Genomic DNA, 57,671 nt, shown 5'->3' with positions numbered 1-57,671 from the left:
ATCCACAGATAGAGCTTAGTAACAAAACGAAAATGATTTCTGTGTCGAAGGAGTTTGACACGGATATCAAAACGCTTATTTATACTGTGGTGCATTTTGAGTTCAGGCACCTGTGGCAAACAGGTGTGAGCGCAATAGATGAGGTAGAACATTTTCTGCCTGGTATAGGTAGTCGCCACCGCCATGTGATGGATAACGGTAAAGAGGTGATCATGTACACCAGCAGTTTCTCGTACGATCCCGAACAAAAGGCGTTGTTCAGTGAAACAGATGAGAAGCGGCATAACGCTTTCTACTATACGGTTGAAAAGATAACAGACCGGAGAAGCCGGTTGACGATAGATTATTATCTTCCTAAAAATTTTATACGGCAATCTTTATTCCGGCTCACGGAGAAAGAAAAGATGGAAGCAGATTTGCGGAAATCGCTTGAGAAGCTGGAACCTGTTGTAATGAATATGGTATTGCCGCTGGATTTTTAGAAAGAGGGTAATACCTGGATTAATGGGCTATTGTATTAAATCCCAGTCCTATGCATTGAAGCAGGCATATTCTTTTTAATCCTCTCTCTATGCTGCTTGCCCCATTTCTCCATAGATGTTAACACTTCAGCGACGCTGTGACAATAATCAGTAAGCGTATATTCTATTCTCGTCGGATAATCGTCGTAAACTTTTCTTGAAATCAGTTCATTTTCTTCTAGGTGTCTCAATTCTTTCGATAGCACACGATTTGTTATTCTAGGAATCGATGAAAGGATTTCATTAAATCTTTTATTTCCGTGATAAACAGAAATAATAATAGGCAGTTTCCATTTACCACCGATTACATATTGTGTGTCTTGTACGAATTTGATTTTATCCTCAAAATTCAATTCTTCTTTTTTACTCATTTAAGTATCCTTTTGTATACAGGTATCAAAAGTATATCTTTTTGTCGATAATTTTGACACGCACAATTAAAAACTAATCATAGATGAGAAAGACCTGGTTTATTACAGGAAGTTCACGAGGGTTGGGCAGAAGCATAACAGAAGCTGTTCTGAAAAAAGGAGATAACGTGGTGGCAACTTTCAAATAACATAAGTAGCAATAAAAATTATATTAAAATGAATAATCAAAAAGAACAGGTTTGGTTTATAACCGGAGCTTCAAATGGTTTTGGCTTAGCACTAGTAAAGCAATTATTAGACGCAGGGTATAAAGTTGCTGCAACTTCGAGAGATAAGACACAAATCGAGGAAAAACTAGGACAAAGTACTGGTTTACTAGCACTTACAGTTGATATTACCAGCGATGATGATGTCAAAAGAGCGATTGAACAAACGGTTGCCAAATTCGGTAAAATCGATGTTGCGGTAAACAACGCAGGCTATATGCTTTTGGGGGCTTTGGAAGAAGTATCCGATAAAGAATTTCGTCAATCTGTAAATGTAAATGTATTTGCATTTCAAAATGTAATCAGGAATGTAATGCCTTATTTCCGCAGGCAGGAAAGTGGACATTTTTTCAATTTTGCTTCATCTGCCGGATATTCTGCTGATGCGTGTGCAGGTAGTTATAATGCTGTAAAATCAGCTGTTATAGGATTCTCCGAAGCATTGGCATTGGAAGCAAAACCTTTTAATGTAAAAGTAACCATTGTTTCACCGGGACTTTTCAGGACAAACTTTTTAGGAGCATTTCCGGTAGCTCAAAATAAAATTGAAGCATACGGCACACAACATCTGGTTGATGCAATGAACCAATATAACGGACAGCAGCCAGGCGATCCCGATAAATTGGTAAAGATTTTAATTAATTCCGCGGGAAAGGAGAATGCCCCTTTACATTTGTTGATGGGAGGAGATGCCTACGAAAGAGCTGTAAATTATTACAAATCTCAACTTGAAAAACTGGAACAATTGAAAGAGTTGAGCCTCTCAACCGGATTTGAATAAAACCCTGTATTTGAACACAACCCTAAGAGATTTGGATACAGTCAGCTTCTTGATATTCCTCAACTTTGGTTTATAATTTAAAAGCGAAATTATTAAGTCTTATGAGGGGAACATGTATGATAATTGGGTGCTTAAATGAAGGAGATTATTTATATGAATGAATGTAAGAAAAGACGGGAATTTCTTCCTGTCAATGAAGATAAAACAAACTGTTTTTTACAGTAAGCATTATGATGTGCATTTACACAATTGGATTTTCTCAAAGCAACCTAAATAATAATTAAAAAAATAATAAAATGAAAAATCAAGAAGTAATAACTGTAGATTATCAGCAGTTAAGAGAAGGAAAGAACAGGGTTTATTTTATGAGCCAGGGTTATAAATTAGCTGGAGATTTATACTTACCAGCAGGATTTGACAGCCAAAAAAAGTACCCTACAGTTATTTATACCCGTGTGGGTACACAAGTGAAGGAACAAACCGGAGCAACATATGGTAATAAGCTTTCAGCAAAAGGTTATGCTTTCTTAGTGTTCGATCCGAAAAACTTTGGCGATAGTGAGGGAGAAATCAGAAACTATGAATCCATGCATAATATGATTCCCAATACCACTGATGCAATAAGCTTTTTAAGAACACTGAAATTTGTTGACAGAGGCAGATTTTATGGTCTTGGGGCTTGCGCTGGTGCTCCTTATATCTGTAATGTAGCTATTGGAGATGCCCGGATAAAAGCAGTAGCAACATTGGTTGGTAATTTTGATGCAGCTGCCAGTTTATTTGGGGCTTATCAGAAAGATCTTCTTGACAAAATGCTGCAGACAGCGGCAGAAGCTAAGCAGAAATATTATGAAACCGGAGAATATGAAACCGCACCTATTTTTGGTGGAATGCCTTTGCCCCCACCTGATAGTGCGTCAAGAGCGATGAAAGACGCATATGGGTATTATTTCCTTAGAGCCGGGCAAGATAAGTGCCCTAACTATTCTCCTAATTATCCCACTGTAGGTTTGCCTGTTGATCCGGCAAGGGTATTTATGAACCAGGCAAAGTATTTTACTACGCCATTTTTGGTTATTGCGGGAAGCGAAGCATTTACACATGACATGGACAGAGAGGTATATGAAATGGCGGCGGGAGAAAAGGAATGGGTGGTCATAGAAGGGGCATCACACATGGATTTGTATGATATTGACAAATTTCTTGACCCTGCAATGGATAAGGTTGATGAGTTTTTCAAGAAGCATTGAGTGCGTACAGTAGGATTGCTAAAATAATGCAATCCTGCTGTATAGTATTAAATCTTAATCTGATAGAATTCATTTAATGAAATTAATAGGTAAATATGGACAATCGAAAAATCTGGTTTGTGACGGGGGCTTCAAAAGGGATGGGCTTGTTACTCACAAAATTATTATTGGAGAAAGGTAACAAGGTTGCAGCAACATCAAGAGATTCAAATTTACTAAAGTCAAATATTGGCATAGAAAGTGACCATTTTTTACCACTTGGATTGGATATCACAAATAGCGAGGATGTTAAAGAGGCAATTAATCAAACAATCCAATATTTTGGAGGGCTGGATGTTGCTGTTAATAATGCGGGATTTTCATTTATTGGCAGTTTGGAAGAATTAACAGATGAAGAATTCAGAAAAGCTTTAGATGTAAATTTGTTCGGAACGGTAAATGTGATTAGGGCTTCGATGGCACAATTCAGAAAACAGCGTTCCGGGCGAATAATAAATGTAGCCTCAGCTGCCGGGTATTGCGCTGGGCCGAATATCGGTAGTTACGTAGCATCAAAATTTGCAATGGTTGGCCTCACAGAGGCATTGGCTTTAGAAGCGAAACATCTTAACGTGAAGCCTACAGTGGTATTACCGGGGTCTTTCAGGACTAATTTTTTAGATGAAGGTTCTTTGAATTATGCAAGGAATCCTATTATTGACTATGAAAGTGCAAGTACATATCAAAGTTACGCAGAAAGAGCTGGAAAGCAGCCCGGTGATCCAGAAAAACTGGTTGCAGAACTGGTAAATCTGGTCAATATGGAAAATCCTCCGGTTCATTTAATACTGGGACCTGACAGCTTTAAAATGATCATGGATAAAAGAGCACGAGATTTGAAAGAGTTTGAGGTCTTTAAAAAGATATCATTATCTACAGATTTAGAAATAAATTAACTGGAATAATATTGTATTCTGCAAATATCCAATCAATATGAAAACAGAGAGGCCTTACCATATCAAATCAATATCAGAATATCATGACTTATTAGGTGTGGAAAAGCCACAGCACCCTTTAATTAGTTTGATTAACCATGAAAATATTAAGAATTACTCTGAGGAGAAGTTAAGAAGCAAAACCTATGATTTCTATACCATCAGCAGGAAAATAAATTATACTGGTACGATGAGGTATGGACAGCATTACTATGATTTTCAGGAAGGTGCAATGGTTTTCCACGGACCCAATCAAGTCATTGTTTCTGAACTCTCAGACAACGTGAACTTACAAGGTTGGACAATGCTGATACACCCGGATTTTATAAGGGCTTATTCTTTGGCCGCAAAGATTACTCAGTTTGGCTTTTTTTCTTATGCTGTACATGAAGCTCTTCACCTCTCCGACAAGGAAGCAACAATTGTTGAAGAAGTAATGGACACTATCCGAAAAGAATATAGTTCGAGGATAGACGTTTATAGTCAAGATATACTTATCTCACAAATTGAGTTGCTGCTGAATTATTGTAACCGGTTCTACAATCGGCAGTTTATAACAAGGAAAACAGCAAACAGTGAATTGCTTATCAACTTTGAAAAGTTAATGAATGATTATTTTGAGGGAAATAATCTTTCCTTAAAAGGAATACCTTCTGTCCAGTATTTTTCCACCGAACTGAATATGTCTGCTAATTATCTAAGTGATATGCTTAGAAGCCTTACGGGTCAAAGCACACAACAGCATATCCATGATAAACTAATTGAAAAAGCCAAACATATCCTAACCTCTACCAATATGACGGTCAGTGAAATTGCTTATGAATTGGGTTTTGAATATCCGCAGTCTTTTAGTAAGCTTTTTAAGAAACAAACGAACATTACACCGCTTGAATTCCGTCAGTCATTTAACTAAATGTGAGTATCACATTTTGTATTGGTTTATTTAAGTGCCAAATAGCTTAAATCGCATAGCGTTACAGCCATTGGATTTAAAGATTAACTTCTGGTTAGATAACCAGAAGGAGTTTCGGAAAGCATACACTTATCTTTATTAATTAAATCATTTTATGAATAAACTATTTTATCACAGGATCATCTACAGGACTTGGCGGAGCAACAGCGATATTATTTGCTCCAAAGGTTGGAATGTAATTGCAACCATGAGAATTCCGCAAAAACAAGAAGGACTTATCATCAATATTTAATCGGCGGGGGTAGAATGGCATTTCCTTTAGGAACGCTTTATCACCCAAAGCGCCCTATCTGCTGATGCAGTTGCACAGTTTATTTTTGAAACCTCAACTGACGGCAAAAATCAACTGAGGTACGTTATTGGACAAGACGCCAGAATGCTTTTGTCGAAAAGACAAAAAGGATGAAACTTTTATGAACAATATAAAAACACAATTCGGAATTTAAAATGTCTGTAATAGCAGGGCTGCCAGGTTCAAGTCTAAAATTACATCGGAAGGGTTAAGGCAGGAAGATTTCGATTGAGTATGGCGGTAAATTAGACTTATAGATAGAAAGGGAATTAATGGATGAATAATTGGGAAGCAAAAAAGAGAGGGTGTCTCACCATCCGGCTTTTAAAGTGGACATCTAAGCCCCACATAGATGTTCTGTCCCGTAAAAATTTTGAGGCACCCTCTCTTTATTTCATCCTCTACTCATGAAACACAGGCATGGCCGGGAAATACCATCCGTTGTAAGTGAGTGTTTTTTTCAATGTAGCGGTAGTAGCGTCATACATCAGGACCCTGTTCACATCTCCGGTGAAAGAGCCATTCAATGTAGTCATTACCAGTTCATTTTTATCCTTGTTATACGCAGCACCGGCGCCATAGAAATATTGGCCTGAAGGCAGTGTGATAAAAGGAGATGCAAGCGATGCGGTGTTGCCAATGATATAGCGGTACAATTGGGTACCACCGGCAAAACCGTTGTTACGCACAATGTAAACAGCATTCTCCGTCGTAGAGGCAGTGATCGCCGCGTGGCGCCATGCTCCCCACGGAGATGGTACTGTGAAAGGCAGTTTCACGGCAGTGCGCACCAGTGTAGCGGGGTCTATGCGGATCAGGGAATCGGAGTTGGTGGCATATACGCCGCCATCTTTACCGGCAGCGAAGGCCAGGTTAGCTGCGCCGAATTTTTTTACTACAGCGTACGTAGTGCTGTTTAAAGCAACGATACCATCTGTTTGGGACAACACAAAAATATAGCTGCCGGCTTTTAACATATCACCGGTATAACCGGCTACACCAGTTACTTTAGCGCCTACTGCAAGGGAAGGTAACGTAATGGGATATACGCCATCGCTTGCACTCAGCAGTCCGCGGGTGGCATCCACACCAATAAAGGCATGACCATCATTACCTGGCAGGGTAGTGATACGGCCGGTTTCAACCAGGCTGCCTGCATCTGTTACTACCAGTGGTCCGCCGGCTTTTACAACGATATACATTTTACCGTTGAATACAGTGGCATACTGCAGGGTATTGGAAGGGCCGCCCAATGCGCCTGTGGGGTTTTCTGCGTGGTAAATGTTGGTAACAAGACTATCACCGCTGTAGGAATAGAAATGCAGGTCGCCGGTACCGTGCCCAAACCATCCTTCGTTAGCGATAAAGAACCCATTGCCGTATTTACCGGCGATTAATGATGCCGTAACGCCGCCGGTACCCGCTTCGTTGGTGCGTTGGCGTTCGAGGGGTTGCAAGGCATCATCTTTTTGACAGGAAGCAACAAACAGCATTAATGCTGCAGACAGAAAGGATAATAACTGTTTTTTCATATTTATTGTTTTGTTAAGAAAATACAACGCACTTTTCTCCGGGGTAAAAACCCTGGAAAAATGATCATAATGTCGGTTATCCTCCCGGCATTACGCCTAAGGCTAAACGAAAAAAAATAACAGCGCATAAATGGCTGGCAGGCCTACATTCATGGCATTTCACCCGAAAGCGTTGAATGATCAATTACAAAAGGCAGGTCTTCTGGCTTACCTGCTTTTCCGGGACCTTCCCATCTGCCGGGCAGGCAGACAGTGGTATGGAGTTCATCCGGAAAAACAATTTATCTGACGATAAATGCAGGATTACAGCTACGGGGATAGCTCCGGTTTTACACCGGATTCCCTTTTAATCCGCCGCGGGGCGGAACCAAATGCGGAGGCAAACCTACGGTAATTAGGTATAAATGCCAAAATGAAGTGGAGGAGGGTGTGGGCAATGGATGGATGGCTCCTTTGTGGCCCGTATGTTGGCCCCTTTATGGCCCCAATAAAAAGCGTGATACAATTCAACATTGCATCACGCTTTCGTAAAAAGCACGTATATAAAACTTATCCTTTCATCTGCCACGCCTTTGTTTTCGTAAACGCCCTCAATCCCTGGTGCGATAACGTAGCGCCAAAACCTGAATGTTTCCTGCCTGCCCACGGTAGTCCTGCTGTAACCCGGTCGCAGCAATTCCAGTAGCCGGTGCCTGCATTTACCTGTGAGAGGATTTCCTGCGCACGTTCCCCGTTGGAGGAGTATACCGAAGCAGTGAGCCCGTACTCCGTATCGTTCATCAGTTCGATGGCTTCTTTATCACTGGTTACTTTCATGATGCCTATCACCGGACCAAAGCTTTCTTCCTGCATAATTTTCATGTTGTGATCCACATCTGTGAGGATGGTGGGCTCAAAGAAGTTGCCTTCATGTACAATGATATGGCCGCCAAGTTTCAGGGTGGCGCCTTTTGCACGCGCTTCCAGCACCTGGTTTTCGAGTACTTTTAGTTGTTCTTTCCTGGTGATGGCGCCAAAGTACACGCCGTCATCTGTGGGCAATCCCAGTTTCCAGGATTTAACTGCCTTTACAAATTCCGCTACATATTCGTCGTATACTTTTTCATGTACGTAGATGCGTTCTACGGCGCAGCAGCTCTGGCCGTTGTTGTAAAAGGCGCCATCGGCGGTAGCTGCGGCTACTGCTGCAATATCTTCGATATCGTCTGTTACATAAAGCGGATCTTTTCCGCCAAGTTCAAGTTGACAGGGCAACATCCGGGACGCTACTTTTTCATAGATGTATTTACCGGTTTTATAGGAGCCGGTAAAGAAGTAACCATCCACGCGCAGGTCCATCAGGTTTTCGCCGGTGGCTTTTCCACCAATGGCTATTTTGAAAGCATTTTGTTCAAGGCCGGCGTAATAGAAAAGTTTCTCTATTTCCATACCCGTGAGGGTAGCGTATTCCGACGGTTTATACAATACGGTGTTACCGGCCAGCAGCGCAGGAATAAAAACGTTTACACCTACCAGGTAAGGGTAGTTCCAGGCAGAGATATTGCAGATAACCCCCAGTGGTTCGTAAGAGATTTTTTCTTTTAGTGTATCCGTATTGGTTACCCATTCGTCCGACAGGTACTTCTCTGCATTTTCCAGCATCCAGTTGATCCGGGCTACGGCGCCGTTGATTTCATTGCGCGATTGCTGCAATGGTTTTCCTGATTCGGAAGTAAGTATGCCCGCCAGTTTCTCTACTCTCTTTTCCAGCTGCTGGTTGAACCGGGCAATCACTTTGATACGCTCTGCCAGTGGTTTGGCCGACCAGTGGGCGAATGCCAGCCGGAGTAATGCGGTTTTCTCAACTACTCTTGCCAGTGAATCTTCTCTGAGAACGGCGAGGGTTTGTGCGGTGGCAGGATTAAAGATTCTCATTTCGTATGGTTTCTAACTGCTTGAAGAAATTGTGTTTTGATTTGTTGGGAGAGCGGGTTGCTTTCTTTCTCCGGCATTCTTTCCGGATGCCATTGCACGCAAAGCATAAATCCTTTACCGGTTTTATCTTTGAATTCAATACCCTCAATCATTTCATCGCTGGTATCGGAAGTGGCGCTCACCATAATATTCTTCCCCAGCTTAGCCGGATGGATGCCCTGGTGATGCGCACTGTTCACCTGCCCTTTTTCCTGGCCGGTAACGGCGTACAGCAATGAATCTTTCCGGATGTTTACTCCATGTATTTTATCGCTGGTATCTTTTTTATGAATTTTGTTGGCGGCTTCGCCGATGTCTTCATATACTTTTCCGCCTTCGAGAATATTGATGTATTGTAACCCGCGGCAGATGCCCAATACAGGCAGCTGTTGCTGTTGGGAATACTCATAGATGCGTTTTTCAAAGGCATCCCTTTCGGGCAAAAATTCATGCGGCTGATGCGGATAGTTTTCAGCGCCGCCATACAGCGAAGGAATTACATCCACGCCACCGGTAAGCACCAGGCCATCGCAGGTATAAATATCTTCCACGTTATTACGCAGAAAGGAAAGGATCACCACTTCGAGGTCATCACCGAGATCTTCGGGTGTAAACCAGTTTTCATAATTGATAAAGCTGGCTTCTGTGTAGCTGATCCCTATCTTTTTCTTCATGGTCTATAGCGCGTTTAGGTACAACTGTTTGAAATCTTCCCGGGTAACCGGTTTCGGGTTGTTGGGATGGGCAAAATCGGCAAGGGCCAGGTCTGCCAGTGTTTCCACGTGTGCATCCGTAACGCCGATATCGCGGAGATGATGCGGGATATTTATTTTTGAATTAAGATCAAAAAGATATTGTACCACTGCTTCGCCGGTTTCTTCTTTTAACTCCAGGGTTCTGGCGATGCGGCGGAACTTCTCTTCGAAGCCTGCAATATTGAATTGCATGCCATAAGGAATATTTACCGCATTGGCGAGGCCGTGATGCGTGTCCAGCAGGGAGGAGAGGGGATGCGCAAGGGAATGCACTACACCCAGTCCTTTCTGAAAAGCGATGGCGCCCATCATAGAAGCCATGAGCATATTGCTCCTGCTTTCAATGTCCGGTTTGTTGGTGGCTTTTTCCAGTGAGTTTTTAATGAGATAGATACCTTCCAGGGCAATGCCATCGCACAAGGGATGTGGATTCTTTGCCAGGAATGCTTCCATGTTGTGGGTCAAAGCGTCCATGCCGGTGGCGGCGGTGATAAACGGGGGCAGGTCCATTGTGAGGGCCGGGTCTGCAAATACAATCTTCGCCATCAGTTTGGGCGAGAACAGTATTTTTTTCTGATGGGTTTCATCGTCGGCAATAATGGCGCTTCTGCCTACTTCGCTGCCGGTGCCGGCAGTAGTAGGTACGGTAATAAAATGAGGCACATCATTGGTCACATAAATATCGCCGCCTATGAGGTCGTCGTATTTAAAAAGATCTTCGCGGTGATTCACCCGCAGTACAATGGCGCGTGCCACATCCAGTGCGGCGCCCCCGCCAATACCGATGATACTGTCGCGTTGCGTATGATCCCAGAGATCAGTGCCTTTATACACATCGCTCTTCACTGGGTTCTTGTGGATATCGCTGAATACTTCCACGGAAATATGATGCGCCTGCAGGTCATTCACGATCGATTTAAAAAATGATAATCCTGCTATCGTTGGATCGGTAACGATCATAGGCCGTGATAATCCGTTTTTCTGTAGATAGGCCGGCAGCTCGCTGATTACGCCTGCGCCAAAACGGATGGTGGTAGGAAAATTATACTGAAATGCCATATGCTGATGCTTAGATGATTTCAAAATATCTTTTAAGTTCCCAATCGGTCACTGCTTTGGCATATTGCCGCCACTCCCATTCCCTGGTTAACGTAAAGTGTTCCACAAAAGATTCGCCAAAGAGTTCTTTTGCGAGGGCCGATTCCTTCATTTGTTGGGTGGCTACATGAAGGTTCTGTGGTAATACACCATTCGAGGTGTCTTTGTACCCATTACCGGTGGTTAATTTTTTCTCCAGGACCATTTTATTTTTCACGCCGTACAACCCGGCAGCCAAACAGGCGGCCAGTGCGAGGTAGGGATTGGTATCCGAACCCACCACCCTTGTTTCCAGGCGGGTGGCTTTTTTATCGCCCGGTAAAGCCCGTAATGCCACCGTTCTGTTATCTATGCCCCAGGTGAGCGTGGTAGGGGCCCAGGCGCCTTCTACCAGCCGTTTATAGCTGTTGATAGTGGGCGCTATCATGGGTAATATAAAAGGTAAACAATGCAGCTGACCGGCAATGTAACTTTTCATGACGGCACTCATTTTATGTTCGTCGTGTTCGTCGTAAAATAAATTCTGTTTGCTGCCGGCATCCCAGAGGCTCTGGTGTACATGCCCGCTGCAGCCTGGCAAACTTTCATGGATCTTAGCCATGAAGGTGGCCATTACGCCATGTTTGTATGCAATCTCTTTTACCGCGGTTTTAAAGAGTATGGCCTGGTCGGCCGCCTGTAAAACCGTACCATACTTAATGGCTGCTTCATATACACCGGGACCGGTTTCCGTATGTAATCCTTCTACCGGTATATCAAATTTTACCAGTTGCTCAAACAGGCTGCTCATATACTCATTCTTTAACGCACTGCGCAGGATGGAATAGCCAAACATGCCGGGCGATAAGGGCGTAAGGTCGCGGAACTGCTTCTGGTGGACCGTATCGGGTGTTTCTGTGAAGTTAAACCATTCAAATTCCTGTGAGAAATACGGCAGGAAGCCACTGTTTTCCGCATCTGCGAGTACTTTCTTCAGGAGTTGCCGCGGACAGGTGTATACCGGTGCATTGTCTGCCTGTACAAAATCTCCCAGGAAAAAAGGCACGTCGTTTTCCCAGGGAATTTTGCGGAAGGTACCCAGGTCAATTTTTACCTGCGCATCAGGATAACCGGTATGCCAGCCGGTATATTTTACATTGTCGTACACAACATCGCTCATGTCCCAGCCAAAGGTAACATCGCAGAAGCCCAGCCTGCTTTCGGTTACAGACGCAAATTTTTCTGCTGCAATATATTTCCCTCTCAATACGCCGTCGATGTCCGCTACCGCTACTTTTACCTTACCCGACGGATGGTTTTTTACGTACGTTAATATTTCGGAAGTTGTCATGTGTGTGCAGGTTTGAAAATTTTGTACAACAAGAAAGAAACGGCCAGCAGGGAAAAATAGATCAGTCCCAGTACGAGGTTGAAGATAAGCATCGCAACAATGGATATGGTGGCAATCACCAGTGCAATCACCGGGAAGGCAGGGTAGAAGGCTACCCGGAAAGGCCGCGGCAGATCAGGCTCCTGTCTTCTCAAAATAATAATAGACACCATTGAAATGATATACAAAGTGAGCGCGCCGAAAACGGATACGATAATGATTTCGGAAGTTTTCCCCGAAAGCAGCGCCAGTATCCCGATCACCATGTTGCCAAGCAGTGCGTTGGCGGGCGTATGAAACCGGGGTGAAATTTTGCCGAGAGCAGCGGGGAGATTGTGCACCCTGCCCATCTCGTAGGTGGAGCGCCCGGCGGCGAGGATTAATCCGTGAAAGGAAGCCACCAGCCCGAACAATCCTACCGTAATGAGCAGGTGATACATCGGGTGATTGCTCCCGGTGATTTTCGCCAGCGCCAGCGGAAGAGGCGAATCGGAGGTTTCCCCGCTTATCCCGTTTTTATATACAATCGCTTCCCATCCGGCGATGCCGGTGGCGGAAATAAATATCAGGATACAGAGAATAGCCAGTGTAAGGATGGCCCATCCGAAACCTTTGCTGATATCGCGCTGGGGATTTTTGGTTTCTTCGGCTACGTTGGCAATGCCTTCAATACCCAGGAAAAACCAGATGGCAAAGGGGATCGCGGCAAAAGCGCCGCCCCACCCGTTGGGCAATGCGTTGTTGGTAAGATGAACCGCCTGGAATTTCGGAAACGACAAACCGGCGAAAAGCAATAATTCTCCCACGGCAAAAATGGTAACAATCACCTCGAAAGAAGCAGCCGCTTTTACACCATATACATTCAGCCCGGTAAAGACGAAATAAATGGCAATGGCGCTGGTAAGGATGGGTACCTGCGGGAAAAAAGCGTTGAAATAAGCGCCGATGGCGAATGCAATGGCAGGCGGCGCCAAAATAAATTCAATGACCTGGGCTATCCCGGCAATAAAGCCGACGTTCTTTCCCATTGCCCTGTTTGCATAGTCAAAAACTCCTCCTGCTTTGGGGATGGCGCAGGCCAGTTCAGCATAGCTGAAAGTAAACGTTACATACATCACCATGATCACAAGTGTGGCAATGGCCATACCTCCTGTACCGCCCTTTTCAAGGCCAAGATTCCAACCAAAATACATACCTGAAATAACGTACCCTACTCCAAGTCCCCACAACATAAAGGGAGTCAGTGTTTTCTTTAAGCCCTTGTTTTGTGTCATTTGAAAGATCTCTATTGCGTGTATGTGTAATATAATATAAATTAAAATATTATTTTACTACAAGCCCCACGTAAAAAATTAAAACGGGCCGGATATCTTTACCACATGAAACTGATGGCAAACGGACGTATATGGATTGAAACCGAGGAAGGCCCTTTTCTCGGTTACGGGAGAATTGAGCTGTTGCAGAAGATCAGTGAGCTTGGGTCTTTGAGAAAGGCGGCTACGGAAATGAAGATTTCCTACCGGCAGGCATGGGATTTTGTGGACCAGATGAATAAGCGGACCGGCAAGCCCCTGGTGATATTTGAAAGAGGCGGGAAAAATGGCGGTGGCGCCTTGCTTACACCGGAAGGAGAACAGGCCATAAAGTTATTTCATGAATTAAATACCGCCTTCCGGCAATTCCTCGCTACCAGAACTGCCGGTTTACAGAAGCGTAAATAAGATGTTTAGTCTTTGGCAAATCGTACGGTCATGGTCGTTACCTCCCAGATCCACCGTGCCGGTTTCTTTTCGCCCGGAACCACTATCCTGAAAGGTCCTTTGCCATCGGGCAGCGGCTGCCCGTCCACCTGGTCGGCCAGGATGATTACACGATCCGTAAAAGCGCTATCCAGCTCCGCGAGGGAAAACAACACCTCATATCCATCGCCCGATTTCACGAGCAGGTATTTCGACATATTTTCCCCCTTTAGTTGAGCGCCCAGCGTTACGCCTGCTTGTTGCAAAATAGTTGTTACCGGTACGCCGGAGTAACGATGCGGTTTCCCATCGCGGTCAGCCGCGGTGACTTCGGTTCTTTGCATTTTGCTGATATCGGCAGCACCCAGCTTTAACGGGTGGGTTACTTCACCTTCTACGGAAATAGTTTGCGCGAAGGCGGCAGTGGCAGCGAAAATGGTAATGAGTAAACAGGCCGTGAGTTTGTATAGCATGATCATTTAATTGAAAGGATTGGAGAATGCAGGATTGGTGATAAAGGAAGAATCGGTGAGCAGTTGTAAAAAGGCGATGATGTCTTTCTTTTCCTGTTTGCTGAGCCGCAGGGAAGCGCCGCCTGCTTCATTGGAAGTATTTCTTAATACAGGACTCAGCGATGCACTGTTGCGGATATGATCGCTGTAGTGATCCAGTACTTCTTCGAGGGTACGGAATCGTCCGTCGTGCATATAAGGCGCTGTGAGCGCAATATTGCGGAGAGTGGGAACCCGGAACCGGCCTTTGTCTGCCGCCACGCCGGTTTGTTTTTCGCGGCCCGCATCACGCGGAATGCTATCCAGCCCATTGTTGTGAAACACTTCTAAATAAAGTTTGGGTCCGCCGTGACAATGCCCGCAATTGGCGCCACGTACCTGCCGCTCCGGCGCAGGGGCGGTCATGAATAACTGCATGCCTCTGAGCGCGGCACTACCGGGTTGGTACTGCCCGTTGAGGTAACGGTCGTACGGTGAATTGGCGGAGATCAGCGTTCTTTCAAATTGCGCCAGCGCCTTTACAATTGCTTCCCCGCTGATAATCTGGGTGCCAAAGGCCGCGTGGAAAAGACCGGGATATACCTTCGACCGCTGTAACTTCTCCGCGCTGATTTCCGGTAACTGCCCCATTTCATGTGGTGCGGCGAGTGGTGTAAGGGCCTGCTGCTCCAGGCTGGACGCCCGTCCATCCCAGAAGAAATTTTTTACCCAGAGGAGGTTGGCGAGCGACATGGCATTGCGGTCGGTAGGCACGCCATCGATACCGGTGCTGAAAGCTTTACCATCGGTAAATGCCAGTTGCTGCATATGACAGGCGCCGCAGGAAATTTTATTGCCGGCCGACAACATCTTTTCGTAAAACAGCCGCCGCCCCAGGTAAACGCCTTCTTTTGTAAGCGGATTATCAGCCGGGATATTGGTTCTGTTACCAAAGCTGGCAGGGTATTCCAGCGGATACGGCTCCCCGGTAAACGGTATCCTGCCGTTTACGAAAGTAAGTGCCATCATTCCAAACAATATCATCCACCACCCTTTTTTCATCTTACTAAAAATAAGAATAATTGAATAACACTTTTACAAAGTAGTTCCTGCCCTGCTCAGGATAACCTTCTGTGAGCATATAGTTTTTATCAAAGATGTTATTCACACCTCCCTGCACTTTTAACCAGCTAACAACATTGATGACGGCACTGGCATTCAGCAGGAAAAACGACGGCGCCACCGTGCCATAGCTGGTGCTGTAGCGGTTTGTATTGTATTCCCCGTTCAACAGGAAGCCAACGCGTGAAATATTGTATTGCAGCCACGCGGCAGCTTTGTGTTCAGGCACATCGGTAAAATGCAGTTTGGGGTTATCCAGGTTTTTGCGTTTGATATAAGTGTAATTGGCGCCGGCGGTGAACGTGGTGGCGATATGCCAGGTAACAGCGGCTTCCGCCCCGTAATACGCTGCACGGCCTTTATTCTGCGATTGCGACAGCCATTGCTTCCTGGTGGTATCGTAACTTACGTTGTTAACATTCTGGATCACATCCCGGATACGGTTATAGAAAATACTTCCATCCAGGCTGATGTTCCGGAGCCGGGTATCGTTGTATTGCAACCCGAAATTGAGGGTGTTTTCCGGCTTCAGATCCGGGTTGGGAATAGCCGTTCCCAACCTGTAGGAGTAGCGGTCTTTGATAGTGGCAAAGCGCGTCATGCGGTCCACGGAAAAAGTGAGTGCACGGCCCGCAGCAAAAGCATACGCCAGTTTGGCCTGTGCATTCAGTGCATGGCTGTTGTTGGAGGGGAAATCTGTAATGGTTTTTGTTTGGCTGTTATAATTCTGTGCTTCCACGCTCTGGCGGTAGTTAAATGCGGCGCCGCCTTCCAATGCCCAATGCTCATCGAACGTGTGACGATCAGTAATACCGGCGGAGAAAGTATTATCGGCTACTTTTCTTTCCGGTTCGCCCTCGTTATGCTCGCGGTGTACATCCTGTTTAAAATGTACTGCGCTTCTTAAACTGTTGGCTGCCGATAACGTATAGCCATATTCCACATTCCCGCCGAAGGTGTAATCATTATAGTAGCTGGTGAAGGCGTAGGGCTTTTTCTGCGTGGTGTAGGTAGCGTCGTCAAAGCTTTTCAGCACGTTGATGAACCGGTCGAAGTACAAGCGTGTTTTCAGGTTACTTTTGGCGCCCAGGGCGCTGTTGGAAAGGAAATAGATACTTTCCTTGTTCCATTTGGGCCACTGCCAGAAGCGGGGGCTTTTATACAATGAATTCAGTGTATCCGTTCCCGTATATACCGGCGTTCCTTTGGTGCCTTCCTGGTGGGAGAACCCGATGGCCAGTTCATTTTTTTCATTAGGGGTAAAGCCCAGCTTCACGCCGTATCGCCAGTCGTTGTTATAGGAGTTGTTCCTTTTGCCACCATCTTCTGTTTTGGTAGCAGTAAAACCATCCGGGAGATTATAATAATCCCGCTGGTATCCCGACAGGTCCGCCTGCAGATAAAATTTCTTCATCCGGCTGCCGATGTTAACCGCTTCTTCGTGCCCGCCGGTAAGCCATCCGGCGGAGGCGTTGATGTCGAGGGCGTGTACCGGCCTGGAGGAGAGGAGGTTAATAACGCCCCCCATTGTGTTGGGGCCATATAATACCGAGGCACCTCCTTTTTCCACTATTATTTTAGAGAGATGGAAAGTAGTGAACCTGGCCAGATCTACGTACCCGTCGTAAGGCACGTATACGGGGATACCATCCATAAAAACGGGTGTTTGCCGCAGGTCGAAGCCCCTGAGGTAGATCATGGATTCATTCCGGGGGCCCATGTTCGACTGGCTGATGCCCGGCAGGAGATGGAGGGCTGCGGATACATTGAGCCGGTGAAATTGCCGGATCTGTTCCATGGAAATGGTGCTGGCAGAATCTTCCTGGTGGGCATATGCCACCACTTCCCCGAGGGTAAATACTTTACTGCTGTCTGTTTTTATTTGTGCAGCGAGTGGTGTGGTAATACCCATCAGCAGGGCGGCGGCGAGTAACTTTTTTTGCATAGACAATTCGTTGTTCATTTTTTTGAATAACGGTGATAAATGCTTACCCGGATGCTGCAAAAGGCGATGACACGGAGCCGGAAAGGAAAGCGGAAAATAATGTGGTTGTTTGGGTGTATGGTTGAATCGGGTACAATATTAATATTTTAATTTCATTGTTGCCCGGGTAAAAATATTATTTTACTAAGGGGCGGAGCCCTTTCCGGGGCTTCAATAATATCGATTTACGGATAAAAAACGCAATATCATTTGACACAAATAATATCTAAATTTGAAATGTTCTACAAGAACAAATAATTTCTTTGTTCTCAGTTCCGGGCTAAGGACCTGCTATTCCAAAATAAGTTATCATGGAAACATTTGAAATATTGTTATACACCACTCCGGAAGGGAGTGGCACTATTGAGGTATTCTTTGAACACGAGACGTTTTGGCTTTCACAGAAAAAAATGGGAGAACTCTTTGGGGTAGATGTTCGTACTGTTAATGAGCATCTTAAAAATATATACGATAGTAACGAACTGGTGAGGGAGGCAACTATCCGGAAATTCCGGATAGTTCAAAAGGAAGGCTCACGTGATGTTTCAAGGGAAATTGACTTTTTTAATCTTGATGTCATTATAGCCGTTGGTTACCGGGTAAATAGTATTGAAGCTACCCGTTTCCGTATCTGGTCCACTAAAACTTTACGTGAATATATCATTAAGGGATTTGTGCTGGATGATAATCGTATGAAGCAGGGGAAGCAGTTTGGGAAAGATTATTTTGATGAACTGTTGGAGCGCATCCGGGAGATCCGGGCCAGTGAGCGCAGGTTTTATCAGAAAATAACTGATATCTATGCACAATGCAGCATCGACTATGATCCCCAGGCAGACACGACTCTGAAATTCTATAAGGTTGTTCAGAATAAGCTGCACTGGGCTATCACAGGAAAAACTGCTGCGGAGATTGTCCGGCAACGGGTTGATTCAGCTAAACCCAATATGGGGCTCACTAACTGGAAAAATGCACCGGACGGAAAGATTCTAAAATCAGATGTATGTATAGCAAAAAACTACCTGAGCGCTGAAGAAATTGACGAGCTTAATCGTATCGTGGTCATGTACCTGGATTACGCAGAAAACCAGGCCAAACGTCAGATAGTTATGAGCATGAACGACTGGGTGATTAAGCTGGATGGTTTTCTGCAGTTTAACGAGTATAATATTCTTAAAGATGCAGGAAGTGTAAGTCATGAGATCGCGAAACACCTGGCCGAGCAAGAGTTTGAAAAATTCCGGGTGATGCAGGACAGACAGTTTGAGAGTGATTTTGATAAGCTGACTAAAAGGATAGCTTCTACCAAAACTAAAAACAAAGAAGATAAGTAATGTAGCGTCCCCTATGCCTGGTTGTTAAACCAACATTTTCAGCTGGTGTCTAATAACATGTATTATTAGCTTAATGTTTAATTGGGCCAGGTGTCGTGGTTAAATTCTTTCCCACCCATTTAGCGCTGCTATTATTACCTTTAACTCCAAGTTAATCGCTTTATGAGTATCCGTATGCCAAAAATAGCGGGGATAAGTATGATCACTATTTTCTCCCTCCTGATCCTTTTTCACCTGCTGATCATTGCAAAAGTTCTACCTTATTCCATTGTATGGGGGGGCCGGTTGAAATCGCCCATGGAAATGTACCGGTTAGAAGCCATCTCGGTACTGGTGAATGTATTTTTCCTGCTGGTGGTGCTGGGGAAAAGGAAGATCTTGAAGCTACCGGCTAATAGCAAGGTGTTGAGCCTGGCGCTGTGGCTGATGTGTCTTTTATTTTTTGTAAACACCCTCGGCAATCTCATCTCCACCAATAAATGGGAGCAGCTGATCTTTACGCCGATGACGTGTATCCTGGCTGTTTGCTCCGCCATACTGGCCCGCACGCGATAGTATCCATGTGGATACAAAAATGGATGAGAAGATTACAGGAATGATGCTTAAATTACAGGCGAATAAACCGATGCTTAGATGAAAACTGGAAAAACACTCCCCGCCGCCATCACCATCTTCGGCGCCAAAGGGGATCTGACTAAAAGAAAACTGATTCCTGCGCTTTATAATCTGTACACCGATAAACATCTTCCGCCCGTATTCGTCATCTACTGCGTGGATTTCCTGCCGGAAGACGAAACTGCCTTTAAACTCGACCTGCTGGCAGGGATTAATGAGTTTAGCCGCAACGGGAAAGCAAATGAAAAAGAATGGGAAGGATTTGCTAAGAATATCTTCTATCTCCAGGGCGATTTCCTGAAAACGGAAACCTATACCGGCCTGAAAGGGAAACTGGATGCATTCGGCAAAAAACAGAAACAGAACGGCTCCCGCATCTTTTACTTTGCAGTAGCGCCGCGCTTTATTGAAATCATTGCCGAAGGCTTATACAAACACACCATTTGCAACCGCGATGGCCTGGACCGCATCGTTGTGGAAAAGCCTTTCGGCACCGACCTCGATACCGCCAAAAAACTCAACAGGTTCCTCACAAAACGCTTCGCGGAAAAACAGATCTACCGTATCGATCACTACCTGGGTAAGGAAGCGGTGCAAAACATCATGGCCTTCCGCTTTGCCAACTATGTGTTTGAACCACTGTGGAATAAAAAATATATCGATCACGTTCAGATCAGCGTGGCGGAAGAAGTAGGCGTAGGAAAACGTGGCGGCTACTATGAAGGCAGCGGCGCCCTGCGCGATATGGTGCAGAATCACCTGCTGCAGCTGTTGTGTATTGTTGCGATGGATTCACCGGAGTTTTACCAATCGGAACTGATCCGCGATGCAAAAGTAAAAGTACTGAAAGACATCCGGCCATATACACCGGCGCAGGTGCTGAAAAACGTGATCCGTGGCCAGTATACAGCCGGCAATGTACACGGCGTGCCACGTTTGCCTTATCGTAAGGAAGAACATGTGCTGTCTGCCTCCAATACAGAAACCTTTGTAGCCGCCAGGTTGTTTATTGACAACGACCGGTGGAAAGGCGTGCCTTTCTTTTTACGCACAGGCAAATCGATGCCGGTACAATCGTCTGTAATTGTGGTGCAGTTTAAAGATTCTCCCCATAAAATTTTTAAAGATGATATCACGCCAAACAGGCTGATCATCAGTATTCAGCCAGAGCTGGAAATAAGTTTATTGTTTGAAAGTAAAGTGCCTGGTTTGAAAATGAAACTGAAACCGGTGGAAATGGATTTCACTTACCAGGAATCTTATACAGAAACAATTCCGGAAGCATACGAAGCTTTGTTGCTGGATGTGCTGGATGGTAACCCTACCTTGTTCATGCGTGCGGACCAGGTGGAAGCTGCCTGGAAAGTAGTGATGCCCATCCTGGATACCTGGAAAAAATATCCGGCAAAAGAACTGCATTTGTATAAGGCCGGCACCTGGGGGCCTACAGCGGCTACCGCCCTGTTAAAGCCTTACGCGAAGGATTGGTTCCGTTTATCAGCAAGGGAAGACAGTATAAAATAAATAGTATTGCATAAAAAGAAGGGAGCGGGTTTTTAAACCCGCTCCCTTCTTTTATTAAGGTGTGTAAGTAACATTACTGCCGTAAAGAATACTGGATACACCGGAGAAGTACACATGTTTATCGGTGCTGGTGAGGTTATACCAGAGATAAATACCATAACCATTGTTCTTCGTTTGGGTGGCCAGCGAATTGGCGGTGCTCTGGCTGGTACTCTGGATATCTACCGCCGCCGGGCCTAACTGGGCCTTTGTAAGGCCGGCCACATTGGGTACGGAGTACGAGCCATAAATAGCATTCCAGCTGTAGTTAACAAAGTCGCCCACTTTTTTTCCACCCCACGATAACCTGGAAGCTGCCGGGCCATAGTAGTAGAATGAAATAATTTTTGTGGGCATCAGCTTGCGCAATTCGTCTACCAGCATTACAAAGGAGCTGTCGTTTGGCTGCGTGGTGCCGTTGTTGCCGTAGTCGGCATACTCATCATCAAAATCAATTCCATCCAGACCGTAGTAAGCAACGGTATCGCTGAGCTGCTGTGCAAAGGCTTTTGCAGCGGTTCTGCTGGTGAAGTTACAGAAGCCTGCTCCCTGGTGATTACCGAGAATAGACAGCAATACTTTCATCCCTTTATTTTGCAGGGGGACAATTTGCGTGGCCTTGTTGGTCAACACGGCGGATACGTTGGGATTGTTGTACAGCACGGCTTTCTGGGTGGTAGTGTTGTAATTGATATTGGCTGCGAAAATGATGGCAATATCAAACAGCTGTTGCCCGCCGGTGGTTAAAGTGTATTTGCCGGTATTCAGTAAACTGTTGCTGTTTACTTCCACATAGCAAACGGACATCCCTCCGGCTTTGGTAACGGTTTCTACATGTGCGCCAGTGGCGCTTTTACCGGTGTCTTGTGAAATACTGCCGGTGTTTTCTTTTTTACAGGCGGTGAAAAAGAGGGCGGCGCACGCCATTCCTACGGCCAATAGCCGTAAAGGGTGGAATTGTTTTTTCATACTGGAATGAATGTTTAAATGATCAGGAAATCTGGGTTCAAATTTTGGTTACGGGTTTTCCGGTCTGGTGGCTCTTATAACAAACTATGCTCAGGTTAACTTTAAATATTGATAGAAGAGATGACCGGCCATTCACCGGCCATCTCTTTAAGTGTTTTTTACTTTATTTATCCCACCAGAGACGGGTGCCCCCGTTATCTGCCGGTGTGCTCAGCAGCTGCACGGCAGCCGCCACTGCAGCGGGATTGGTATTATATTCATTTTGCGGGAATGGTAGTCTGCGGATCTGTACATCTGTTGAGATAGTATTACCGCTGTTGTTGTTCACTACCGGAAACAATTTAGGATAGCCGGTGCGGCGGAATTCCGTCCATGCTTCCTGTCCTTCGGGGAACATGGCGAGCCATTTCTGGGTCATGATGCGTTCCATTTTCTTAGCTTCAACATCGCCTTCATTCCATTTAATAGTAATAGTAGACGGGCTGTTTATATTATTAACCGGATTTTTTGGATCTGTGTAAGCATCGGCATGGCTTGAATCATTTGCCAGGTAACCGGGAGCGCTTACCTGCCACTGCGCCATAGATGTAGTAACGCCTTGCTCATACAGTTGTTGCGCACTGCCACCTGTATTGCTCCAGCCTCTTATAGTTGCTTCTGCGCGGAGGAAATACACTTCTGCGGCGGTCATTACCTGCATCGGTGTTTTCAGGGTGAAAGCAGGGGAGGCGCCGTCTTCTGTATTCAGGGAAGAGTAGGTCTGGTACTTCGGTTTATCTACGAGGCTGCCGATGCGGATGCCTTTGTATACGCCTTTAAGCCCGGTGGCGGGATCGGTGGCTTTGTCCATATACCTTGAAACCCGAGGGTCTTTATAACCGGTGAGGTAGCACTGCAAAGAAGCGCCGATGCGGATGTCTGCCCAGTTTTTCGCAATGAAAACAAGCGGGTTGGTAAAGTCGCCGGTTACTTTTACGGTCATGTTATCGGCGTTATCTGTAATTACGCCGCCATTAGCCGGGTTCAGCGCTTTCTCTGCTTCCAGTTTTGCGGTGGCAGGATCAGCTTTTACGATATGCATGGCCAGGCGTAACCGCAGGGAGTTAGCAAAGCGCAGCCACTGTGGGAAATTGCCGTTGTAAACAACATCGAAATTGGAAAAATTAAACGGCAGTTGAGTACCGCTGCTAATCTGGGCGCGCAGGCTTCCTGTTGCGGTGTCCAGCTGTGCGAAAAATCGTTTGTATACATCCTGCTGGCTGTCGTAGGGAACAGACGACAAGCCCTCACCTACACGGCTATACGGAATGGGGCCGTAAATATCCGTTACACGGCTCATGGCAGTAACCTGTATTATCTGCGCCACCGCCCATACGGCAGGAAAGTTTTTATCTATGCCACTTTCCCTTAGTTTCAATACCGGCGACATTACATTGAGATAACCCACTTTATAAGCTTCCCCATTCCAGCCCGGCACCAGGCCATAATTGGTATTATTGGAGCTGCTGAAGGGGTTGGGTGTCATGAAGTAACCGGAGAAACAGTCCGCGTTGAGGTTCTGTTGCACCTGGTAAGAGTTGGGATCTCCACCGCCGGAAAAGTTAAGGATAGACATCTGTGCGGATTTCAGATACAGTCCCAGTGAATTAAAATCAGGTCCCAGCTGACCATCTGTTACGCCGGTATTATCAGTATTATAACGTTCAAAATTTTTGGTACATGCACTCATCCCGGTTACCAGGGCTGCAGTAGCCACCAGTAAGCCAGATCTGTAACGCTTCATTTTATTATACAGTTTCATCGTTTTCAGTTTTGCGGTAAATGATTAGAAAGTGGCATTTACAGTAACGCCATAGCTGCGGGAAGCAGGTAACATAAATACATCCACGCCACTCAGTCCGTTGGAGGTAGACATGGTTTGCTCAGGATCAAACGGAGCTTTCTTGGAGAAGTAGAACAGGTTACGGCCGTTGGCAGATACCTTCAGCGCCTTCACTGCGTTGCTTTTCAACGGAATGGTGTAGCCCAGCGATGCTTCTCTTAATCTTACGGTAGTAGCGCTGTACATATATTCCCCGGAAGCACCGGTTCTGCCGCCTACTACATTATACCAGGTTTGTGCATCCACGGAAGTAACCGGGTTGCCATTCTGATCTACCCCGTTTACTTTTACGCCGCCGGCATCCCTTGCCTGGCCGGAAGTTGCTGAAACGCCGTAGCCGTCCATCATGGCCTGGGTTACAGACATTACCTGTCCGCCGAATTTACCATCTATGAGGAACGATAAGGTGAAGTTGTTGTATGCAAAACTATTGTTCCAGCCCATCTGCCACTTGGTGTTGGCGTTACCGAGGTATTGCATCTGGCCGCCAGCGAGGGAAGGAGCGCCATTGGTAATAATCACACGTCCTTGTGCATCGCGGTTTAATACAGTGCCATAAATGTCGCCAAACGAACCGCCTACTTTAAATTGTGAAGCGTAGTTGGCGCCGGTACCGTCGCCGGTCAGGCTGAAACGGTCCACAAACGGCGACAGGGAAACGATCCTGTTGTCGTTTACTGCATAGTTTAAAGCGGTATTCCACTTCAGTTTAGTGTCGCGCAATACATCGTACCGTATCATCGCTTCTACACCCTGGTTCTGGATATCGCCTGCATTAATGAAGTAGGTGTTATACAATGTTGCATTAGGTGCGGCAATTTCCATCGTCTGGTTAGTAGTATTGGTTTTATAGTAGGTAACATCCACACTCAAACGGCTGTCGAAAAAGCGCCATTCTGTACCTAATTCAAGCGATTTTGTTTTTTCCGGTTTCAGGTCCCTGAATGGAGCAGTGGTGTTCACCTTTACAGTACCACCTGTATTGATCAGGTTATCAGGTGTATTACTCTGGTATGCCAACGGAGAATTACCTACAATAGCATAGGAACCACGGATCTTACCATAGGTGATCGCAGTTGGCATTTTCAGCAGCTGTGTCAGGATTACATTCAATCCCACTGATGGGTAGAAATAGGACAACTGGTTGGTAAATGCCAGGTTGGAGGCCCAGTCATTTCTTGCTGTCAGATCCATGTATGCCCAGTCTTTGTAGGAAATATTCACACTACCAAAAACAGATTGCCACTGGCTGTGTTTCTCCTGTGTACTACCGGAGTTTGCAGCGTTGATCGTTTTCATATTCTGGATGGTGAATATATTCGGGAGATATAAACCTTCCTGTCCTGCAGCGAAGTAGATACCGTTTGTTTTTACATCACGGATACTACCACCAACAAGACCCGTAAAATGAAAGTCATTTGCAGGGATATTAAAGTTAGCGATCAGGTCTCCGTATTGTTGGGTGGTGGTATTGTTGGTGTAGTTATAGCCACCGTTTTTAGATGCCAGCGTGGTTTGGGTACCGGCGTATATCTTTTGCTCATACACATCATTCATACGGTCAATACTTCCCCTTCCCTGTACATTCAACCAGGAGTTAATGTCATATTTCAGGCTGGCGTTGGCGAGTATCCTGTTGCGTGAAAGTGAATTGGTATTGCGGTTGAGGATCCACCACGGGTTCTGTTGTACATCTTCTGAAAAAGGCCAGTTCTGCACCATGAGATTATTCCGGGAAGGATCAGGTATTTCGTAATGGTCCCTGTAAGGGCTGATATCTACTCCGCGGGGGAAGAGATATAAACCGGTGAGCGGGTTGAAATAAAAGCCGGATAAAGGCGTGTTGTCAATTTTCTGGGTCATGTAATTCACGTCTGCAGAGGCAGTGAGCTTATCGTTCAGAAAGTGACCGGTTTCTTTAAAGCTCAGGTTATGACGTCCGAGTTTATTGCCTTCCTCTAAACCTCTTGCGGAGGTGTTGGCATAAGAGAAATAAGTTTGTGCCTTTTCAGAACCACCGGCCAGGCTGATAGCATTTGTGAAGTTTTGCCCGGTTTGAAGAAAGTCGGATACGTTGTCGGTTGCCCCGCTGATCTTGCTGCCCCAGCTTTTGGTAGTAGGGTCGGTAGACTGGCCATAATTATTCTGGAACTTAGGCTTGTAGGCAGCCTGGCTGATATTGAATCCGGATGAGATGTTAATAACAGCGCGACCAACCTTGCCACTTTTTGTAGTAACGATGATCACACCATTGGCGCCCTGGCTACCATAAAGCGCTGCGGCTGATGCCCCTTTCAATACGGAGATACTTTCAATGTCTTCCGGGTTGAGGTTGGAGATCGGGTCGCCGCCATCATAAGAGGAGCTGCCACCATAGATACTACCTGGTTGGTTGGTGATGGTATTGTTCATGGGCACCCCGTCAATTACGTACAATGCCTGGTTGCTGCCTAATCCTGATTTACTACCGCGCAGGATTACTTTGGCGGAACCGCCTACGCCGGAAGCGCTGGAGGAAATAGTTAAACCTGCTACTTTACCGTTCAGGGTATTTACGAGGTTCGCATCTTTTGCTTTGGTAAGTTCCAGTCCATCCAGTTGCTGCGCAGAATAGGTAATGGATTTCTCTGATCTTTTGATACCGAGAGCCGTTACTACTACGGCGCCTAACTGGCTGTCCTGTACGGCCAGGGTTACCTGGATGTTGGGATCATTGCCCACGGTTACCTGTTTGCTTTCATATCCTATGATGCTGATGATCAGTACATCCCCGGGGTTGGCCGCTAAGGTAAAGCCACCCTGGGCGTTGGTTACGGTGCCTTTGGTGGTGCCTTTTATCTGGATAGATGCGCCTACGAGCGGCAGCCCTTTGGTATCGGTCACTTTACCCTGTATGTCAATCGCAGCTATGGCAGCGGCGGCAGGCGCCATTGCTTTGGCTTTCGGGCTGATCACAATTGTTTTATCTACGATGTTGTAGTTAAACAGTTTGTTATTCAAACAGGCATTCAGTACTTCGGTGAGAGATGCCTGGTTCATATTGAGATTTACCGGAGGCGCCTTCTCCAGTAGCTTCTCATCATAAATAAATTCATAACCTGTCTGGCGGCTGATGCTGTTGAAAACATCATAGAGGGGAAGACGTTTCCCTTTGATGGTAACAGACTGAGAGAATGTTTTGGCGCTCAGATTAAGGGTGAATACCAGTGTCAGTATTGCAGTTAATCGCATAATCAACAGTAATTTTCTTTGCATACGTCCTCCTTTCCCGGGGACTTTGCAGGTACCAAGTAGTTCCATACTTTTGTGTTGTTGGCTTAATAATTCAATTTTCTAAATGATTCAGGGAGTTGGGTTGCCTTCTATAGCCGGGAGCATTGCAGTGCTTCCGGTTTTTTTACAACCGGCAGTGGAATTATTTACGTCTTCATAACCTAAATAAGTTTAAAAATGATCAATTCATAAGTGGACAAATAGCGCCTATTGCTCAGGGTCATATGGTGTTACCACGACCCGGTTGTCATTAATATCAAAGTGAACTCGTTTTGTTGTTGACAGGATCTTTAATAAAGAAGCTGCATTTTCCCGCCGGGAAATGATCCCTGTTAAGCGCACGTCCGATAGATCACCCTCATAGGTAACCTCTATATTATACCACCTGGCTATCTGGCGCATGATGGTTTGTATGCTGGTATTGCGGAACCTGAATTTGCCTTCTTTCCAGGCCAGTGTCTGTTCCAGGTCTGCTTTTTCGATGGTGAATGCGGCATCACCGGCATTCAGACTGCCGCCGTAACCAGGTTGCAGCAGGCTCCGGTTGTTGCCATTTACCAGTTGAACAGCGCCGGCTTCCAGGGTAGTGGTAATCGTTTTTTCATCGGTGTAGGCCATAATATTGAAGCTGGTGCCCAGCACGTTTACTTCCATATCAGGATTGCCTTTTACTTTCACCCGGAATGGTTGTTTCGCATTGGCAGCCACCTGGAAATAACCTTCTCCGGAAATCTCCACCAGTCGTTCTTTCCCGCTGAATGTAGTAGGGAAGCGGATGCTGCTGGCGGCGTTCAGCCATACTTTACTGCCGTCTGCCAGGGTAAGCTGGTATTGCCCGCCACGGGGCGTTACCACGGTATTATATACTACTTCTGTGGCAGCGCCTTCTGCTTTATAGGCAAGGCCCTGCGCTGAATTTACGATGCTGCTGTTGCCTTGTTTTGCCAGTGCGCCGGTGTTGGTGCTGTCGAGCGAAATGGTTTTGCCATCCGCCAGCACCAGTACAGCGGTATTGGTGCCTGGCGCCAGGGGATTGGCTTTTTGTGCGGCCACTATAACCGGCTGTTGTTCACGGTTCAGGTAAAAGACGCTTGTTAGTACAGTGGCTCCCAGCAAAGTTGCTGCGGCTGCATACCAGATCATTCTGCGGGTATGGCCGGTAGCGCGGGGAGGTGTTGTTTGCAGGATGTTTTGTAAAATGGCTTCACTATCTTCCGCAGTCAGGCCGCTTTGCGACGCTTCGCTGCTGTACAGGGCCGACAGGATATCTGCTTTGATTTCCGGCTCATAGTCGTTTCCGGCTACCATCGCTTTCAGGCGCAGCAGTTCTTCCTGGCTGATCCGGCCATTCTTATATTTTTCAAGCAGTAACTGTACTTCCGTTATGGACATTATCAGCGATTTTGGAAGGGTGATATGGGGTAAAGACGAGCAACCGGCAAAAAAGGAGTATCCGGGATAAAATTTTTTTTTCGGGAGAAGATATTACCTGCGGAAGATGAGCAGGAACAGGAGAAAGGGGACGATATCATTTTGCAGCCGGGACTTCACAAAAGCCCGTACAGCGTGCATAGCGAGGCTCATTTGCTTCTTAACGGTATGTACCGAGATGTTCAGCTGCTGGGAAATTTCTTCGTTGCTCCAGCCCTGCCGGCGGGCCAGGTACACCTTTTTCCGCTCCGGTGGCAGGCCGGACACGGCTTTGTCCAGGATGGCATCGTATTCCCGCTGCAGCAACAGGTGATCGGTATCATTTTGTGCTTCCGGCTGGTTTTTGAGATGGAAATCATAGGCTTTCAGCCGTACTACCTGTTTTTTGAAGCCATCGTAAATGTGGTTGCGGGTGAGGATAAACAGGTAATCTTTGAATTGTTTGATGTGAGACATATCGGCTTTTTTCAGCCATACTTTCATAAAAACTTCCTGTACAATTTCCCTGGCGAGGCTGCTGTCTCTCAGGTAAAGCATGGCCACGTCATATACCTGCCCGCTGTAGCGTCTGAACAGGATGGTATACGCGTCCCCGTCACCCATGGCAACTTTTTGCAGCAAATCATGTTCATCAGTCAAGGAAATGTCTGGCAAAGCTGGAAGTTTTGTACCCTCACAAAAACAATAACGGGGTAAATTTAGTGGACATGAAATTAATAATAAAATAATTTATGTGAGAGGGAGGTTTTCGCAGCCGGGTTGAAAAGAAAGGAAATTATTGCGTATTTTCAATGCATGCCGATACACTGACCGCTGATTTTACTACGCATTTACACTGCGTTTCCTATGTATATCTTACAGTTAATTCTTAATGATCATTAATTTCTACTCTTATGAATGAATTTAAATTCTGGCAGATTATTGAAGAAGCGTGGGCTGCATCCCCGGCATTACTGGATATGCGCAATACGGCATTGAAAACCAATGATGCTATATTGATCGAGGACCTGACCGGTGAAGTGTATGGCGCTATCACCAATAATATCCGCGATATCCTGCTGCAACTGGATAAGGAGGAGCTGACAGGATTTAATCATATCATGGAAGAGAAATTATTTCAGATCGACCGGGAAGATATCCAGGCATATACGGATGGATCAGACGACGGTTTCCTCTATTGCAGATGTTTTATTGTAGGAATGGGGAAAGCGTACTATGAAATGATCGACGAAAATCCTTCAAAGGCTACCTGCGATGCAGAAGCAGAGATTGTTGGATTTATCGGGTATATGGTGTACCAGGAATTATTTGGAGAAGAATTTGAGCGGTATACGAGACATTGCATCGAAACCTGCTCGAATACCGATGGATGGGGTAAAGCGTAGTTTAAAACAACATATCTTATGAAAGAAGAAATCTATGGCATAGATAAAGATCATGCACATGCACGAGCTATTGCCCTGATATCTGAAGACTTTTTCTGGGACCCCGCCGATGAACTGGCGCCTTTTGGATCAGATGAAGGAGACACCGGACTTGCCTCATACCGGGAATGGCGCCGGGCATACCCCTTTACACCTACCATTGAATGTTTAAAATGGACCATTGAATCTGTAGGGGAAATGGCTTTTGAAGATTATAATGAAACACTGTTGGACAGGGACCTGATCATTCGTATGAAAGAAGATCCTGCATTTGATGATCAGCAGTTTATTTTTACATTGGATGTTTCTGTGATCGCAGCAGGCTTCGGACAACTGGCAGATGAAGGCGTGATTGAAGAAGCCAACAAACCAGTGATCAATATTGCCCTGGAACGGCAAATAGCCTGGGCGCAGCTCTCTGAAAGCAGTTCCTATGCGGAACAACATATCGGGTACCTGAATATCCTGAAACGCGTGCTGGAAGAAGCATAGTATACAGGCATCCCCGGCTGCGCACTGCGGATGCCTGTCTCTCTGAACCATTATCGCTGCCAGCCGGTAGCAGTTACTTCAAAATGCCAGCCCGCCACTTCATAAGCCTACTCAAAATTTTTATGCTTAGCGCCCGCTCCTGTAACAGGAAATACCTTACCGGAAAGCAGGTCCGGGATGAGCAAATGTTCTTAACTTGGAACGGCCTTACACTTGCAGCTTATGATCACACTAAATGATAAAACATACACCTGCCCGGTAGACGTAACACTCGGATTTATAGGAGGGAAATGGAAACTGTTAATACTCTTCCACCTGCATTATTTTACGAAAAAAAGTTACGCTGAAATCAGGGATAACCTGCCGGGCATCTCCGAAAAAATGCTCAGTCAGCAACTTAAAGAACTGGAGCGCGATCAACTGATAGAGAAGAATGTGATCACCAAAAAACCTTACCGCGTGGAATACTATTTATCCACCGAAGGAAAATCACTCGCCCCCTTGTATGAATTTGCCAGCGAATGGGGAATCGCTTATCTCAAAAAACACGATATCGATTATATACAGGACCAGCATCTGTATAAATAAAGCCCCGTGCATGCAACCGGGAGAAACCGCTTAATTACTGCGTTTGTTTGCTTATCTTAAGAAAACAAACGCTATGTTATGAAAAAACTAATCCTGTTATTTACGTTATGCTGTTCCTGCCTGGGTATACTCAGCGCACAGGACTCGCCGTTAGGCGCCTGGAAGTCAGTGTCGGGAGACGCAACCAGCGTGCTGCTCATTACCCCCACCTGGTTTACCGTTACGGATTACAATAGTCAACGCTTCATCACCTCATATGGCGGAACCTGGAAACAGGCAGGCGACACACAGGTGGATGTAGCCATTCTTTTTAATACTGCCAATGCCTCACAGGTAGGACAAAAAACTACGGTGCCGGTAGGCATGGAAAATGGGCAGCTGATCACCAGTAGCCCCGGGGGCGGCAAACAGGAGTGGACCCGTATCGACGATGGAACCGGCCCGCTGGCAGGCAGCTGGCAGATCACTTCACGGGAAAGAGAAGGTAAGATGACACCCATCCCCAACAGCGCAAGGCGAACCATGAAAATACTGACCGGCACCCGCTTTCAATGGGTGGCTATCAACCAGGAAACAGGCGAGTTCTTTGGCTCCGGCGGAGGTACCTATACTTTTGAAAACGGTACCTACACCGAAAAAATTGAGTTCTTCTCCCGCGATAGCTCCCGCGTTGGCGCAGCGCTGTCTTTTAAAGGCAGCGTAAACGGCAACAACTGGGACCACAGCGGCAACAGCTCAAAAGGAGATCCTATTCATGAAGTGTGGAGCAGGGAGTAATTTACTTACCAACCTATTCCATAATCTTCTCCATGATTACTACTGCCACCCCATAAACTGCCATGCACACGATCCATGTAAATAGCATTTATGGGGCCGCTGGTACGCTCTCCAAACGTGAGGTGATAACCCATTTGCTCCAGGGCCTTGCGTGTTTTCTCCGATGTATTATTATTGAGCAGGATGCTTCCCGGACGGGGCTCCCTGTCTTTGATGGTAGTACCGCCTAACGACAACCATAACTGGTTGGTATTTATATTCGCAGCTTCTGTAGCTTGTTGTACCGTCATGCCAAACTCCACTACGTTCAGGAAAAACTGCAACAGGTTCTGGTCCTGTGTATCGCCACCCTGTACGCCAAAGGCCAGGAAAGGCTTACCGTCTTTCAATGCCATCGAAGGCGTAAGCGTTACCCGCGGCCGTTTACCGGGAGCAATCACATTAAAAGGACATACCGCAGAATCCAGCACAAAGCTTTGTGCCCGCTGACTCATACCAATGCCGGTTTTGCCTGCAATACAGGCGGGCAGCCAGCCGCCACTGGGTGTAATAGATACTACCCAGCCGTCTTTATCTGCTGCTTCCACGCTGGTGGTGCCACGCCACAGCCGGTCCATATAGGCGCTGTCGGGTGTGTTGGCGGCATACAGCTGATTCAGATCCCCTTCCGGCGACATAGCATCTCCATGCTGCAACATCGTAGTGGCGTCATGTTTAGGAACAAATCCGCCGGGTTGGCGGCCACTGCTGGTATCTGCCAGCTGCTTGCGCTCCTCCAGGAAATGCAGGTAAGGATTGGTTTTCCCGATGAAAGGATAGGGATCACCCGGTCCTGCGTTTGCATCATTTTGTGCCAGATTGATCTGTTTGGCCCTCGCCTTGCCGTATTCTTTGCTTAACAATCCTTTGATAGCAGGATTGGTATTGAACGCAGGATCGCCGTAATAAAAGTCACGGTCCGCAAAAGTGAGGTTCATGGTTTGATACAGCGTATGAATATATGCAGTGGAATTATATCCCATTGATTTCAGGTCAAAATTTTCCAGGATGTTGAGGCTTTGCAGCAGCATGGGCCCCTGTGTCCATTCCTGCAGCTTATACACTTCTATGCCTTTGTAATTAATATGCAGGGGTTCTTCTTCCACCGGCTTCCAGCGGGCGAGGTCTTCCAGGGTGATGAGTCCGCCCTGCTCCTGGCAGCCACGTACAAATTCTTTGGCAATGTCTCCTTTGTAAAAACGGTCGTACGCTGCCATGATTGCCTCTTTCCTGCTTTTATGGTTGCGCAGTGCTTCCTGTTCTGCTGCTACCATTTTGGTGAGGGTAGACAAGAGGTCCTTCTGCACAAAAATTTCTCCTGCTTCCGGCGCTTCTCTTTTTTCACCGGGGTGTGTCAGGAAAACAGCTTTACTGTAAGGCCATTCGTTAATATATTTTTTCCCGCGTTCAATACTGTTGGCGGTTTGTGCTTCTATCGGGTAGCCGGCCGCCATTTCCATTGCAGGAGCCAGTACCTGTTTTAAACTGAGGGTGCCGTATTCTGCCAGCATGTAGCATAGTCCACCGGCGGTTCCCGGTGTTACTGCTGCAAGCGGACCGTATTCAGGCGGAAAGTCGTATCCTTTTCCTTTATAAAATGCGGGAGTAGCGCCGGTAGGAGCCACGCCCAGGGCATTGATGGCAATTACTTTCCCGGTTTTGGGATTATAGATCAGCGCCTGTGTTTCTCCGCCCCAGCTGAGTACATCCCACATGGTGCAGGTGGCCGCCAGCATAGCGCAGGCGGCATCCACAGCATTGCCGTGTTGCTGGAAGATCATGGCGCCGGCTGTTGCAGCCAGGGGCTTGCCGGTTACGGCCATCCAGTTTTTGCCGTGTAAAGGTGGTTTCTGCGTTTGCTGTGCCTGCATGCCGGTATAATAACCCAACACGAGGGAGAGAAGGAGGAAGCGTTTCATAGGGCTAATTTATAGTTTTACGGATAAAAAATATCCGGATTTACACGAAGGGTAATGGCGGCATCGCTTTTAACGCGCATGCATATCCAGCAGCACTTTGGCCGTAACAAGCAATTGCCCGGTGTGCCGCATAGTATGTTCTGCGGCATGAAACAGTAACCCCAACACGGTAGAGGGGAGCTGTTTTCTGCCTACACCCCGGAAAGCAGTGAGCGTGTCTTCCGGGGTGGCGGACAATTGCATCAGCGATTGATGTACCTGTGCATTGAAATGATCCAGCAGATCATGAAGAGTTGCGCCTGGGTTACCTTCATCAGCCAGGGCGGCAAACTGCTGCTGACTGAGCGCTTCTGCCCTGGCGTAGGTAAACAGCCGGTCGAGCACACCACTCACATGCTGAAGATGATATCCCGGAGAGGCCAGTCCGGCTGGCTTCTCCCATAAAAGATCTTCCGGGAAATCCTGCATTAAGTTATTGATCTCCTGGTTGGCCTGCAGTAAAGCATGCGCCACGGGTTGCAGTAATGCCGGTATATTTTCTACCGGCCCGCTCATCCAGTATTCCGTTGCCATGATATCTTTTTATACTTCTACGGCATCATAAACGATTACTTTCTCCCATAAATGACTACAGTTTTTTATAAACTCCAGGTGAATGGGATGGGTTTGATAGGTGGCCTGTCCGGCGAGGTCACTGAAAAAGATCAGTTCTGATACGCCCCAGCTGTTATCCACTACCTCGCGTTTTTCGGTACTCGCTACCACGCCTACACGCAGGTCACGAACAGTTTCTATTTTCGACAGGGTTTTTACGCCGGCCACCAGTTTATCGCGGTCTTCTTTGGAATCCGGGTTCTTCAGCCAGAAGAACACATGATGTACAATCGGGTATTTCTTTTCCATATTTGTTGAGGGGATTGCTGCGGCAGCGGCAGTACCGGCGGCAAGCGCTGCTGCGGTTCCTAAAAATTTACGTCTGTTGGATGTGCTCATATTGGGCTTGTTGAGGCGATGAAAATAATAAAGATTGTCGATTTATTATAATTATCCCTGTCAGCCCGACACTCATAGGGATGGCTTCCGGAGGGCGTTCTTATTTTACCATCAAAACCGATTTCATACCGGATTACACTACTTTCATCCCATTTTGCCCCTGCTGCATAGCAACAATTGCTATTATTGCCTTAAATACATCAACCTTATGAATCAATTTAAGAAAATTGAATTCGGCATCGTAACCGCCATTTTTGTGTTGCTGATGTTTTCGATCCTATACCCCAGCATTATTTATAACGTATTTGAGCTGCAGGAGATCTATGGCAGAAAGTTCGCCACCTATCACCAGGTGTTCGACTATTACATTCATTACCTGCTGCCTTCTATGGGACGGGTAACGCTGGTGTATGTGACCTTCCTGCTGGTGAATTTTGTAATTGTGCCGGAGTTCCTGGAGAAGGGGAAGTGGCTGGGAGGCATATTGCTGCTGATCCCGGTGGGGGCGTTTTATTTTGCCATGATGATGGTTGCCAATTCTTATTACAATGGCTACCTGCTGGGCGTATATGACACGGTGCGGGGGGCGCATATGTATTTTGCAAAAACAGCTTTCATCACTACTGTTTTTTCCGGCGTGCTCTATGTGGCGTATTATTATTTCCGCAAAGCACTGGTAAGTCTGCTGTCTCCGCGTATTGTAACAGATCCGGCTTTCCGGCAGATGCTTACAGAAATTTGCTGGGCTGCCGGCGCATTTGCGGTATTGTTTTGCCTGTCGTTTTCCGATTCCAGGGACATGGCACTGATGATCTTTTTCTTTGGTCCTTCGCAGATTGCCGTGTTTTTTATTCTCCGTTATAAAGTATTTCCGGCATTCGAGGACATCCACCGGAATAAGAGCTTACTGATCCGGGATGTAGTCTTCACCATCCTGGGAAGTAATGTGCTGATGGCATTGATATGCCGCGCACTGGTACACCGCGACGGAGGCTGGTTTGTGGCGCTTGCACTTATTGGTATAGCGGTATCCACAGGCATTGTGCTGCCCGTTTGCTGGCTGTTGTTTAAAAGCCGCCAGAAGCAGGTGAATACGGTGGTAACGCTGAAGAAAGCGCTGGGGCATTCCGCCGCCAATCTCGACTTCCTGCGTTCCCAGATCAATCCGCATTTTTTATTCAATGCCCTTAACACGCTGTATGGTACCGCCTTACAGGAAGAGGCTGCCCGTACCAGCGAAGGCATCCAGAAACTGGGTGATATGATGCGGTTTATGCTACATGATAACCATATGGAAAAAATTCCATTGGATAAGGAGGTGGCTTACCTGCAAAATTATATCGCCCTGCAACGCCTGCGCGTATTGTCATCTCCCGATATCCTGATAGAAGTAAATATAGATGAAAGTCAATGTCAGCATGAGATTGCGCCGATGTTACTGATCCCTTTCGTGGAAAATGCGTTTAAACACGGGATCAGCCTGCGGCACCGCTCCCGTATCGTGATTTCCCTGAGCTGCACTGCCGATCAGATCTTCTTCGATGTGTATAACAGCGTGCACCCCCGCCCGGAAAATGATCCGGAGAGGGAGGGTATGGGGATTGGTTTGAATAATGTAAAAGAAAGACTAAATTTATTGTACCCTCACCGGCACGAGCTGAGTATCCGTCACACGGCTACTGAGTTTTTTATCCATCTGACAATTGATGTTAATAAATAAGTAAATGAAAAAAGAAGAAGAAGTGGTACCGGGCCCCGATGGCATGACGCGCTTTTTATGGTGGCTGGCCGCTGCTGATGCCGATGTTTTGCAGGAGTGTAAAACCGAGAAAGAGCGGTACCGTATCATCGGTGTATCTGTATTGGTGACGTGGATGTTTGCCACACTGTCGTGGGGCTATTTCTTTTCCACCATCGTAAACGATGATATGGTGGTAGCCGGGCTGGCGCTGTTTTTTGGCTTTGCCATTTTATCGGTCGACCGTACGCTTATTGCCGCCATGTCGCGCACCAACGGCAGCATAAAAGTGATGCCGGTAATATTTCGTTTAGTCCTTGCCGTTACTATAGGTTTGTTTATTTCCCAGCCTGTGGTATTAATGTTATTTAAGAAAGATATCGATACACAGCTGGAACTTGGCAAGCAGGCAAAGCTCGATGCTTACCGCGCGCAACTGGTAAAGCTCAATGCCGGCCAGATGGCCACCCTGCAGCAATCCCTTGATCAGGGCAAGCAGCAGCTGGCGCAGAAAACCGCGGAGCTGAAAGTATATAAAGATGGCTACATCAAAGAAACCGACGGCACCGGCGGCTCCGGCAGAATAGGAGAGTCGGACATTGCCCGCGTAAAGAAATCGGCTTATCTCAAATCGGAGGAAGAACTGCAGGCCATGCAAAGAGCCTGGGAGCCGCAGCAGCAACAGCTGCAGGCACAAATGGCACGTATGCACAGCGTGGACAGCCTGAAGGAAGCCGTATATGTTAGCACACTCACCAACGGATTCCTGGCGCAGATAGAAGCCCTGAACGAACTGACCGAAACGCATCCGCCGGTAAAACAACGCTACCGCCTCATTGTATTTATCATTACCCTCATTGAAGTAATGCCGCTGCTTAGCAAAATACTGATGCCCAAAGGTGAGTACGATGAAAAGCTGGCTGCCGCCACTGCCCAGGGCGTAGCCTCCGCACGGCTGCAAACAGACACCGGCAAAGAATTAATGGAACACTACCAGGCTGCTGCACTGGCAGCCGATAAGGAAACGGTGGACCACCTGTTTGAATCTACCCGCGACCTGCGCCGCGAACAGGCTGATGCCCTCGTAAAAGAGTGGCAAAGCCGGGAAAACAGCCAGTACCAGAATCTCTGGCAGCAGGCCCGGCGACTCCTGCTCGGCAAAATTAGTTAGATCCCTGTATTGCTTACCCGTAAAAATAGCCAAAGATGACTGCTATTGCGATAGATGATGAACCGGTGGCGCTGGCTGTTATCAAAAATCACGCTGCCAAGGTTCCCTTCCTGGAAATGAAGGGTTTTTTTACCAATGCTTTTGAAGCAATCGACTTTCTCAGTAAGGAAAAAGTAGACCTGCTGTTCCTGGATATTAAAATGCCGGATATCTCCGGGCTGGATTTTTTATCCAGTTTGCCGCATCCGCCCATGACGGTTTTTACCACCGCCTATTCTGAACATGCGGTGAAAAGTTTTGAGCTGGACGCCATCGATTACCTGCTCAAACCCTTTTCCCTGATACGTTTCATGAAAGCCTGCAATAAAGCCAATAACCTGTTGCAGCTGAAACAACAGAATGGCGTTCCTGTGAATAAGGAACAAACAGACTACATCTTTGTGAAAAGCGGCTATGAACAATTCCGCATTGTGCTGGATGATATCCTCTACCTCGAAAGCGCCGGCAATTATGTGAACTTCATCCTCACCGACCGTAAGCTCATTTCCCGCCTGTCTATGCAGGAGGCGGTAGATCTGCTGCCCATCGGCTCATTCACCCGTGTGCACCGCTCCTATATTGTGGCTAATAAAAAAATTGAACGCGCCGACCGCAACTCTCTTTACATCAAAAACATACCAATCCCCATTGGGGCGGCCTATGCACCGGCGATTGAACGCATCTTTAATTTATAACTCCGCGTAGAAAAAATATTTGCCAGAATGGACCAATTGGTCTAATTTGCTAAAAGCATGGGTAAAGCAGAAAAAACACGCCAGTTCATTATAGAAAAAGCCGCTCCTATTTTTAACAAAAAAGGAGTGGCCGGCACCTCTATCAGCGACATCCTCAAAGCCACCAGGCTGGCGAAGGGAGGTGTGTACGGCAACTTTTCCTCCAAAGAGGAAATAGTGATGGAAGTGTTTGATTATATCGCGGAAGAAGAGAAGCTGAACCTGCGGCAGGTAACCGCTACCGCTAATACTTCGGCCGGTAAGTTTGAAGCGTTGTTTGAATATTATACCCGCTTCCCGGCGGAGCAGAAAATAGCCGGTGGCTGTCCTATGCTCAACTTCGGCGTGGAGGCAGATGACACCAACCCGGGGCTGAAGAAAAAAGTGAGCGAACTGGTACTCTACTACCAGTCGCGCATCGCCAAAATGGTGCAGTACGGAAAGGAACACGGCGAGTTTAAAAAAGACTGGGACGAACGGAAATTTGCTATCCGCATGTTTACCATGCTGGAAGGCGCTATACTCGTAAGCAGCGTACTCGGACATAATAAACAGATGCTCGTGGTACTGGAAGCGCTAAGAGAAGAAATCAGGCATCATTCTCTTTAACTTTTTTTATTCCTAAAAATAAACCAATCGGTCTAAAAATGCAACACCAGGTTTTACCATTGTCACTGCGGATGACCGGTGCGATATTATCCGCCATGAGCCGCCCGTTTCCGGTTACCACGGCAAAGCTGTTTTACCGGCTGTACTGCACACCGCCCGCATTAAAGCTCCGGCCGGTACATCAGCAGTTCCGCGATCAGGCCGTATTGCAGCATTTGGAGGTAACCAGCTATCCTTTCGATAATGCGCCCCTGAAAGTAACTACCTACCGCTGGGGAACCACCGGCCCCAAAGTATTATTGCTCCACGGCTGGGGTGGCAGCCCTCTTCATTTTAAACAACTCATCAGTTCAATGGTGGCGCAGGGCTACCGGGTAGTGTCCTACGATGGGCCGGCACACGGCCTTTCCGGCGGCAAACGCACCAACCTGGTGCAATGGATGCATGTACTGGAACAGGTGATGCAACAGGAAGGTCCCCTGCATGCTATCGTTGGCCATTCGTTCGGCGGACTCAATGCCGCGCTTACCCTTTCCCGCAAAAATGTACACGTGCCACGCCTGCTGATGCTCAGCACCGCATTGAGCGCACCCGTATTCTTTGATGAAGCGCTCCGCCTGTTCCGTATCCACCCGGTAGTAATGCCCGTGCTGCATCAACTGATCCGGCAAAGATTGAAAGAAGACCTCTCTGAAATGGACATGCACCGCTACATCAATAACATCAAGGCAGATAAAATATGGATGGCTTACGATACTACTGACACCCTCGCAAAAGCCACGGAAATAGACGACTACCTGCAGCAATACCCGGCTATACAATCGCTTCGCATCACCGGCGACGGCCATTTCCGTATCATGCGGCATGAAGCCGTGTTACAGGGTATCCTGGCGGTACTGGCAGCCGACGTAACATAAAAAGCTACATGGGACCATGAAATAAAATCCGGACCTTTGGTGATATAACTTCGCATATGCCCAGGTATATAACGGTTACGTCACTACTGAATAAAACCAAAAGAAGGGACCCCTGGTTCCTGGACGACTATACCATTAATCCGTATAGCGGTTGCGCATTCAACTGTTTGTACTGTTATATACGCGGTAGTAAATACGGTATCAACATGGCAGAAAAGTTATCGGTGAAAGAAAATGCGTTAACCATTCTTCGCCGGCAACTCGCAGCCAGGGCGCGTAAGCAGCAACAGGGCTTTGTGGTGCTGTCGTCTGTAACAGATGCATATCTTCCGCTGGAAGAAAAGGAACTGCTCACCCGGAGCATCCTCGAACTACTGCTTGAATACCGTTTCCCGGTACATATCATCACCAAATCGCCGCTGGTATTACGCGATCTCGACATCCTCCGGCAAATCAACGAACAGGCCGTATTGCCCGCTGATATGGCTTTGTACCGGCACAAGGCCATGATCACTTTCTCTTTTAGTACCATCGATCCAATTATCGGGAAACAGTTTGAACCCGGTGCGCCTGATCCCGCACAACGGTTGCTGGCCCTGAAATCCTGCGCAGATGCAGGGTTTATGACCGGCGTGAGTTTAATGCCTCTCTTACCGTTTATCACCGACAGGCCGGAGCAACTAGCACGGCTATACGCTGCTTTTCACCAGCATGGCGCGCGGTATGTATTTCCCGCTTCCACTACGTTGTGGGGAGACGAAGCGGCCGATAGCAAACAGCTGGTGATGCAGGCCGTGCAGCAATACTATCCGCAGTATGCGGAACAGTACCGCCTTCTTTTTGCCCACGGCAGCCAGGTTCCGGCCACTTACAACAACGCCCTTCAGGCCGCAGCAGCGGCGGAAGCGGCGCGTTATCATCTTCTTTCTGAAATCCCTTTTAAATAGTTCTTTTTTCTTTCTCCCTGAAAATTTATACGCTTAAACTTGCTTTCCCCCGTGTAAATGAATATTTTAGGAGAATGAATTTTAAAACCCACGTATATGAGTAATGTTAACAACCGCAGGCAATTCCTGCGTCAAATGGGCGTGTACACTATGGGAATGGGGATGTTGCCCGTTATACTGGCCGCCTGTAATGAGGGGAAGTCCACGAAGAGTGAAGGCGACAGCGCCGCTGCTGCAAAGCCCGGCGAAGCTACTGCCCACGAGCTTTTCTTTAAGATCTCGCTGGCGGAATGGTCGTTCCATAAAGCTTTGTTTGCAGGTAAAATGAACCACCTGGATTTCGCCTCCCGCGCAAAGAATGAATTCGGTATTGAAAACATCGAATACGTGAACCAGTTCTTCAAAGACAAAGCAAAGGATCAGGCATACCTCGCAGACATGAAGAAACGCGCCGATGATTTGGGTGTTCGCAGCGTACTCATTATGTGCGATGGGGAAGGAGAAATGGGCGACCTGGATGTGAAGAAAAGAATGAAGGCGGTTGAAAATCATTACAAGTGGGTGGAAGCAGCTAAGTTCCTGGGTTGTCATGCGATCCGTGTAAACGCAGCAGGAGAGGGATCTCCGGAAGAAGTAGCCAAAGCGGCTGCAGATGGTCTCACCAGGCTGGCTACCTTTGGAAAAGAACATGACATCAACGTGATTGTGGAAAACCACGGGGGCATGTCTTCCAACGGCGAATGGCTGAGTGGCGTAATGAAAACCGTGAACATGCCCAACTGCGGCACCCTGCCGGATCTGGGCAACTTCTGCATAAAAAGGAGCAAACCGGAAAGCAACACGCCGGAGGCATGGGCTAAAACTACCTGCCTCGAAGAATACGACCGCTACAAAGGTGTGGCAGAACTGATGCCTTTTGCAAAAGGCGTGAGCGCAAAAACATACGACTTCGATGCCAACGGCAACGAAGTAACCATCGACTATACCCGTATCCTCAAAACAGTGAAAGACGCCGGCTTCAATGGCTTCATGGGTATTGAGTACGAAGGCGAAAAATTATCTGAAGAAGAAGGTATCAGGAAAACAAAAGAATTGCTGCTCAGACTCGGCGGTAAGTAAAGATATTTCAGCGGAGGGACATCTTCCCTCCGCTGAACATTTACAGTGAAAATGCTTTTTTCAGAAATGGCACCACATATCCATAGGCATCCGCAGTAGCGGCGCTGTCGAAAATAGGGTTGCTCGGATTGGCAAAGCCATGCGCCGCATCATAACGTTTAACCGTGAGTGTTTTACCCGCTTCCTTCATGTTCTTCTCAAATTCATCTACTACCTGCGGGTTAATGCCTTTGTCTTTGTTGCCGAATAATCCCAGTACCGGCCCGTGTAAAGTTTTCAGCTTACTCACATCTTTCTCAGGCATGCCGTAATACATCACTGCGCCCACATTTTGAGGCCCCGCCAGTAAACCCGACTGCAAAGACAATCCACCTCCGAAACACCAGCCAATGGACGCTATTTTAGCCGTTTTCCCGGCATAGGTAATTGCCCCCTGCATAATGGCCTGTAATCGTTCCCTGGGGGCTCCCTGCATTAATTTAGCGGCATCTTCCCGGTTGGTAGCTACCTTTTGATCATACATGTCCACGGCCAGCACATTTACTTTGCCTCCCAGGTCGTTATACAGTTGCTCCGATTGCTTTTTTATGTAGTCGTTGAGGCCATACCATTCCTGGTACACCAACAGGTATTTATCCGAGGTTTCTTTGGCTTTGAACAGAAAGCCATGCGCAGGTGTTCCATCTGTAGTGGGAAACGTGACAGCCGCGCCGGTAGTTCCCTGGTAGGTGAATGGCAGCGGGTCTTTGTGCGCCATGCGGAATTCTTCCTGGCTGGCCAGTGCGGCAAATTCCGTGATGGCATCTGTATGGCAGCAGGGAGCCGTTTGGGAAAAAGCACTCACAGCCATGAGTAAGCAGCTGGTTAAGAAAGTTAGTGTTTTCATGACAGTTTGATTTTGCTGACAGAAGATACGAATTTCTTTGGTGCAGCTTTTGTAAAATCAGTAAATATGGATCTTCAGTCAGGTTACCCTTATTCGCTCATCCGTAACGGCCTCCCATATAATTATCCCTGGCTGGAACAGGACATTCGTACGCACGTGGCAGTTATAGGCGGCGGTATTTCCGGCGCGTTAACGGCCTATGCCTTAACAAAAGCAGGCATCCCCTGTGTAGTAGCCGACGCCCGGACCATTGGCCTCGGCAGCACCGCTGCCAGTACTTCTTTGCTGCAGTATGAAATCGATACGCGTTTATCTGAGCTAAGGGAGAAAGTAGGCATTCGCAATGCCAACCGCGCATACGAACTATGCGCCGCTTCTATTGATGAACTGGAGGCTATTTGCAAAGCCCTGCGCTTCCCGCATTTTGAAAGAAAGCATAGTTTGTATCTCGCTTCTTACCGGAAAGATGTAAAAAAGTTATCGGAAGAACTGGAAGCCCGCCGTAAGCTGGGGCTGAAAATGGATTGGTGGGACGCCGCAACAATAAAAGCAAAGATGGGCTTTGATGCGCCGGCAGCCATCTATTCACATACCGCTGCACAAACAGATGCGTATATGCTCACCCATGCGCTGCATCAGCACAATATTAAACAGGGCGCATCCGTATTTGACCGTACCGCTATAGTGGATATTGATTTCCGCCCGCGCAGCGTGGTGTTGAAAACTTCGCAGGGGCACCAGGTTACGGCGCGCTATCTCGTAATCGCCACCGGGTATGAGGTGCTGCAATATATCAAAACTCCACTGCTGAAATTAACTTCTACCTACGCCGTGGCAAGTGAACCCAATCATGCGCAAGAACAATGGTACCAGGATTGCCTGATCTGGGAAACAAAATCCCCATACCTCTACATGCGTACTACCAGCGATCACCGGGTGCTGATAGGAGGGCGTGACGAACCTTTTTATAACCCCCGCCGCCGGGATAAGCTGATTCACCGCAAGGCGAAAGACCTGGAAAAAGACCTGCGGAAGAAATTCCCGGAGCTGCGTTTTCATCCGGAGTTTAAGTGGACAGGTACCTTTGGCGCTACGGAAGACGGGCTGCCTTTCATCGGCGCATTCGCGCCCATGCCGCATACCTTTTTTGCACTGGGCTTTGGCGGCAATGGCATCACTTTCAGCCAGATTGCCGCCAATATCATTACAGACCTGGTACAGGGAAAGAAAAATCCCGATGCGGCCATCTTTTCTTTCAACAGGAAAACAGGTAACTAACGGTAATGGATATACTAAAATGTAATCACTACCTTATTGTCACGGATCTTATATTTGAAATGCTGTTGCTCGCCGAGGTTGTTCAGCACATCTTCCAGCGACGCATGAAAAAAAGCAGCGTCTTTGATCGCGGGCGCTTTGGATGCATCGCCCTTCATTTCCACTTCCACGCCAAACCATTCTTCCAGCATGCGGGATAGCGCCATGGGATTAGTGTTATTTATCCGCAAAGTATCAGACAACCACGTTTCCAGTTCCTCCGGTTGATAGGTTTCTTTTTCCATCAGGTCAATTTCATTATTGGCCAGGATCATCTGTCCGCGTTCCAGTATTTCCGGCTGGTTATCGGTGGCGGAATGATAGGATTTTCCTACACGGATCTTCCCGTTGAGGAGGTATACGGTAGCGCCATGCTGACTGGCAAAGGAGCGCATTTTGAATTCGGTACCCAACACAGTAGCCCTTAATTTATCGCTGGTAACAGTAAAAGTATCGGTAGATGGAACAACGGCAAAGAATGCATCGCCATCCAGGATCACCGCACGGTTGCCCTGTAAATAATTGGCGGGTACTTCCAGTACAGAAGCAGAGTTAAGTATTACGCGGGAGCTGTCGGGCAGCGTAACGGCAGTACGACGGCCGGTGGTGCCCTTATAGGTTTGGTATCCGATGCCCGGCGTTTTCAGGTTCACAGGTGCATTTTCCGGCGCTTTTGTCTGGCAGCCGGTGATCACTATTCCACCCGTTAACAACAACGCCAGCGCATTACGGCTGGAAAAGCAACGGGAGATAGTATCAGGTTTAAATAGCATATTCCGGGAATTTTGTATGTATTCAAAAAGACCTAAAAGTAATAAAATAAACACCGGTAAAGGAGTATGCTTCAACAATTTCTGAGAAGCAATAGACAATATCTGTTAACGCTGTTAAAAAGATATGCTGATATTATAATGATTTTTGTTTAGAAGCCGGACGCACCCTAACTTTGCGGCCCATGGAAAAGCAGCTACCTTTATCATTTGATAATACCGCTATCGCATTTGAGGCAAAGACCGACAAGGCACTGAAAAAAGCCAACTTTCTCTTTAGTAATATCGGGAAGCCCTGGCTGGTAAAATTGGGCGCCGTGATGACTCCCATCGCCTTTAAACTGGGGTTACCCATTAAAGGCATTATTAAAAGCACTATTTTCTCACAGTTCTGCGGTGGGGAAACCCTGGAAGAAGCGGCTACCACTGCGCTGCAGCTGGGGAACTATCATGTAGGGGTAGCACTCGATTATGGCGTGGAAGCAATGGAAGGGGAGGAAAGCTACGATGCCGCTGTTCCTGAATTCATCCGTGCTATCCAATACGCTGCCACCAGACCCGATATTCCTTTCATCGCTATAAAAATTACCGGCTTCGCCCGGTTCGATCTGCTGGAAAAAGTACACCGCAAGGAAACTTTAACCCCGGCCGAACAACAGGAATATACCCGTGTGCGCAACCGCGTACATGCCATCGCTGAAGCAGGCGCCCGTCATAATGTGGCCATCCTCGTGGATGCGGAAGAATCCTGGATCCAGGACCCGGTAGACGCCCTCACCGATGAAATGATGTCACTGTTCAACAAAGGAAAGGTAATTGTGTACAATACCTTCCAGATGTATTGCCACGACCGTTATCCTTTCCTGAAGGTATCCCTCGATAAAGCGGTAAAGAATGGCTACCTGCTGGGCGCCAAACTGGTACGCGGCGCTTACATGGAAAAAGAAAACAAACGCGCTGCAGAAAATAATTATCCAACCCCTATCCAGCCAAGCAAAGAGGCTACGGATAAGGATTACGACGCAGCGGTAAAATTCTGTCTTGATAACATCGATAAGCTCGCCGTTTTCATAGGTACGCACAACGAAAACAGCTGCATGTTTGCCGCGAGGTTACTCCACGAAAAAGGATTGCCGCACAACCATCCGCATGTCAGTTTTTCACAGTTGCTGGGCATGAGCGATAACATCACTTTTAACCTGGCGCATGCCGGCTATAACGTCAGCAAATACCTGCCGTATGGCCCCGTAAAGGAAGTAATGCCTTACCTGATCCGCAGGGCGCAGGAGAACACCTCCATCGCCGGGCAAATGGGCCGCGAACTGGCACTGATCAGAAAAGAAATGAAGAGAAGGGCGATGGCATAAAGTCATAAAAAGAGCGAAGCGCATCCCCGGATGCGCTTCGCTCTTTTTATGACGATACTATTCTTAAATATTGTTTTCACTCTGCGGCAACGGATACCTCGGCCACACATCATCATCCGGCCTGTCTTTAGGCAAAGTTCCCAACAGGTTATATCTCCTTACATCTATCCAGCGATGGCCCTCCATAAACAGGGAATAACGCCTGTTGTATAACAGTTCCGTAATTAGTGCTGCCAGTGTAGGGGGGCCGCTATATACCGGAAGGTTATGCGCTGTGCGTATACGGTTGATGGCCACTGTGGCATCGGGGATCGCATTTTTCTGCATCTTCGCTTCTGCATAAATCAATATCAGTTCCTCGTTCCGGATAATGCTGATGGGCGCATTTAAGGAGGTCCATACTATCACATCACGGTTACCGGTTAAGCCGCTCTGGCTGGCGGAGGAAGTGCGCAGCGATGTTTTGGTGATGCGGTCATCACCTGCAATGATATTGGTGGCAAAAGAAGGATGCGCTACCCTTATTTCTCCATTGCCATTTGGCGGGAGATACATGGTATTGGCAAGGTCGCCGCCATTGGTGGAAAAGGCATGATAAACACCATTGTTCAACGGGCCGTTGAGGTCAAAGAATGATTCATTGAGCGCGCTCAGTGCGTTGTCCCATTTCTGTTGATAAGTATACACCCTGGCAGCAATGGCGCGGTTGAATTTAATCAGGCCCGCAGCATTTTTAAATCCCAGGAATCCATCTGACAAAGGAAAAATAACTTCCGATCCGGTGAGGTCAGCTTTTCCTTCATCGAGGAATTTTAATATAGAATCCATCACTACAGCAGGGTTGGTAATAACAGGCCCCAGGGTAGCGCCATTGGGTACGGGTATACGTACGCCATTGGTATTGGTCATGTTGAGATTCAGCAACAGCTGATAGCCGATCAGTGTTTTGGCAAATCCTGTGAATGCCTTCTTTTGTACATCAGATGCTACTTCTGTACGGGTATTGTTAATGGCATCGAGCAAAATGAAACATTGCCTTGCTACCTGGTAGCGGGCCGACCAGGGGTTGGTAATGTAAAAGGTGTTATTGTCCAGCAGTTTGGAGCCGCCACCCAGCAGGTCGGTGGTATAGCGGGGCTCTGCACCGGAGAAACGGTAAATTTCCCGGCCAATAATACCGGTGCCATCAAGGTAAGTGGAGAGACTGTTGCGCATACCGGATTCGGCGCCCGTTACCAGGTTAAACAAGTCGCTCCTGGAAGGATCGGTGATGATACCGCCTACCACGGGTGTATTCAAACTGTTGATCTCTCCTTTCTGACAGGCGTTGAGGGCCAGCAGGAAAAGAGTTACCGTTATAATGGAAAGATACTTTTTCATATGTAATGATTTTAAGCAGATGGATAATGATCAGAAATCGACGCCAACATGAAAACTGGCCCTTTTGGATGCAGGGAACGGCATAACATCTACGCCTGTTGATAAACCGTTACTGCCGCGGGTTTGAGCGGTAGTAATGGTGTTACTGCCGAAGTTGGATACTTCCGGATCATAGCCCACGTACTTTGTCCACGTAAAGAAATTATTGGCGGATACGCCGACACGGATCGCTTTCAGTATCGCAGTATTTTTGATGGGAATATTGTAATAAAGACCTATCTCACGGATACGCACATACGAAGCATCCTGTACATAGATGGATGCATCGCCGGCGCCAGGACGGTAAAGCCCTGCCTTCGTGCCTTTCATCTCATCATCATAATCAAAAGAAGTAGCTCCGAGATCGGTGAGCAGCTGGGTGAGGTTAATGTTGTCGCCGCCTTTTTTCCAGTGGATGAGGAAACGGAGGGACAGGTTTTTGAATACGGTTAATTCATTGAAGAAGCTCATCTGGAAATCCGGTTCGGCATTGCCGATCAGTTTCAGGTCGCCGTTCACGGTGCCTTTGATCTGCGTGGCAGGTTGTCCTTCTTCCAGGTAAAAAGTACCGAGTGAATTACCAAAGGCGCCAATGGCATACGGAGGAATGATCAGCTTGGTGACTTTGGAACGGTTTTGCCACCAGTTGATGCTGCTGTTCCATCGTACATTGGGCCTGTTCACAGGTATCAGGTTTAAGCCCAGCTCTATTCCTTTGTTTCTCAGGTCACCGCTGTTTTTCCACTCAGTGGCATAACCGGAGGAGCCGGGAAGCGCATGACGCAGTAATACATCGTAGATCTTTTTGTTATAGTAGGTTGCCTCCAGGCTGATGCGGCCATTCAGTACGCTCACATCCAGCCCGGTTTCAAATTCTGTTTGCCGTTCCGGTTTAATATCGGGGTTGCCCTGCAGGTTTTCTACGAGCACGCCGGGGAAGCCGCCGATGTTGCTACCCAGCATCTGGGTAAATTTACTGCCATAGGGAGGTACGTTGCCGGATTGGCCATAAGCTGCGCGCAGCTTGAGGTTATCCACACCGGGTACCTTCCAGAAATCCATTTTCGCAATATTCCAGGAAATGGACCCTTTGGGGAAAACGTAATATTTCTGGTATTCACCGTTGTTGGTAGACCGGTCGAAACGCACACCTGCACTGAAAGTAATGGCATCTATCAGGGAAAGGTCTTCCTGTATAAAAATACCATTGTCCCGGTATTTCTGGCGGAATTGCCGGGTAGTGGTGTTAGCGCTGGCATCCAGGTTACTTTGACCAGACACGAGGTTGGTAGCTACTGTAACAATATTATCAAGGTAGCCGGTTTCCAGTGTGGCGCCGGCTGTACTGGTTAAGCTGAGGTTGTTGTTGGGCGTAAAGGTATTCACAATGAATCCGCCGATATTGGTGTTGGTGTTATTGGTATTGCCCTGGATGGAATGTCCCTGCAGGCCGTTCTCTTCAAACTGGAGGTTGCGTGGAAATAAGGCAGCGGTTTTGAAATTAAAGTAGTCAATACCACCGCGTCCTACCAGCCTGGTAGTGGAGCGGTCGCTCTGTTGCAGGCGTATCTCTATATTACCGCCACCCACAAAACGGTTGGTTTGTTCGTTGTTGATCATGTTATCGCGCGTTTCCAGCGGGTTGGAGCTGGCAAAGGTATTGCGCGGATACTCACCCAGTGCATTGGGGAACAGGTTCACAAAATCAGGCGTGGACGACAACGCCACACCGAGCGAAACGCCGTTGTTATCATTATTGGTCAGCCCCCTGTCGGCGGAGGAGTTGATATAGTTGGTAGTAACGCCTACGGATACACGATCACTCACTTTGTGATCTACGTTCAGCCGGATGGAGTTGTTGAAATAGCCGGTTCCTTTCACAATACCGTTTTCCTGCCGCCGGTTTCCGGAAAGATAGAAAGTAGTTTTTTCGCCGCCGCCACTGAGGGAAATACCGGTGTTCAGCACCAGTCCTGTTTGCCCGAAAATTTCTTTTTCATAGTCAAAGATCTTCCCGGCATTTTTTGCTTCGGTGAACTGCGCTTTATAGGCGGCGCGTTTGGCCTGTACATCAGGATCGGGGTTATCGGCAGTACCTGCAAGATCGGCGGCCGTTTCGGGGGTAAAGGTGCGGACGCCCATCAGGTGCCGCACTTTGGTAAAGCCGGTTTCCTGGTTGAGGGAGATTTTTGTTTTGCCGGATTTACCTTTTTTTGTGGTGATGATAATTACGCCGGCAGCAGCTTTGGCGCCATACATCGCGGCGGCGGAAGCGCCTTTCAGGATTTCAATGTTTTCAATGTCTTCCGGGTTGAGGTCCGCAATACGGCTGGAAGGGTTATCCTGGTTGTTGGGACTTCCGGAGGTAGCAGCGCCGGTTACATCGTTCAGTCCCGCGGGAATGCTGCTGTTATTGAAGAAGATCCCATCTACTACATACAGCGGCTGAGAGTTACCAAATACGGAAGTGATACCGCGCATTTTTACGGAAATACCACCACCGGGGGCGCCGGAATTGGCCGTTATCATGGCGCCGGGCACTTTACCGCTGAGGGCTGCGTCAAATGTTTGTGCAGGCGCTACCCCGTTTAATTCCGTGCCTGAAATAGTAGCTACTGCATTGGCAAGATTACTTCGCTTCACATTGGTGGCTAACCCTGTTACCACAATTTCATCCAGCCGGGCGAAATCTTCTTCCAGGGTCAGGTTTATCACATTGTTACCCGGCGTAAGATTGATTGTTTTGGTTTTATAGCCGGTATAACTCACCATTAAACTTGTGGTGCCGGCCGTGATGGCCAGCGTATAATTGCCATCAGCATCGGTGATGGTCCCTTTGTTGGTGTTGGGAATGCGTACGGTAACGCCGGGAATGGGTTTGCCGCTGACGGCGTCCCTGATTTTTCCGGTGATGTTTTGCTGCGCAAATAGTGCCAGGGTACTGCATAGGCATAGCAGTACCAGCAAGCTGGATTTTGGTAGAAGCATAGCTTGTGATGGTTTAGATAAATGAATGATGATTAAAACGAGGTTACAATATCATGTTGCTGATTATTTTTTGGTTTACAGATAGCACAGATCCTGATCCGATTTTGGTTGTTTAATAAAGTTAATTTTGTTGTGATCCTTGCCGCAAGGGGAACTATAGGTTTTTCATCATCATCGCTGATGGCAAGGACTTCTCACTAAGCCGATCTTGTTGTAACGTAAAATGCTATAGCAGATTACGAAAATTTAAGGGTACTTCCGCTTTTTTTCTTTGACTTAAATATGTTATATTTTTTCAACTGGAAAACTTCGTAAATTGCGACCTTATGGAGCAGTATTTATCTTTATTACAACATATTATACGGGAAGGCGCTGTAAAAACAGACCGCACCGGCACCGGCACTACCAGCTGTTTTGGCTACCAGATGAGATTCAACCTGCAGGACGGTTTCCCGGTGGTGACCACCAAAAAGCTGCATCTCAAATCGATTATATATGAACTGCTCTGGTTTTTAAGAGGAGATACCAATACCGGCTGGCTGAAGGAACATGGCGTAAGCATCTGGGATGAGTGGGCCGACGAAAATGGCGACCTCGGACCGGTGTACGGAAAGCAATGGCGCAGCTGGGAAACCCGCAGCGGTAAGGTAATAGACCAGATCACTGAAGCCGTAAATACCATCAAAAATAATCCTGACTCCCGCCGTATTATTGTGAACGCCTGGAATGTGGGTGAACTGCCGGAAATGGCGCTCAGCCCCTGTCATTGCCTGTTCCAGTTTTACGTAACTCCTGCAGATACTGCTAAAGGGGAAACCCGTGGTAAACTGAGCTGCCAGCTGTATCAGCGCAGCGCCGACGTATTCCTGGGCGTACCTTTCAATATCGCGTCTTACGCTTTATTAACCATGATGATGGCGCAGGTGTGCAACCTGGATGCCGGCGACTTTATCCATACTTTTGGTGATGTGCACCTGTACAGCAACCATATAGAGCAGGCCAACCTGCAGCTGGGCCGGCAACCATTCCCGCTTCCGGTAATGAAGATCAACCCGGAGGTAAAAGATATTTTCTCCTTTAAGTATGAAGATTTTGAACTGGTAAATTACCAGTTTCACCCGGCCATTAAAGCACCGGTAGCCATATAACTTCCCATATGCGTATATCCATTATCGTAGCCGCTTCGGAAAATAACGTAATCGGTATCAATAATATGTTACCCTGGCGTTTGCCGCTGGATCTTAAATATTTTAAATCCACCACATTGGGAAAACCCATTGTAATGGGACGTAAAACATTTGACTCCCTCGGTAAACCACTTCCCGGCCGGCCTAATATAGTAATCACCCGTCAAACGGATTTTCAGCCGGAAGGTGCGTATGTAGTGCGTTCTGTGGAGGAAGGTGTTGAAAAGGCAAAATCTTTCGGCGGTGATGAACTGTTTATCACCGGCGGCTCCCAGATTTTCGAGCAGGCGTGGCCGTTAGTAGAGCGCATCTATCTTACCCGCGTATACGCAGTGGTTCACGGGGATGCTTTTTTCCCTCAGCTGGATGGGGCAGAATTTGAACTGGTAAGTGATGAACGCCATGAGGCAGATGAAAAAAATCAGTATCCTTTCTCCTTCCAGGTATGGGAGCGGATTTAAGCTACTAACGCGAACGCTTACTTGAAAATAACGGTACCCATACCGTTGGTAAGTTCTTTCTCCAGGGAGTTGAGGTGTTTCTGCATTTCAAGACAGCTTTTAGCCGCTTCGTAGTCGTTTTCCTTGAAGGCCTTTTGAACTTCGGCCTGATTTTCATAGATTAACTTTTTCACTTTCCGCAGGATCAGATAGTTGGTAGTGGAGAGTGTATCTTTTAAATATGCATCGTCGCCATAAACAGTATCTATTTCAAATTGTTCTTTCCATTTCATACTGAGATCGGCTTCCTGATCTTCCAGGATATTGGCAATCTCTTTTGAAAATTGCTGATCTTCATGATAAAGAAACCAGCGTTTATCCTGGAGATTCCCTGCATCATACAAGGCTTTGTATTCCCTTAAAATCCTTTTCACCAGCTCACTTTCCGCCAGCGCCTCAAAATCGTAGGGGAGATGGAACACATAATCTGCTACAGTACTATTGTCTTCTTCTTTAAAAGGCTTGTCGCCAAAACGTAACAGGATTTTTACCAGCGCCTTTTCCTGTTTTTCATGCCCGTTGATGAGCGAGTCAACCGAAATGCCTGTTTCGGCCGCTTCCATTGCGGCAATGGCTTCTTCACTCAGGTCATCATCACTGGGTGCGGGATTGTTACGCGCGTATGCCTGCTCGCGTTTAACGAGGCGGTCGCGGATAAATTTATTGACCAGCTGGATCAGCCCCTGCTCATCGATATGGAGTAACTGGCTGCATTGACGGATATAATCCTGCTGCCGGGTAAAATCTTCCGCCTTATCAATTTTGGAAATGGTTTCAGCGATTTCATTTACCAGCTGCGACTTTTTATTACTGTCGGTGCCGGCTTCCTGCATGCTGAGCTGCAGCTTAAACAGTACAAAGTCCTGCTTGTTATCTTTAATGAATTCACGGAACGCTTCCGCCCCGATCTTCTGCACATAGCTATCCGGATCTTCTTTGTCCGGCAGCAATACCAGCTTCACGTTCAGCCCTTCTTCAATAGCCATGTCCAGCCCGCGGAGCGCTGCTTTCACCCCGGCGCTGTCGCCATCATAAAGGATGGTGAGGTTATTGGTGTATTTCTTAATCAGCCGCAGCTGGTCCTGTGTAAGGGAGGTACCACTGGAGGCCACCACGTTTTCCACACCTGCCTGGTGCAGGGAAATTACGTCGGTATAACCTTCTACGAGCAGGCACTCATTGAGTTTATCGATGGCGTGCCGTGCAAAGTAGGTACCATACAGTACCCGGCTTTTTACATAGATTTCGTTTTCAGGAGAATTGATGTATTTGGGCGCCCGGTCTGATTTTACCAGGATACGCGCGCCGAAGCCCAGTATTTTTCCGGATTGGTTATGGATCGGGAAAATCACCCGGCCGCGGTAGTTATCGGCAGGTTGATCGTTGCGGATGGTAACCAGTCCTGTTTTTTGCAGGTATTCCAGGTTGTATCCTTTGTTCAATGCCGATTTGGCAAAAGCGTCAAAGGTATTCAGACAGTAGCCCAGCTGGAACTTTTTGATGGTTTCTTCCGTAAATCCTCTTTCTTCAAAGTAACTCAGGCCCACATTCTGGCCTTCCTCTTTATTAAAAAGGGTATCGGTAAAGTATTCACGGGCGTAGTTGTTGATGATAAACAAACTATCCGCCATCAGCTGGTGCTGCTTCAGTTCCGGGCTTACTTCCGTTTCCTCCAGTTCTATCTGGTACCGTTGTGCCAGCCACCGGAGCGCTTCTACATAGGAGTACTTTTCATGCTCCATGATAAAGCTGATGGAATTGCCGCTGGCGCCGCAACCAAAGCATTTATAGATTTCTTTGCCGGGAGATACGGTGAAAGAAGGGGACTTTTCGTTGTGAAACGGACACAGGCCCAGGTAGTTGGCGCCTCTTTTTTTCAGCTTAACGAAGGAACCCACAATTTCCACAATATCAATGCGGCTGAGGATCTGTTGTATGGAGTTCTGAGATATCACGGTTTGGTAAATGCAACTGCAAACATACGGGAAAATTAGGATTTGGAGAGAAGGAGGGTAGTATGTCCGCGTGGTTGCTGTTCCCGGCAACTTTTCCTTATATTTGGTAGATTATAAACTAGCCAAATCAATCTTATTTATCAGATGAAAGAAGTATTTATAGTAGCTGTGGCCCGCACCCCTATCGGTTCGTTCAATGGCGCACTGGCAAGCATTCCGGCCACTCAGCTTGGCGCTCACGTTATTAAGGCGGCACTGGAAAGGGCTGGTATTGCCCCGGCACAAGTAAATGAAGTATATATGGGCAATGTACTCAGCGCCAACCTCGGCCAGGCGCCTGCCAATCAGGCGAGCCTCGCTGCAGGCGTACCCAATAATGTGCCCTGTACCACTGTTAACAAAGTATGCGCTTCCGGTATGAAAGCCATTATGCTGGGCGCCCAAAGTATTATGCTGGGCGACAACGACGTAGTAGTTGCCGGCGGCATGGAAAACATGAGCGCTACGCCTTACTACCTGGATAAAGCCCGTACCGGTTATAAACTGGGTCATGGCGCTATCACCGACGGTATCATCCGCGATGGCCTCTGGGACCCCTACAAGGATTTTCACATGGGCAACGCAGCAGAGCTGTGCGCCACCGAATACAAAATTACCCGTGAAGACCAGGACGCCTACGCGATTGAAAGTTATAAACGCGCGGCAGCAGCCTGGGAGAAAGGATATTTTAAAGATGAAGTAGTGCCGGTGCAGGTACCCGGAAAACAGGTAGTAACAGTATCTGAAGATGAAGACTACAAAAAGGTCATCTTTGAAAAAGTACCTTCCCTGAAACCAAGTTTTCAGAAAGATGGAACCATCACTGCTGCCAATGCCTCCAACATCAACGACGGCGCGGCAGCCGTAGTGCTGGTAAGCGGCGAAAAACTGAAAGCGCTGGGATTAAAGCCACTGGCAAAGATTATCAGCTTTGCAGATGCTTCGCAGGCGCCGGAATGGTTTACCACTACGCCGGTAAAAGCCATCAACAACGCGCTGACCAAAGCCGGGCTGAAAATCAGCGATATGGACGTGGCAGAAGTGAACGAAGCATTTTCGTGTGTGCCTATTGCCAATGCGAAAGACCTGGGGCTGTCGCTTGATAAGGTGAATGTATGGGGCGGCGCCGTAGCAATGGGGCATCCTATTGGGTGCAGCGGTGCGCGCATTGTGGTAACGTTGAATGCTATCCTGCATCAGCAGCAGGCGCGTTACGGTGTTGCAGGGATCTGTAACGGCGGTGGCGGCGCCAGCGCAATTATCATCGAAAGAGTTTAATGAAGGGTCGTCAGCTGATGGTTGTTGAAAAACCATCAGCTGATCTTGATCTGTAGCGAACCGGGCAGTTATACGGTTCCCGGTTACCTGGATATTACTTCTCGCATACTTCTCCGGTACTTCTCGGATACTTAGGAGTCGTCTATGTGTCGTATTCCCCATACAGTTCCTATACAGTCCCCATACACTCCCTATACTCTCCCCATACTGTTCCCATACACTCACCATACACTCACCATACACTTCCAATACACTCCCCATACACTATCAATAAATAGCAATCACCGTATCTATGCTGTTTACCTGTATCCTTACGCTGTCTTTTCCCCGTTTTGCCATCTTCAGCGATTGCAGTGCAGCCTTCGGTTTTACCACATCCGGTACTATTTTCTCAAAAAACAGGTATTTGTCTTCCACCAGGCTGTAAACCGGGTAGGTGGATAATATGCCGGTGCTTTTCGTTTGCAGGGCGTAGTCGTCGTCGATATTGTAGCGGTGAAACTCGCTGTCCGACAGCAGGGTGATGGCAGCTACCAGGGTGAGGGTACGCAGTGGTGGCAGGAGCAGGCCAAGCAGCAGCACAAACGGAAACCCGAAGAAACCGGTCAGGTAGGCGTACCGGGCGTCGTTATCCGGCTTGGTGAGGCCGTAAATAAGCATGCCGGTACCTGCGTAGAGGGTAAAGAACACCCGTTCGGTTTGGGTGCCTTTGAAGCCGTAATCATTCAGCATCAATAATACGCATAAGAGCGCAAAACAGCCAAAAATCAGGTGCAGGTACCACAGGAGTGCCTGTAGTTCCGGCGCTTTTGCCTTTTTAATTTTACAGGAAAGGGCGGCTAAAAAGCATAAGGTAAGGATAGTGATGGTAATCATGACAGCGGGTAAAGTTGTTGGCAGGTCTTAATAAAGTTTGAAATATAAATATATGTATTTATTTTAATTAATACTATACACACTGCTTGTCGGAGGTATAATAATTATTAATCGGGTGTTTGCTTTGCTTTTTCGCTAACAAACAATATTTTTGCCCTGCCTTTCAATAAGGCATTTAAACTTTCAATTAAGAATAGCATGCGTCAGATAGCTTTCAGACAAGCCTTAAGAGAAGCCCTGCAGGAGGAATTTCGCCGTGATGAACGGGTATTCCTTATGGGGGAGGAAGTAGCCGAATACAATGGTGCTTATAAAGTGAGCCAGGGAATGCTGGATGAGTTTGGTCCAAAACGTGTTATTGACACGCCGATTGCTGAACTTGGATTTGCTGCTATCGGAGTAGGTGCTGCACAGAACGGCCTGCGTCCGGTGGTTGAATTCATGACCTGGAACTTCGCTGTACTGGCGTTGGATCAGATCCTCAATACTGCTTCAAAAATGCTGGCAATGAGTGGCGGCCAGGTAGGTTGCCCGATCGTTTTCCGCGGACCAAACGGTTCTGCCGGACAATTAGGTGCACAACACTCTACTGCATTCGAAAGTTACTACGCCAACATCCCGGGCCTGAAAGTAATCTCCGTTTCCAATCCATATGATGCAAAAGGTTTGCTCAAAGCGGCTATCCGCGACGACGATCCGGTTGTTTTCATGGAAAGTGAACTGATGTATGGCGATATGGGTGAAGTTCCTGAAGAAGAATATATCATCCCGATTGGTAAAGCAGATATCAAACGTGCCGGTAAAGATGTAACCATCGTATCTTTCAACAAAATGATGAAAGTAGCGCTGGGTGCAGCGGAAGAACTGGCAAAAGAAGGTATCGAGGCAGAAGTAATCGATCTCCGTACCATCCGCCCGTTGGACTGGTTCACCATCCTGGAGTCTGTGAAGAAAACAAACCGCCTGGTAATTGTGGAAGAACAATGGCCATTCGCAAGTATTTCTTCCGAAATTACTTACCGTATCCAGAAAGAAGGTTTCGACT

The 57,671-nt window shown here is 47.2% G+C and carries 50 protein-coding genes and 1 riboswitch (2 of these 51 cut by a window edge); of the genes, 26 read left to right on the top strand and 24 right to left on the bottom strand.

Annotation, left to right across the window (positions count from 1 at the left end):
- Positions 1-482 carry the end of a DUF2652 domain-containing protein gene (locus B5Z18_RS08020; protein ID WP_079468853.1) on the top strand. The gene continues 601 nt to the left of window position 1, outside the view, so the window shows 482 of its 1,083 coding nt (coding positions 602-1,083); its start codon lies off the left edge, out of view; its stop codon occupies positions 480-482.
- A gap of 35 nt (positions 483-517) precedes the next feature.
- Here B5Z18_RS08020 and B5Z18_RS08015 read toward each other — a convergent pair whose 3' ends face one another.
- Positions 518-892, bottom strand: coding sequence for a winged helix-turn-helix transcriptional regulator (locus B5Z18_RS08015; RefSeq protein ID WP_079468852.1), 375 nt, complete (start codon positions 890-892; stop codon positions 518-520).
- A gap of 216 nt (positions 893-1,108) precedes the next feature.
- Between B5Z18_RS08015 and B5Z18_RS08010 the strand changes: the two genes are divergently transcribed.
- From B5Z18_RS08010 to B5Z18_RS07995, 4 genes are all read left to right on the top strand, one after another.
- Entirely contained in the window at positions 1,109-1,939 is an 831-nt protein-coding gene (locus tag B5Z18_RS08010) for an SDR family oxidoreductase (RefSeq protein ID WP_079468851.1), read from the top strand.
- 296 nt (positions 1,940-2,235) lie between these two features.
- Complete coding sequence (locus tag B5Z18_RS08005; RefSeq protein ID WP_079468850.1) at positions 2,236-3,189, top strand: alpha/beta hydrolase; 954 nt, start codon at positions 2,236-2,238, stop codon at positions 3,187-3,189.
- Between the two features lie 95 nt (positions 3,190-3,284).
- The gene (locus tag B5Z18_RS08000) at positions 3,285-4,124 is read left to right on the top strand and encodes an SDR family oxidoreductase (protein WP_079468849.1); all 840 of its coding nucleotides are present in this window, start codon (positions 3,285-3,287) and stop codon (positions 4,122-4,124) included.
- Positions 4,125-4,161: 37 nt separating this feature from the next.
- On the top strand, positions 4,162-5,076 hold the full coding sequence (locus B5Z18_RS07995; protein ID WP_079468848.1) for a helix-turn-helix domain-containing protein: 915 nt from the start codon (positions 4,162-4,164) through the stop codon (positions 5,074-5,076).
- 753 nt (positions 5,077-5,829) lie between these two features.
- On the opposite strand, the gene B5Z18_RS07990 is transcribed toward B5Z18_RS07995, so the two are convergent.
- The 6 genes from B5Z18_RS07990 to eat all read right to left on the bottom strand — a co-directional run bounded on the left by B5Z18_RS07990 (position 5,830) and on the right by eat (position 13,409).
- Positions 5,830-6,960 (bottom strand): DUF5074 domain-containing protein, encoded by a 1,131-nt coding sequence (locus B5Z18_RS07990; protein ID WP_079468847.1) that lies wholly within the window; start codon positions 6,958-6,960, stop codon positions 5,830-5,832.
- 175 nt (positions 6,961-7,135) lie between these two features.
- A riboswitch (cobalamin riboswitch) is annotated at positions 7,136-7,347 on the bottom strand.
- 162 nt (positions 7,348-7,509) lie between these two features.
- Positions 7,510-8,874, bottom strand: a complete 1,365-nt coding sequence (locus B5Z18_RS07985; RefSeq protein WP_079468846.1) for an aldehyde dehydrogenase family protein — start codon at positions 8,872-8,874, stop codon at positions 7,510-7,512.
- Positions 8,871-9,587, bottom strand: a complete 717-nt coding sequence (locus tag B5Z18_RS07980) for a gamma-glutamyl-gamma-aminobutyrate hydrolase family protein (protein WP_079468845.1) — start codon at positions 9,585-9,587, stop codon at positions 8,871-8,873. Before B5Z18_RS07980 ends, B5Z18_RS07985 begins: the two co-directional genes overlap by 4 nt.
- 3 nt (positions 9,588-9,590) lie before the next feature.
- Positions 9,591-10,727, bottom strand: a complete 1,137-nt coding sequence (locus B5Z18_RS07975; protein WP_079468844.1) for an iron-containing alcohol dehydrogenase — start codon at positions 10,725-10,727, stop codon at positions 9,591-9,593.
- A gap of 10 nt (positions 10,728-10,737) precedes the next feature.
- On the bottom strand, positions 10,738-12,096 hold the full coding sequence (locus B5Z18_RS07970; protein WP_079468843.1) for a glutamine synthetase family protein: 1,359 nt from the start codon (positions 12,094-12,096) through the stop codon (positions 10,738-10,740).
- Positions 12,093-13,409, bottom strand: a complete 1,317-nt coding sequence (gene eat, locus B5Z18_RS07965) for an ethanolamine permease (RefSeq protein ID WP_079468842.1) — start codon at positions 13,407-13,409, stop codon at positions 12,093-12,095. The genes B5Z18_RS07970 and eat overlap by 4 nt, the downstream gene beginning before the upstream one ends.
- Positions 13,410-13,514: 105 nt before the next feature.
- Between eat and B5Z18_RS07960 the strand changes: the two genes are divergently transcribed.
- A complete protein-coding gene (locus B5Z18_RS07960; RefSeq protein WP_079468841.1) occupies positions 13,515-13,856 on the top strand; it encodes a winged helix-turn-helix domain-containing protein in 342 nt (113 codons plus the stop codon).
- Positions 13,857-13,861: 5 nt separating this feature from the next.
- Here B5Z18_RS07960 and B5Z18_RS07955 read toward each other — a convergent pair whose 3' ends face one another.
- The 3 genes from B5Z18_RS07955 to B5Z18_RS07945 are packed head-to-tail and all read right to left on the bottom strand — an operon-like array spanning position 13,862 to position 17,432.
- Entirely contained in the window at positions 13,862-14,347 is a 486-nt protein-coding gene (locus B5Z18_RS07955) for a molybdopterin-dependent oxidoreductase (protein ID WP_143313524.1), read from the bottom strand.
- Positions 14,348-14,353: 6 nt separating this feature from the next.
- Entirely contained in the window at positions 14,354-15,427 is a 1,074-nt protein-coding gene (locus tag B5Z18_RS07950; RefSeq protein ID WP_079468839.1) for a cytochrome-c peroxidase, read from the bottom strand.
- A 4-nt stretch (positions 15,428-15,431) separates the two neighbouring features.
- A complete protein-coding gene (locus B5Z18_RS07945; RefSeq protein WP_159454232.1) occupies positions 15,432-17,432 on the bottom strand; it encodes a TonB-dependent receptor plug domain-containing protein in 2,001 nt (666 codons plus the stop codon).
- Positions 17,433-17,782: 350 nt separating this feature from the next.
- Here B5Z18_RS07945 and B5Z18_RS07940 point away from each other — a divergent pair, with 350 nt between their 5' ends.
- From B5Z18_RS07940 to zwf, 3 genes are all read left to right on the top strand, one after another.
- Positions 17,783-18,805 (top strand): virulence RhuM family protein, encoded by a 1,023-nt coding sequence (locus tag B5Z18_RS07940; protein WP_079468837.1) that lies wholly within the window; start codon positions 17,783-17,785, stop codon positions 18,803-18,805.
- Positions 18,806-19,003: 198 nt separating this feature from the next.
- Positions 19,004-19,360 carry a hypothetical protein gene (locus B5Z18_RS07935; protein WP_079468836.1) on the top strand — a complete coding sequence of 119 codons (357 nt, stop codon included), beginning with the start codon at positions 19,004-19,006 and terminating at the stop codon, positions 19,358-19,360.
- 78 nt (positions 19,361-19,438) lie between these two features.
- Positions 19,439-20,944, top strand: coding sequence for a glucose-6-phosphate dehydrogenase (gene zwf, locus B5Z18_RS07930; protein WP_079468835.1), 1,506 nt, complete (start codon positions 19,439-19,441; stop codon positions 20,942-20,944).
- 54 nt (positions 20,945-20,998) lie between these two features.
- Here the strand turns inward: zwf and B5Z18_RS07925 are convergent, their stop codons facing one another.
- From B5Z18_RS07925 to B5Z18_RS07905, 5 genes are all read right to left on the bottom strand, one after another.
- On the bottom strand, positions 20,999-21,952 hold the full coding sequence (locus B5Z18_RS07925; protein WP_200817212.1) for an endo-beta-N-acetylglucosaminidase H: 954 nt from the start codon (positions 21,950-21,952) through the stop codon (positions 20,999-21,001).
- A 163-nt stretch (positions 21,953-22,115) separates the two neighbouring features.
- On the bottom strand, positions 22,116-23,753 hold the full coding sequence (locus tag B5Z18_RS07920; protein WP_079468834.1) for a RagB/SusD family nutrient uptake outer membrane protein: 1,638 nt from the start codon (positions 23,751-23,753) through the stop codon (positions 22,116-22,118).
- A 24-nt stretch (positions 23,754-23,777) separates the two neighbouring features.
- Complete coding sequence (locus B5Z18_RS07915) at positions 23,778-27,065, bottom strand: SusC/RagA family TonB-linked outer membrane protein (protein WP_079468833.1); 3,288 nt, start codon at positions 27,063-27,065, stop codon at positions 23,778-23,780.
- 249 nt (positions 27,066-27,314) lie between these two features.
- On the bottom strand, positions 27,315-28,499 hold the full coding sequence (locus tag B5Z18_RS07910; RefSeq protein WP_079468832.1) for a FecR family protein: 1,185 nt from the start codon (positions 28,497-28,499) through the stop codon (positions 27,315-27,317).
- Between the two features lie 93 nt (positions 28,500-28,592).
- Complete coding sequence (locus B5Z18_RS07905) at positions 28,593-29,159, bottom strand: RNA polymerase sigma factor (RefSeq protein WP_262488111.1); 567 nt, start codon at positions 29,157-29,159, stop codon at positions 28,593-28,595.
- A gap of 272 nt (positions 29,160-29,431) precedes the next feature.
- Between B5Z18_RS07905 and B5Z18_RS07900 the strand changes: the two genes are divergently transcribed.
- The 4 genes from B5Z18_RS07900 to B5Z18_RS07885 all read left to right on the top strand — a co-directional run bounded on the left by B5Z18_RS07900 (position 29,432) and on the right by B5Z18_RS07885 (position 31,819).
- On the top strand, positions 29,432-29,923 hold the full coding sequence (locus B5Z18_RS07900; protein WP_079468830.1) for a DUF4240 domain-containing protein: 492 nt from the start codon (positions 29,432-29,434) through the stop codon (positions 29,921-29,923).
- 18 nt (positions 29,924-29,941) lie between these two features.
- The gene (locus B5Z18_RS07895; RefSeq protein ID WP_079468829.1) at positions 29,942-30,454 is read left to right on the top strand and encodes a hypothetical protein; all 513 of its coding nucleotides are present in this window, start codon (positions 29,942-29,944) and stop codon (positions 30,452-30,454) included.
- 222 nt (positions 30,455-30,676) lie between these two features.
- Positions 30,677-31,042 (top strand): winged helix-turn-helix transcriptional regulator, encoded by a 366-nt coding sequence (locus B5Z18_RS07890; protein ID WP_079468828.1) that lies wholly within the window; start codon positions 30,677-30,679, stop codon positions 31,040-31,042.
- 78 nt (positions 31,043-31,120) lie between these two features.
- The gene (locus tag B5Z18_RS07885; RefSeq protein ID WP_079468827.1) at positions 31,121-31,819 is read left to right on the top strand and encodes a DUF2147 domain-containing protein; all 699 of its coding nucleotides are present in this window, start codon (positions 31,121-31,123) and stop codon (positions 31,817-31,819) included.
- A gap of 5 nt (positions 31,820-31,824) precedes the next feature.
- Here the strand turns inward: B5Z18_RS07885 and B5Z18_RS07880 are convergent, their stop codons facing one another.
- The 3 genes from B5Z18_RS07880 to B5Z18_RS07870 all read right to left on the bottom strand — a co-directional run bounded on the left by B5Z18_RS07880 (position 31,825) and on the right by B5Z18_RS07870 (position 34,770).
- Complete coding sequence (locus tag B5Z18_RS07880; RefSeq protein ID WP_079468826.1) at positions 31,825-33,777, bottom strand: gamma-glutamyltransferase family protein; 1,953 nt, start codon at positions 33,775-33,777, stop codon at positions 31,825-31,827.
- A 69-nt stretch (positions 33,778-33,846) separates the two neighbouring features.
- A complete protein-coding gene (locus B5Z18_RS07875) occupies positions 33,847-34,350 on the bottom strand; it encodes a DinB family protein (protein ID WP_079468825.1) in 504 nt (167 codons plus the stop codon).
- A 9-nt stretch (positions 34,351-34,359) separates the two neighbouring features.
- Positions 34,360-34,770 (bottom strand): Dabb family protein, encoded by a 411-nt coding sequence (locus B5Z18_RS07870; RefSeq protein ID WP_079468824.1) that lies wholly within the window; start codon positions 34,768-34,770, stop codon positions 34,360-34,362.
- Between the two features lie 208 nt (positions 34,771-34,978).
- On the opposite strand from B5Z18_RS07870, the gene B5Z18_RS07865 reads away from it, so the two are divergent.
- From B5Z18_RS07865 to B5Z18_RS07835, 7 genes are all read left to right on the top strand, one after another.
- Entirely contained in the window at positions 34,979-36,490 is a 1,512-nt protein-coding gene (locus B5Z18_RS07865; protein ID WP_079468823.1) for a sensor histidine kinase, read from the top strand.
- 4 nt (positions 36,491-36,494) lie between these two features.
- Positions 36,495-37,679 (top strand): DUF4407 domain-containing protein, encoded by a 1,185-nt coding sequence (locus tag B5Z18_RS07860; protein ID WP_079468822.1) that lies wholly within the window; start codon positions 36,495-36,497, stop codon positions 37,677-37,679.
- Between the two features lie 35 nt (positions 37,680-37,714).
- Positions 37,715-38,413 (top strand): LytR/AlgR family response regulator transcription factor, encoded by a 699-nt coding sequence (locus B5Z18_RS07855; protein WP_079468821.1) that lies wholly within the window; start codon positions 37,715-37,717, stop codon positions 38,411-38,413.
- Positions 38,414-38,470: 57 nt separating this feature from the next.
- The gene (locus B5Z18_RS07850) at positions 38,471-39,061 is read left to right on the top strand and encodes a TetR/AcrR family transcriptional regulator (protein ID WP_079468820.1); all 591 of its coding nucleotides are present in this window, start codon (positions 38,471-38,473) and stop codon (positions 39,059-39,061) included.
- 38 nt (positions 39,062-39,099) lie between these two features.
- Positions 39,100-39,978, top strand: a complete 879-nt coding sequence (locus tag B5Z18_RS07845; RefSeq protein ID WP_079468819.1) for an alpha/beta hydrolase — start codon at positions 39,100-39,102, stop codon at positions 39,976-39,978.
- 56 nt (positions 39,979-40,034) lie between these two features.
- A complete protein-coding gene (locus B5Z18_RS07840) occupies positions 40,035-40,925 on the top strand; it encodes an SPL family radical SAM protein (RefSeq protein WP_079468818.1) in 891 nt (296 codons plus the stop codon).
- Positions 40,926-41,021: 96 nt separating this feature from the next.
- Positions 41,022-42,044, top strand: coding sequence for a sugar phosphate isomerase/epimerase family protein (locus B5Z18_RS07835; protein ID WP_079468817.1), 1,023 nt, complete (start codon positions 41,022-41,024; stop codon positions 42,042-42,044).
- A gap of 40 nt (positions 42,045-42,084) precedes the next feature.
- On the opposite strand, the gene B5Z18_RS07830 is transcribed toward B5Z18_RS07835, so the two are convergent.
- Complete coding sequence (locus B5Z18_RS07830; protein ID WP_079468816.1) at positions 42,085-42,930, bottom strand: dienelactone hydrolase family protein; 846 nt, start codon at positions 42,928-42,930, stop codon at positions 42,085-42,087.
- Positions 42,931-42,996: 66 nt separating this feature from the next.
- Between B5Z18_RS07830 and B5Z18_RS07825 the strand changes: the two genes are divergently transcribed.
- Entirely contained in the window at positions 42,997-44,208 is a 1,212-nt protein-coding gene (locus tag B5Z18_RS07825) for an NAD(P)/FAD-dependent oxidoreductase (RefSeq protein ID WP_079468815.1), read from the top strand.
- A 14-nt stretch (positions 44,209-44,222) separates the two neighbouring features.
- Here B5Z18_RS07825 and B5Z18_RS07820 read toward each other — a convergent pair whose 3' ends face one another.
- Positions 44,223-45,020, bottom strand: coding sequence for a FecR family protein (locus B5Z18_RS07820; RefSeq protein WP_079468814.1), 798 nt, complete (start codon positions 45,018-45,020; stop codon positions 44,223-44,225).
- Between the two features lie 182 nt (positions 45,021-45,202).
- On the opposite strand from B5Z18_RS07820, the gene B5Z18_RS07815 reads away from it, so the two are divergent.
- Complete coding sequence (locus B5Z18_RS07815) at positions 45,203-46,384, top strand: proline dehydrogenase family protein (RefSeq protein WP_079468813.1); 1,182 nt, start codon at positions 45,203-45,205, stop codon at positions 46,382-46,384.
- Positions 46,385-46,447: 63 nt separating this feature from the next.
- On the opposite strand, the gene B5Z18_RS07810 is transcribed toward B5Z18_RS07815, so the two are convergent.
- Together B5Z18_RS07810 and B5Z18_RS07805 are read right to left on the bottom strand one after the other, a co-directional pair.
- A complete protein-coding gene (locus B5Z18_RS07810) occupies positions 46,448-47,764 on the bottom strand; it encodes a RagB/SusD family nutrient uptake outer membrane protein (RefSeq protein ID WP_079468812.1) in 1,317 nt (438 codons plus the stop codon).
- Between the two features lie 30 nt (positions 47,765-47,794).
- Positions 47,795-50,791, bottom strand: a complete 2,997-nt coding sequence (locus tag B5Z18_RS07805; protein WP_079468811.1) for a SusC/RagA family TonB-linked outer membrane protein — start codon at positions 50,789-50,791, stop codon at positions 47,795-47,797.
- Between the two features lie 326 nt (positions 50,792-51,117).
- On the opposite strand from B5Z18_RS07805, the gene B5Z18_RS07800 reads away from it, so the two are divergent.
- Positions 51,118-51,939 carry a thymidylate synthase gene (locus tag B5Z18_RS07800; RefSeq protein ID WP_079468810.1) on the top strand — a complete coding sequence of 274 codons (822 nt, stop codon included), beginning with the start codon at positions 51,118-51,120 and terminating at the stop codon, positions 51,937-51,939.
- An 8-nt stretch (positions 51,940-51,947) separates the two neighbouring features.
- Positions 51,948-52,439, top strand: coding sequence for a dihydrofolate reductase (locus B5Z18_RS07795; protein WP_079468809.1), 492 nt, complete (start codon positions 51,948-51,950; stop codon positions 52,437-52,439).
- A 17-nt stretch (positions 52,440-52,456) separates the two neighbouring features.
- Here B5Z18_RS07795 and dnaG read toward each other — a convergent pair whose 3' ends face one another.
- Positions 52,457-54,433, bottom strand: coding sequence for a DNA primase (dnaG, locus tag B5Z18_RS07790; RefSeq protein WP_079468808.1), 1,977 nt, complete (start codon positions 54,431-54,433; stop codon positions 52,457-52,459).
- A gap of 144 nt (positions 54,434-54,577) precedes the next feature.
- On the opposite strand from dnaG, the gene B5Z18_RS07785 reads away from it, so the two are divergent.
- Positions 54,578-55,750 (top strand): acetyl-CoA C-acyltransferase, encoded by a 1,173-nt coding sequence (locus tag B5Z18_RS07785; RefSeq protein ID WP_079468807.1) that lies wholly within the window; start codon positions 54,578-54,580, stop codon positions 55,748-55,750.
- Positions 55,751-56,017: 267 nt separating this feature from the next.
- On the opposite strand, the gene B5Z18_RS07780 is transcribed toward B5Z18_RS07785, so the two are convergent.
- Positions 56,018-56,626 (bottom strand): hypothetical protein, encoded by a 609-nt coding sequence (locus B5Z18_RS07780; RefSeq protein WP_079468806.1) that lies wholly within the window; start codon positions 56,624-56,626, stop codon positions 56,018-56,020.
- A 147-nt stretch (positions 56,627-56,773) separates the two neighbouring features.
- Here B5Z18_RS07780 and B5Z18_RS07775 point away from each other — a divergent pair, with 147 nt between their 5' ends.
- On the top strand, positions 56,774-57,671 hold the 5' portion of the coding sequence (locus tag B5Z18_RS07775) for a pyruvate dehydrogenase complex E1 component subunit beta (protein WP_310009845.1). 137 nt of this gene lie beyond the right edge of the window; 898 of the gene's 1,035 nt are visible here — the first part of the coding sequence; the start codon lies at positions 56,774-56,776; its stop codon lies off the right edge, out of view.

This window comes from Chitinophaga ginsengisegetis, assembly GCF_900168065.1.
GTDB lineage: Bacteria > Bacteroidota > Bacteroidia > Chitinophagales > Chitinophagaceae > Chitinophaga > Chitinophaga ginsengisegetis.
The sequence above is the reverse complement of the archived record's forward strand: the minus strand, read 5'-3'. Positions and strand labels throughout refer to the sequence as shown.

Bases quoted from the DNA above. Each gene is read 5' to 3' on its own strand.
- B5Z18_RS08015 (WP_079468852.1), bottom strand. From the start codon at position 892: ATGAGTAAAAAAGAAGAATTGAATTTTGAGGATAAAATCAAATTCGTA.
- B5Z18_RS08010 (WP_079468851.1), top strand. From the start codon at position 1,109: ATGAATAATCAAAAAGAACAGGTTTGGTTTATAACCGGAGCTTCAAAT.
- B5Z18_RS08005 (WP_079468850.1), top strand. From the start codon at position 2,236: ATGAAAAATCAAGAAGTAATAACTGTAGATTATCAGCAGTTAAGAGAA.
- B5Z18_RS08000 (WP_079468849.1), top strand. From the start codon at position 3,285: ATGGACAATCGAAAAATCTGGTTTGTGACGGGGGCTTCAAAAGGGATG.
- B5Z18_RS07995 (WP_079468848.1), top strand. From the start codon at position 4,162: ATGAAAACAGAGAGGCCTTACCATATCAAATCAATATCAGAATATCAT.
- B5Z18_RS07990 (WP_079468847.1), bottom strand. From the start codon at position 6,960: ATGAAAAAACAGTTATTATCCTTTCTGTCTGCAGCATTAATGCTGTTT.
- B5Z18_RS07985 (WP_079468846.1), bottom strand. From the start codon at position 8,874: ATGAGAATCTTTAATCCTGCCACCGCACAAACCCTCGCCGTTCTCAGA.
- B5Z18_RS07980 (WP_079468845.1), bottom strand. From the start codon at position 9,587: ATGAAGAAAAAGATAGGGATCAGCTACACAGAAGCCAGCTTTATCAAT.
- B5Z18_RS07975 (WP_079468844.1), bottom strand. From the start codon at position 10,727: ATGGCATTTCAGTATAATTTTCCTACCACCATCCGTTTTGGCGCAGGC.
- B5Z18_RS07970 (WP_079468843.1), bottom strand. From the start codon at position 12,096: ATGACAACTTCCGAAATATTAACGTACGTAAAAAACCATCCGTCGGGT.
- eat (WP_079468842.1), bottom strand. From the start codon at position 13,409: ATGACACAAAACAAGGGCTTAAAGAAAACACTGACTCCCTTTATGTTG.
- B5Z18_RS07960 (WP_079468841.1), top strand. From the start codon at position 13,515: ATGAAACTGATGGCAAACGGACGTATATGGATTGAAACCGAGGAAGGC.
- B5Z18_RS07955 (WP_143313524.1), bottom strand. From the start codon at position 14,347: ATGCTATACAAACTCACGGCCTGTTTACTCATTACCATTTTCGCTGCC.
- B5Z18_RS07950 (WP_079468839.1), bottom strand. From the start codon at position 15,427: ATGAAAAAAGGGTGGTGGATGATATTGTTTGGAATGATGGCACTTACT.
- B5Z18_RS07945 (WP_159454232.1), bottom strand. From the start codon at position 17,432: ATGCAAAAAAAGTTACTCGCCGCCGCCCTGCTGATGGGTATTACCACA.
- B5Z18_RS07940 (WP_079468837.1), top strand. From the start codon at position 17,783: ATGGAAACATTTGAAATATTGTTATACACCACTCCGGAAGGGAGTGGC.
- B5Z18_RS07935 (WP_079468836.1), top strand. From the start codon at position 19,004: ATGATCACTATTTTCTCCCTCCTGATCCTTTTTCACCTGCTGATCATT.
- zwf (WP_079468835.1), top strand. From the start codon at position 19,439: ATGAAAACTGGAAAAACACTCCCCGCCGCCATCACCATCTTCGGCGCC.
- B5Z18_RS07925 (WP_200817212.1), bottom strand. From the start codon at position 21,952: ATGAAAAAACAATTCCACCCTTTACGGCTATTGGCCGTAGGAATGGCG.
- B5Z18_RS07920 (WP_079468834.1), bottom strand. From the start codon at position 23,753: ATGAAACTGTATAATAAAATGAAGCGTTACAGATCTGGCTTACTGGTG.
- B5Z18_RS07915 (WP_079468833.1), bottom strand. From the start codon at position 27,065: ATGCGATTAACTGCAATACTGACACTGGTATTCACCCTTAATCTGAGC.
- B5Z18_RS07910 (WP_079468832.1), bottom strand. From the start codon at position 28,499: ATGTCCATAACGGAAGTACAGTTACTGCTTGAAAAATATAAGAATGGC.
- B5Z18_RS07900 (WP_079468830.1), top strand. From the start codon at position 29,432: ATGAATGAATTTAAATTCTGGCAGATTATTGAAGAAGCGTGGGCTGCA.
- B5Z18_RS07895 (WP_079468829.1), top strand. From the start codon at position 29,942: ATGAAAGAAGAAATCTATGGCATAGATAAAGATCATGCACATGCACGA.
- B5Z18_RS07890 (WP_079468828.1), top strand. From the start codon at position 30,677: ATGATCACACTAAATGATAAAACATACACCTGCCCGGTAGACGTAACA.
- B5Z18_RS07885 (WP_079468827.1), top strand. From the start codon at position 31,121: ATGAAAAAACTAATCCTGTTATTTACGTTATGCTGTTCCTGCCTGGGT.
- B5Z18_RS07880 (WP_079468826.1), bottom strand. From the start codon at position 33,777: ATGAAACGCTTCCTCCTTCTCTCCCTCGTGTTGGGTTATTATACCGGC.
- B5Z18_RS07875 (WP_079468825.1), bottom strand. From the start codon at position 34,350: ATGGCAACGGAATACTGGATGAGCGGGCCGGTAGAAAATATACCGGCA.
- B5Z18_RS07870 (WP_079468824.1), bottom strand. From the start codon at position 34,770: ATGAGCACATCCAACAGACGTAAATTTTTAGGAACCGCAGCAGCGCTT.
- B5Z18_RS07865 (WP_079468823.1), top strand. From the start codon at position 34,979: ATGAATCAATTTAAGAAAATTGAATTCGGCATCGTAACCGCCATTTTT.
- B5Z18_RS07860 (WP_079468822.1), top strand. From the start codon at position 36,495: ATGAAAAAAGAAGAAGAAGTGGTACCGGGCCCCGATGGCATGACGCGC.
- B5Z18_RS07855 (WP_079468821.1), top strand. From the start codon at position 37,715: ATGACTGCTATTGCGATAGATGATGAACCGGTGGCGCTGGCTGTTATC.
- B5Z18_RS07850 (WP_079468820.1), top strand. From the start codon at position 38,471: ATGGGTAAAGCAGAAAAAACACGCCAGTTCATTATAGAAAAAGCCGCT.
- B5Z18_RS07845 (WP_079468819.1), top strand. From the start codon at position 39,100: ATGCAACACCAGGTTTTACCATTGTCACTGCGGATGACCGGTGCGATA.
- B5Z18_RS07840 (WP_079468818.1), top strand. From the start codon at position 40,035: ATGCCCAGGTATATAACGGTTACGTCACTACTGAATAAAACCAAAAGA.
- B5Z18_RS07835 (WP_079468817.1), top strand. From the start codon at position 41,022: ATGAGTAATGTTAACAACCGCAGGCAATTCCTGCGTCAAATGGGCGTG.
- B5Z18_RS07830 (WP_079468816.1), bottom strand. From the start codon at position 42,930: ATGAAAACACTAACTTTCTTAACCAGCTGCTTACTCATGGCTGTGAGT.
- B5Z18_RS07825 (WP_079468815.1), top strand. From the start codon at position 42,997: ATGGATCTTCAGTCAGGTTACCCTTATTCGCTCATCCGTAACGGCCTC.
- B5Z18_RS07820 (WP_079468814.1), bottom strand. From the start codon at position 45,020: ATGCTATTTAAACCTGATACTATCTCCCGTTGCTTTTCCAGCCGTAAT.
- B5Z18_RS07815 (WP_079468813.1), top strand. From the start codon at position 45,203: ATGGAAAAGCAGCTACCTTTATCATTTGATAATACCGCTATCGCATTT.
- B5Z18_RS07810 (WP_079468812.1), bottom strand. From the start codon at position 47,764: ATGAAAAAGTATCTTTCCATTATAACGGTAACTCTTTTCCTGCTGGCC.
- B5Z18_RS07805 (WP_079468811.1), bottom strand. From the start codon at position 50,791: ATGCTTCTACCAAAATCCAGCTTGCTGGTACTGCTATGCCTATGCAGT.
- B5Z18_RS07800 (WP_079468810.1), top strand. From the start codon at position 51,118: ATGGAGCAGTATTTATCTTTATTACAACATATTATACGGGAAGGCGCT.
- B5Z18_RS07795 (WP_079468809.1), top strand. From the start codon at position 51,948: ATGCGTATATCCATTATCGTAGCCGCTTCGGAAAATAACGTAATCGGT.
- B5Z18_RS07785 (WP_079468807.1), top strand. From the start codon at position 54,578: ATGAAAGAAGTATTTATAGTAGCTGTGGCCCGCACCCCTATCGGTTCG.
- B5Z18_RS07780 (WP_079468806.1), bottom strand. From the start codon at position 56,626: ATGATTACCATCACTATCCTTACCTTATGCTTTTTAGCCGCCCTTTCC.